Source organism: Algibacter amylolyticus (genome assembly GCF_014202225.1).
Taxonomy (GTDB): domain Bacteria; phylum Bacteroidota; class Bacteroidia; order Flavobacteriales; family Flavobacteriaceae; genus Algibacter_B; species Algibacter_B amylolyticus.
The window spans coordinates 57,672-115,342 of sequence record NZ_JACHGE010000009.1 but is presented as its reverse complement, the minus strand read 5'-3'; the positions used below and the strand labels follow the sequence as shown (position 1 = coordinate 115,342).

The following is a 57,671-nucleotide window of genomic DNA, read 5'->3' as shown; positions in this document are numbered from 1 at the left end:
CCATTTTACCTTTTTAAAATTTGAATTAAAATAGCTAAATTAAAAAACGTTCATGCTTAGTAATTGGTCTTGGTAGCTAAGGTTTTCTAGAAACCATTGATGATGAGAAAGCGCTTAGCAGATTATAAATCATATAGTAACAGCTAGCTAATACAAATTAAATTTTACAATTTTTACCTGCAAATCATATCTTATTAATTTAGATTCTATAATTATCCTAGTGATAATATTAATCAGAAATAAAAAACCTTTGTTTATCTGCATCACTTAACGGTGCTACTAGACCCATAACTTTATCATTAAATCTATTAATAATAAAATCAGGATCTAAAGAAAATATACGCTGTACTCCATCCATGTAGCTAACTTTCACAAATTTACTATCCAAAGAGAAACATAAAGTAATTGCAGGATTATCGATAGTATCTATAGAAAATGCAATAAGTAAATCGTTATGGGCATTAAAAACCCCTTGGTAACTAGCAAAGAACGCCTTATCTGGACTAGAAATGTTTGTAAGTCGCATACCTTTACCTTCTGGGAATTCTGCGATTATATCATGCTCTGTAGTTTTTAACGCCTGTGCTTTATAAAATGAATATTCAGCTTCGCTATCAGCAGGTTCCATGAAAAAATTCCCATCTAAGGATAAATTATCATAGTCGTTTTCTGAATTTACTATTTCAATATAAGGGAACGGTAGTTTTTTGTAATAATACATGGTTTTTTCTTTGTCTTTACGAATACCATTTTCATATTTACTGTCAAAACTAGCAACCGCAATAAATTCATCATTCATTATAAAGGACACATATCGAACAGGAAAATCATCGGTGGACTTATACAGCGCTCTATCTTTAAATTTATTTCGATTGGACATGTATTTATACCCATTATTTTCTATTAAAGCCGTTTTTCCGTTGGCTGCTCCAAGCAAAGTATTCGTACCATCTTTTGATATATCAACATCTTGAACATAGCCTGTATAAAGATTAAAACCTGGCAATATGATATTTGATTCGGTGATAGTGTAACCATAAACACCTAAATTGATAAAGTAAATTTTAGAATGCTCGATGGTAAGGCTAGATAAAACATAAATAGCACTTCGTGTTCGTTCATTAATATATAAATCAGATTGATTAGAAACGTAAACATCGTTTTTAATTGTTGTTCCAATGGAATCAGTAATTCTTAACACGTCATTATATAAAGGATTGTTTGTGTTTTCATATTTGTTGCTTTCTTGTTTGTCAACATCCGGCATGTCTACAGATAGATCTTGGTAAAAACCATAGCCGCTGTAAAATACTTTTATCAGTTGTTCTTTGGCGCCTATGGTGGAAAAGTTTTTCTTTTTAGCAAAATGAAAGGCTTCTTCTGCAAGGCGTAAAGATATGGTAGGATCTTCATTTAGTTGGGCTTGAGAGTTTGCAATATAAGTTGAAAGTAAAGCTTCATTCTTTTTATGTACTGCAAAAAAGGAGGTTCCAATAGCAATAATTAAAAGCATACTTAAAATACCTATCGCAGCATTTCTTATTCGCATGGTGCGCTTATGCTGTATTGCGGCTTCACTTTCCATAGCGCCTACAGATTTACCATGAAGTGTAGCCGCTAACAACACCAATCTTGATCTAAATTTTGGATTGTCGAGATGTAATTCTTCCTCCGGATCTAAATCTCTAAAATCTACATAAAAAGGTTCTCCTTTAAATGCTCCCGACAAACTTTTTGGAAGTGCCGTTGTAACATCCCAATCGAAATCGTTGGTATCTTCATTATATAAAATATCACCCTCTGTAAGTACGATTATAAACTTTTCAATAGTTTTATGCTCTAGCCAATATTCCACTTCGCGCTGGCACCACTTGGATTGGGCATAGCGCTTATTTGCCATACAAATAAAGTAATCCGAACCTTCAAGACCAACTCTAATCTTGTCGCCTAAATCTGAAGCTAACGGAAGATCGTTAGCGTCTCTAAATATCTCTAATGCACGACGTTTAAATGTGGGTTTAGCAAATTTCTCAAGGGCTTTTTCAAGGCTTGTGCCTAAGTCTGTATCTTGCGTATGGTTGTAGGAAAGAAAAGCATTGTATTTCATATAACGAAAGATTATGTAGTTTCCTAATTTGCGCAAGTTTTCGTTATTTAGGCAATAATAATGGCCACCGTATTTGCCCGCAATAATTTTCCGAAGGAAATAAAACGTAGCAAACACGCAATATTCTTTGCATAATTGGCTTTATTTATTTGCAGCCAACGGCATAGTATAAAATTAGTTGCGTTTTTGTTTACGAGGATTACCTGAAGGAAAATAAGACCTAACAAAAATGAACGTAATTTTGATTAAGTACTAATTTACGCATTATATTTATACTGTGAACTAACCCAATTTATTATTAAAGCTTCTAAGCTTTATAGCTGTTAGCACCTTTTTAGTATACAACGGAAAATCGGCATTTAGCAACCAACCAAAATATCCTGGTTCTTTCTCTAAAACTTCGGTAACCAATTTACCTTTATGTTTTCCGAAAGAAAAACACTCTACACCCTCCTTATTATAGGCAATAAAACCTGCAAAATCGGCAAACTTTTTTCGAGAACTAAACTCTGCTAAAAACTTGGTGTCGTTTTCTAGGTCATCGTATCTATCTAATTGTGCTTTTAAAACCTCGTAAGTCGCTTTGGTATCTGCTTCTGCACTATGGGCATTTTCTAAACTTTCATCGCAATAAAACTTATAAGCAGCACTTAGCGTGCGTTGTTCCATTTTATGAAAAATAGTTTGAACATCGACTGCCAAAGTACTTTTCATATCGAAATCTATTCCGGCACGTAACATTTCCTCTGCCAATAACGGAATATCAAAACGATTAGAATTAAAGCCTCCTAAATCGGAATCTTTAATCATATTATAAATATCCTTAGCTAGAACCTTAAAAGTAGGCTCGTTTGCCACTCTTTCATTGGAAACACCATGAATAGCCACAACCTCATCGGGTATAACCATTTCTGGGTTTACCAACCATGTTTTACTTTCTTCGGTGCCATTAGGAAATACTTTTAATATAGAAATTTCTACTATACGGTCTTTGGTTATGTTGATTCCTGTGGTTTCTAAGTCGAAAAAACAGATGGGTCTTTTTAGGTTTAATTGCATTACTTTTATGGTATGTTTATTGCAAATATAATTTTTTAAAATTTGTTTAATTTTGCATTACCTATGAAATTGAAATTTAATCGCTTCTTTTTAGTTATACTCATTTTTTTAACATCTTTTTTAGGCTTTGCTCAAGGTGCAAATCCTGAGAATGTTACGCTTGTGGAAAAGCAAAACGGAAAACGCTTAGAGCTTTACGCCAAAAACACAGATACTATTCCATATGTAGTATTCTTGCGTGTTACTACTAATGATTATAGACGTAGCAGTAACCGACCTGTATTAAAGCCTGTAGGCGCTAATAGCGAAGTACATTTGTTAACCCTTATTAAATTGGCTAGTTCTGAGGGGAATTACGAACATCAATTTATTGTAAATGAGGTAAGCACAAATTTAAAGTTTAGAAAGGACAACGACGATATGCAAATAAATTTTGATGCGGCTTTAAAAACAGCAAACATTACTTTATTTGAATCTGACGCGTGCGAAATTTGCGAGGACACTAAATTATTATTTAACAATAACAAAGTAGCCTATAATGTCAAGGATATTAATAACGACCAAGATTTACTTTTAAAAGCACTTAAAAACAATGGACAATCAGCAGAAAACATACAGCAAGATGTATTTGTTTTAAAAATTGAAGATGCCATTTATAGAGGAATAAGAACTAAAAAAGAACTTTTAGAGGCTTTAAAAAACCACATAGAATAAATTATTAAACTTCAACAAGGCTATTAACGCCATACTTATCGCGTTGTATATTTTTTACTAGAAAAAGAGATTACATTTACAACGTTAATTACTTTCAATCTTCATTTAAAAGTTCGATTTCACGTAGAAACTCTGTTTTATGAACGCCCCATTTATAAGGCGTAATTACAGTATCGTAGTCATATTTAGAGCCCGAATATTGAGCATAGAACTCCCCGTTTGGCTGTATAATTACAATGTTAAACACCATGTTAAATTTCTTAAAAAAGCCTCTAATAAATTGATTTTTATCCAAGTACCATTCTAAACCCTTTTCTTCCAAAGGAAAACCTTCGTTTTTAGCATAAAGATGCAGTACACTTAGTTCTTCTTTCTTTTTTCTATGATACTTAATACATTGCTTATAACCATACATAATAGCGCTGTAATTTTGTGCGTGCATATGCCTAGATATCCCTAGATTAAGATCTAGATTTCCTGCATTATGGTGTTTAAGCAATTTATAAGTATTATTTAAGCTATCAAATTTATATACGGGTGTTCTATTTGGGTAATCTTTGGGATTCTTTAAAGTATTTGTGTAATGAATGACTATAGTTTTTGTGGTATCTAATTTATAATTAGATGACAAAAAATTAAAAAGACGCTCTTTAGAGTAAAGAGGCATTTTATCATACACATAATTTAACCTAAGTGTTTGCAAAACCAAAGTATCTGTAGAATACCTTGTTCCACTATAAATTGAGGATTGCTCTTTGGTGTAGAATTTTGTTTTTGAAACAGTATTGTCAAGTTCGTCTAAGTAAATGGTATCAGATTGAGAAAATGCCTTTACGTAGCAAAACATGGTTGCTAGCAAAAAAAACAAAAATCTAAAATTAATTTTAGTTAGCATTAAATCAAATCTCTCTATTCACATCCCAAGCTTCAAGGTAATCCGTTACAGCTTTAACAAACATGCCACCTAATGCGCCATTTACGACACGATGATCGTAAGAATGTGACAAGTACATTTTGTAACGAATACCAATAAAATCGCCTTCTGGGGTTTCAATAACTGCAGGGACTTTTCTAATAGCTCCTAATGCTAAAATACCTACTTGAGGTTGGTTAATTATTGGAGTCCCCATAATACTACCAAAAGTACCCACATTTGTAACAGTGTATGTACCGCCTTGAGTATCGTCTGGTTTTAACTTACCTATTCTAGCTCTATTTGCTAAATCGTTAACTTGCTTTGTCATACCAACCAAATTAAGCTGATCGGCATTTTTAATAACAGGGACTATTAAATTTCCATCTGGTAAAGCCGCGGCCATACCTAAATTAATATTCTTCTTTTTAATGATTTTATCGTCTTGATAAGAAATATTCATCATTGGAAAATCTCGCAAAGCCTTCGCGATAGCTTCCATAAAAATAGGTGTAAAGGTTAAATTTTCCCCTTCACGCTTCATAAAACCATCTTTAACTTTCTTTCTCCAATTCCAAACATTAGTAACATCGGCTTCAATAAAACTCTGTACATGTGCCGAGGTCTTTATAGACTCAACCATATGATGCGCAATAAGCTTGCCCATTCTAGACATGTGTATAATTTCGTCCTCGCCACTAGAAATCGCTACTTGTTGTTTTGCTTTAGGCTCTTCTGCTTTAGGTTGTTCTACCTGTTTAGTAGTAGCTGCCGATGGCTCTGATTTTATAGTACTGGTTTGTTGACCTGCTCCTTTATTTTTTATGTAATCTAAAATATCATTTTTAGTAACTCGAGCATCTTTTCCTGTTCCAGTAATACCATCTAATTCCGCTTGCGAAATACCTTCGGCCTTAGCTATATTTTTAACCAACGGCGAATAAAAACGGTCGCTACTTGATACTACAGCAGGAGTTACAGTTTCTTTAGCTAGAGTTACAGCTTCTTCTAATTCTGCTACAGCTGCTTTTTCATTATCATCTAACACCTCAACGCTTTCTTCTCCATTAAGATTTTCGTTAGCATTAATATCTTCACCTTCAGTTTCTATTATAGCTAACACTTGTCCAACTTGAACAATATCATCAACATTGAAAAAACGTTCCACTAAAACACCATCAACCTCACTAGGCACTTCACTATCTACTTTATCGGTTGCTATTTCCAATACAGGATCGTCCATTTCGATAGTATCACCAACCTCTTTTAACCAAGATGTTATGGTTGCTTCTGCAACACTCTCTCCCATTTTTGGTAACTTAAGCTCAAACTTTGCCATATCAATAACGTAATGCTTGTTTTTAATTTTTATTTTACAAAATTATCAAAAAAAATAACAATTTGCCTTATAATATACAATAAAACTAGTTAAAACTAATAACTTCACCTCTACTCATTCCGTCATCGCTACCTATTATAAAATTAGAATTTTTAGGTAATATTTTAAACGTAACCGATTTATCTAGTTTATTGGTCTCGATAAAACTAATAATTGCTTTAAAGCTTAAAACATTAGCGTCGAAAATAACTTCAGATTCTTTAATAATATTTTTAAGGTCGGATCTTAAAAGTACATCTTTTGTTAAAACCTGCTCAAGCCCTTCATTAATCTTATCTGAGATAAACACATATTTATAAACCCTTTTAATTTTCTTTATATGTTGCTTTCTAAACAAATAAACAATATAAATACCACCCCAAACAAATAAGTCGAATAACATATTTTTCTTAAAGTGCTTTTTGTAAAAAATTTGCATTGCTCCATAAAACCTTCGAGCGTAGTTTTTATCTCTTAATGTACTTTCTCCCTTAAAATGAAGAATGGTTGTATTGCCATAATAATAATTTACATAGCCTTTTTTTAAGGCTTTATAAGAGATATCTATATCTTCGCCATACATAAAATAGTCTTCATCGAAGCCATTAATATCCATATATACAGCGCGCTTTAAAAACATAAATGCACCTACTAATATTTCAACTTCGCTAATATCATTTTGGCCTAAATTACTAGCATAATAATCCTCTGAATTACCTAGCATTTTTTTAAAGGATGCCATAACGTAAGGTATTTTACGCTTACTTTCTGGCAAAAACAGGCCTCTTCCATTAATTAACTTACAACCTACAATACCCAGATTTTTTTTAGTTTCAGAAAAGGCTAATAACTTTATAAAAGTATCTTCGGCTACAACAGTATCGGGATTTAGGATACATAAATACTCTCCTTTTGCAACAGTAACACCAATATTATTGCCCTTTGAAAAACCGGTGTTTTCATTATTTTCTATAAGAGTAACATTGGGAAATTTAGATTTAACCATTTCACAACTAGTGTCTGTAGAATTATTATCTACCACAATAATTTCGGCATCTATATTTGAAATTGCGGCCTCAACACTTTTAAGACATAATTCCAAAAAGCATTTTACATTATAATTTAATATAACTATTGAGAGTTTCAAATTTAGTTTAGTTTATAGTTTAATTGAAGATTCAAACGGAATGCGATTTACAATACTCCGTCCTAAGGTAACTTCATCGGCATATTCCAACTCATCTCCCACCGAAATCCCTCTGGCTATTGTAGATGTTGTTATACCGAAATCCTTAATTTGTTTAAATATATAAAAATTAGTGGTATCGCCTTCCATTGTGGAACTTAATGCAAAAATAAGTTCGTTAATCTTTTCTTCTTTTACTTTATTTACTAATGATTCTATATTTAATTGGTGTGGACCAATACCATCCATTGGAGATATTTTACCTCCTAAAACATGATACACACCTCTAAAGGAACTCGTGTTTTCAATGGCCATAACATCTCTTATATCTTCAACAACACAGATAATATCTTTATTACGTTTTGGGTTGGCACATATTTCACAAAGTTCAACATCACTAATATTATGGCAAGATTTACAGAATTTAACTTCACTCCTCATAGTTTGTAGTGCTTCAGACAGGGCTAAAGTTTGATCTTTAGGTTGCCTTAGCATGTGCAAAACCAAACGCAATGCCGTACGCTTACCAATACCTGGTAACTGTGACATTTCGTTAACTGCACGTTCTAAAAGTTTAGAAGAAAATTCCATAGCGGCGAAATTACTATTTAGCCATCAAAATCGCTAATTTTAAACCTCACTTTTAATATATTATTTGTTATTTACACATTTAAATTACACTTACTAACAGCAATATAACCGTCATAAAAAACTAAAACCCTTTTTTCGATTTATATTTGTACATTCAAAACTAAAAAATCATTTATTATTATGACGGCTACTCAAATCATGCTACTTATTGCAGCTTATTTTGTTGTTTTAATCTTAATCTCCTATTTTACTGGTAAAGAGGACAGTAACGAGGCTTTTTTTAAAGCTAACAAATCGGCTCCATGGTATTTAGTTGCTTTTGGTATGATTGGTGCCTCACTTTCTGGGGTTACTTTTATTTCGGTGCCCGGTATGATAGAAGGTCAACAATTTGCTTATATGCAAGGGGTTCTTGGTTTTTTTGTAGGATATCTATTTATATTATTTGTTCTGCTTCCTATTTATTACAAACTTAATGTTACGTCTATTTATCAATATTTAGAACAACGCTTTGGTGTAATCAGTTATAAAACTGGTGCTTTTTTCTTTTTACTATCGCGTGTTACGGGAGCTTCGTTTAGGCTCTTTTTAGTGGCTTTAGCTATGCAGTATATCGTTTTTGAAGATATTGGCGTTCCGTTTTGGGCTACGGTAGTTATATCCATTCTTTTAATATGGATTTATACAAATAGAGGCGGTATAAAAACGATTGTTTGGACAGACACATTACAAACTCTAGCGATGTTAACTTCTGTAAGTGTTGCTATTTTTTTAATTACCGATAAATTAGATTGGACCTATGTTGAATTTTTAAATTCCCCGGAGTTTTCTGCTAAAGGAAAAATTTTCTTTTTTGACGATCCTAATGCGACAACGTATTTCTGGAAATATTTTATTGGTGGTATTTTTATAGCTATTGCTATGACTGGTTTAGACCAAGATATGATGCAAAAAAATCTAACTTGTAAAACTCCTACCGAAGCCAAGAAAAACATGTTTACAATGGCTACGCTACTTATATTTGTAAACTTTTTCTTTTTATCTCTAGGCGCATTATTATTTATTTATGCTGATAAATTTGGATTGCAAGTACCAGTTGTTGATGGCAGAGTAAGAACCGATTTATTATTTCCTGAAATAGCCATGAATCAAAATTTAGGTACAGCTTTAAGCGTTACTTTTATTATTGGGTTAATAGCTGCAGCATACTCTAGTGCTGATAGCGCATTAACATCTTTAACCACATCGTTTTCTGTTGATTTTTTAAACATTGAAAAACTACCTAAAGAAGCCCAAAAGCCACTCCGTAAAAAAGTGCATATTGGTGTTTCTATTTTGCTAATAATTGTAGTTATTATTTTTAATAGTTTGGAGGGAAATGTAGTAAGCAACCTCTTTAAATTTGCCACATTTACTTATGGGCCGTTACTTGGTTTGTTTGCATTTGGTATTATTACTAATTACCAAATTAAAGACAAATATGTATGGCTAGTTGGGTTAGCTTCTATACTAATAACATTTACAATTACCTCTTTACCAGAAAGCGTTATAGGAAGTTATAAATTTCATTGGGAAATTTTACCTATAAATGGTTTAATAACTTTTTTAGGTTTAATATTGATTCGTAGAAAGTAACACTAAGGTACAAGCTACTTCAAAAGCTATATTATTTGCTTTTAAAATGCTATATAATTCTGGGTTTTCTGTACCAGGATTAAATATAACACGACTGGGTTTTAAAGACACGATATAATCATAATATTCTTGTTGTCGGGTTGGATTTAAATACAAGGTAACAGAATGCACATCCTTGTATGGCAATAACTCAGTATCTATTTCTACGCCAGCCACTTCTCCTTTACGTAAACCAAAAGCAACCACTTCTATTTTATTTGAAACCAATCGCTTAATAGCCATATTGGAATACCTTTGTGGTTTTAATGATGCCCCAAGCACCAGTGTTTTTCTATTCATATATCTATAAACTGTTAAAAGACTGTTAATTTTACTTAATTACGGTAACAGAACTTAATTTTTGACGTCTTCTAAGAAACATCAATCAAAAATCAAACCACCATTATGAGACCACTAATTTATTTGTGTGCTTTTTTATTTTCCATTTCCATAGCACAAGCCAAAACAACAGATCCCAAAATTGATAAAACAGGAACCGTATTTGGTACTGTATTAGACGCTACTTTAAACCAACCCTTACCGTATGTAAATATTATAATTAAAGATGCAAAAAACGCCAACATTACAGGAGGTATAAGTTTAGACGATGGCACCTTTACTATTAACCAAGTACCCGAAGGCGACATTATTGTAAGCATACAGTACATTGGCTATAAAACAGTAAATAAAACTATTACCATTGGCAAAAACAATTACAATGTTAACTTAGGTACTATTCTACTTGAAGAAGCTGCCGAAGGTTTAGACGCTGTTACCGTAGTAGCCGAAGTATCGACCATACAACAAAAGGTAGACCGAAAAGTAATTACCGTTGGAAAAGATTTAACTACCGCCGGAACTAGCGCTAGCGATATTATGAATAATATTCCTTCGGTTAGTATCGATCAACAATCGGGAAACATTAGCTTACGCGGCAACGAAAATGTGCGTGTTATGGTTGATGGCAAATTAAGTAACGTACCTATTGCACAGCTTTTAAAACAAATTCCATCTACATCTATTAAAGAAATTGAATTAATTACAAATCCTTCGGCTAAATATAATCCTGAAGGCATGAGTGGTATAATTAATATTAAATTACATAAAAACACAAAAATTGGTTTTAATGGTAACCTTAATGTAGGATTAACACATGAGGTTTTTGCAAAATTTAATAGCTCTGTAGATATGAATTACAGAAATGGTAAATTCAATTTTTATGGAAACTACGGAAATAACGTAGGTAAATACGATAATTTTGGATCGATATTGCGTTTGGATGATAATTCGTTACAAAACTTTAAATTTTTAAACAGTGGAACATCGCATTTATATAAAGTTGGCGTCGATTTTTATGTGAATGATAAAAACACGCTTTCATTTTTTACCAACCAAAATATTTATAACGGTAATAATTCTGGAAGTGCCATAATAAGCTACGAATCGCTTAAACAAAGCCAATTATTTAATAATATTTCTGGTAACAATTCTGGACAATATAACTTAGCGTACAAGCATGAATTTACAGATGAAAACGAAACCTTAGATATTGAAATTGATTACAACGATTTTGAAAATGACGAACTTGCCAATTTCAATTTCTTTAATTTTGATTTCCCTACTAACTATGTTGATAATGTTGACACACAACGCCAACAAACCACAGTAAATATTGATTATGTAAAACCTGTAAACGACAAAACCAAAATTGAAGCAGGACTTGAAGCCCGTTTATTTAACACCAATATCGACTACATGTCTACAGGGCAAACGTTTTCTAGCGAAGGCGATATTATACCCACACCAAGTACCGGTTTTGATTACAATAGAGACATATACTCGGCGTACTTTACCTACGGAAAAACATTAGAAAAATGGAACTATCAAGTTGGCATTAGAGCAGAACAGGTTAACGTAAACGCCGATGCTTTAAAAACATTTAGCGATGCTAGCACAGAATTTATTCCTTTTGAAAATGATTATTTTCAAATATACCCATCGGCATTTTTAACTTACAACCCCTCCGAAAAAAACTCCTATCAATTAAGTTTTAGTCGTCGTGTAGACCGCCCAGGCTTACAGCAAGTAAACCCAATTAGAGAATGGAGCACACCGCGTTTATCGTCTTTTGGAAATACCGAATTACAACCTCAATTCACAAACTCTCTTGAAACAAATTATACAAGACAATTAGAAAAAGGGAGTATTACTGCAGGGATTTTTTACAGAATTATTGAGGACAACATTAATAGATATGTATTTATAGATAGAACCAATATAACCTCTGGTAATTCGAATTTATCTTATGACAATTTTGATAACACCACGGCATATGGTTTCGAGTTATCTACAAATTACCGACCAACTAAATGGTGGAGTTTAAATGGTAGTTTTGATTTATACTCGCAAAGGCAACAAGGCATTATAGAGATTTTAAATACCGATGACATACAAAATGCAACCGTAAATGATATTTTGAAGCAAAACAACGAGGTTGAAACTATTATTTGGAATGTAAGAGCATTTAACAATTTTAAAGTATCTAAAAAATTAAGTTTTTCTTTATTTGCAATGTATAGAGGCGAAGAAGAAAGTCTTCAATTCACCAGAGAACCTATGTATATGGTTAATACAGGTATGCGCTATAACTTTTTAGAGGATAACAGAGCTACACTTAGTTTTAATTATAACGATATTTTTAACACTATGAAATTCGAATTTGAAGGCAGCACACCGTTTCCTAATATTGGCGGATTTAACTGGGAAAGCAATACTTGGAATATAGCGCTTTCTTATAGGTTTGGAGGTAACAACTACAGCGCGTTAAAAAGAAAGCAAAGAGAAAACGACACCAAATCTGGTGGTGGCGGCTTTATGTAATATTTACATTTAATAATCTGCATAATAGTTGATGGTTAGTATTTTTTGTACGATTATTAAATAAAAATCCCTAAACATCTAGTTTAGGGATTTTGTTTTTAGGATGGTGTATTTTCAAAATGTTAAAAAATTTGTTAAAATTTGAAAATCAGCACAATAACATACAATATTTTTACGTTAAACGTATAATATGTAATCTAACCAATTAGCGAAAACGTAATTATTTTAGAGTTAGTCGTCTACAAAAACAAATTCGTAGTTTAAGATTCATATAATTAAAGCTCGAAACTTGTTTCGAGTTTTTTTTATCTCATGACATTAAAATCAAATAAGAAATACGCTTTGTAATGTATTTATAAATGCAACGTCTAACCACCATATAATTCTTCATTTAAGTGTTAATTGGAGTTGATTAATAGCTAGAAAAACCCGAAACTATATGTTTCGGGTTTTTTGATTTTATATTTATAGATAAGTTTTACCTTGGTATAGCTGCTTGTTTTTGGCGGATAATGCGTTAGGGATTGAGCATTTGTTGGAGCTCCTCGCAGAGAGCGACTTGCGAAAGCCCGACCCTTGTGGTAACGCCCAAATATTTATTTTAAGCCCATTTTATAATGGCACTTCCCCATGTAAAGCCACTACCAAAGGCGGCTAAAACAACGTTATCGCCTTCTTTTATTTTTCCTTCTTCCCAAGCTTCGGTTAGTGCAATAATAATGGAAGCGGCCGTTGTATTACCGTATTTCATAATGTTATTAAACACTTGGTCGTCGCGCAAACCAAATTTCTTTTGTATAAATTGAGCAATACGCAGGTTGGCTTGATGCGGAATTAACATATCGATGTCTTCCTTTTGTAAGTTGTTTTTTGTTAAACCTTCTACAATAACCTCGCTAAAACGCACTACGGCATTTTTAAATACAAACTGGCCATTCATGTGAGGAAAATAACTTTCATCGTTAGGATCGTTATCTGCGATAATATCGTTTACCCATCGTTTTCCCATTCCTGGAGCTACTAACACCAATTCTTCGGCATGTTCGCCTTGAGAGTGTAAATGCGTAGATAAAATACCTTTTGTATTATCTTCTTCTCTACTTAAAATGGCAGCTCCTGCCCCATCGCCAAAAATTACGGTAACCCCTCGACCTCTTGTGGTTTTATCCAATCCGTGAGAGTGCAATTCGCTACCAATAACTAATATGTTTTTATACATACCGGTTTTTATAAAATTATCTGCCACCGAAATAGCATATACAAAGCCAGAACACTGGTTTCTAACATCTAAGGCGCCAATGGTTTTAATATCTAAAGCATGTTGTACTTGCACTCCTGGTCCAGGGAAATACATATCTGGACTTAAGGTTGCAAAGATTATAAAATCGATATCGTCTTTATCTATTCCTGCGCGCTCTATGGCTTGTTTTGCGGCCTTAACACCCATTGTTGCTGTTGTATCTCCAGAGCCTTCTTTTACCCAACGACGTTCTTTTATACCAGTGCGCTCGGTAATCCACTCATCGTTAGTATCCATCATTTTAGATAAATCATGGTTTGTTACTACATTATCTGGCACGTATTTACCTAGTCCTATTATTTTTGAATTGTACATATGTTTTAGTCTTATTTCTATTTCCGCGAAGACGGAAACCTTCTAAATGAATTAACAAAGTACAAAATTAAACGGTAAAATTCCAAATGAAATAAAATTCCCAAAACCGCATAGATTAAGATTTGGCATTTAGGCTTTCTTTATAATTTACTTTTACCAAAGAAAAAAGGTGTGTCAGTTTGTCATATTTAGTCAATTGGCATTTTTGTTGACTATTACATTTACAGTAAATAAAAAATTAAGTTAAACAGATTTCCTCCTTCGAGGGAATGACAAATAAATTATATTATGACAAAAGGAAACATTAATGTATCGGTAGAAAATATCTTCCCACTCATTAAAAAATTCTTGTATAGCGACCACGAAATATTTTTACGCGAGCTAGTTAGTAACGCAACAGATGCTACTTTAAAACTTAAACATTTAACCAATATTGGCGATGCTAAAGTGGAGTATGGTAATCCTGTAATTGAAGTTAAGATTGATAAGGAAGGTAAAAAACTTCATATTATCGATCAAGGTTTAGGTATGACGGCCGATGAAGTTGAAAAATACATTAACCAAGTGGCTTTTTCTGGAGCTGAAGAGTTTTTAGATAAGTACAAAGATTCGGCTAAAGATTCTGGAATTATTGGACATTTTGGTCTTGGTTTCTACTCTGCATTTATGGTTGCAGAAAAGGTTGAAATTATTACTAAATCGTTTAAAGATGAGCCTGCTGCACATTGGACTTGCGACGGATCGCCAGAATTTACATTAGAAGCTTCTGATAAAACTGATAGAGGATCAGAAATTATACTTCATATTGCCGAAGATTCTACTGAGTTTTTAGAAGAGTCTCGCATCTCTGAGTTGTTGTACAAGTACAACAAGTTTATGCCAGTTTCAATTAAATTTGGAACTAAGGAAATTAACGATCCTGAGCATACACCAGAAACGACTACAGATAAAGATGGTAAAGAAACGACTGAGCCACACAGAAAAATAACGGTTGATAATATTATAAACAACCCAAATCCTGCTTGGACAAAACAACCAGCAGATTTAAAGGATGAAGATTATAGCGCATTCTATAGAGAATTGTATCCAATGCAAATGGAAGAGCCGTTATTCAACATTCATTTAAATGTTGATTATCCGTTTAACTTAACTGGTATTTTATACTTCCCAAAAATGTCTAACGACATGCAAATCCAGAAGGATAAAATTCAACTGTATCAAAACCAAGTATATGTTACCGATAATGTTGAAGGCATTGTACCCGAGTTTTTAACCATGCTTCGTGGTGTTATTGACTCGCCAGATATTCCATTAAACGTATCGCGTTCTTATTTACAAGCCGATGGTGCTGTAAAAAAGATTTCGTCTTACATTACTAGAAAAGTTGCCGATAAATTAAAATCGTTATTTAACAGTAACCGTGAGGATTTTGAAGCTAAATGGAACGATATTAAAATTGTAATTGAATACGGAATGCTTTCTGAAGATAAATTCTTCGAAAAATCTGAAGCGTTCACCTTATACCCAACGGTAGATGGCAAGTATTACACTTACGATGAGTTATTCAATAAAATTAAAGCAAACCAAACCGATAAGGATGGTAAGTTAGTTATCCTTTATGCATCAAATGCAGATGCGCAACACAGTTACATTGAGTCTGCAAAAGCTAAAGATTACGAAGTGTTATTATTGGATTCTCCAATTGTATCGCATTTAATCCAGAAATTAGAAAGCACTAAAGAAAACATTACGTTTGCACGTGTAGATGGCGATCATGTAAATAATTTAATTAAGAAAGATGAAACAACAATTTCTAAATTAGATGAAGAGCAAACTAAAACCTTAGATGAGTTATTAAAATCTGTAATTCCTTCTGATAAATTCCAAGTGCAATTAGAAGCTATGGATAGCACAGAAACACCTTTTACTATTACGCAACCAGAATTTATGCGTAGAATGAAAGAAATGCAAGCTTCAGGAGGCGGAGGTATGCAAATGTTTGGTAACATGCCAGAAATGTACAATGTTATTGTAAATACAAACTCTAAGTTAGTGAGTGATATTTTGGCTACCGAAGCTAAAGAAGATAAAGATCGTTTAATTACACAAAGTTTAGATTTAGCACGTTTATCTCAAGGCCTATTAAAAGGCGAAGAGTTAACAAACTTTATTAAACGTAGTTACGAAATGATTAAATAGGTTATTTGCAGCAAACCCTAAAAAACAGGGCGCTTAATAAACAAAAACCATATATCTTTTCGCTTTCTCGGAAATAATAAAAACCACTTTGTGAAAACAAGGTGGTTTTTTTATGCCATAGTTTATAAAACCTTTAACATTCAATTTTTATAAAAGTTAAGACCTTTGCCGCTTTAAAAAATTAAAAAACCGTATGAAACTATTAAAATCACTTACTGTTATTCTATTCTTAACTATTTTAAGCACATCTTGTAGCACTAAAGAAACAGCAACCGTAACCTATTGGGTAAATAGTGTAAAAGCAGATTGCGATGCTGGGGCAGGTAAAACAAAATGCTTACAAGTTTATAAGGGCACTAATTTAGAAGATGCCAAATGGAGCTACTTCTACGCTCCTATTGAAAATTTTGAATTTGAATTTGGTTATCTTCAAAAAATTGAAGTTACCGAAACGCCTAAAGATAAAACTAATACACCTGCAGATGCATCTTCAATAGCCTACAAACTAGTTAAAGTTTTAGAAAAAAAGAAAGACCCAAAAATGGCTTTACATGATATTTGGGCCGCTACGCACATTAACAGCACCACCATTTCAAACACTAATAACAGACCAAATTTAGAGATTAACGTTGCTAAAATACAAGCTTTAGGTACAGATGGTTGTAACAATTACTCAGGCCAAATTAAAAACATAACAGATAAAACAATAAAATTTGGTGTAATGGCGTCCACAAAAAAAATGTGCGCAAATAGCACTGAAGCCGAAAGTTACAACAAAGCCTTAGCCAATACAACAGCTTATAAAAGAGAAAACTTAATATTAACTTTTTTCGATGTAAATGGCAATGAAACGCTTCGGTTTAAAAAAGTAGATTAATTATAAGGTTACGTTTTCGCTTTCGCGGAAATAATAAAAGCCACTTTGTGAAAACAAGGTGGTTTTTTTATAACCTAAAACTAAGACTCATTTTCTTTTGTTAACTTAGCTCTAAGAGTAATATTATGAACCACAAAATATTTGAACCACAAGAAAATTTGGCAGAATGGGTAAAGTGTTATTGGACTTTAGAGAGTGCACCAGAAAACACACCTACAAAAAATACCATTATTCCAGATGGTACCATGAAACTCATTTTTCATTATGCCGATACTTACCGCCACCACCCAAACAACCAAGAAAGTATTATTTTACCACATTGTTTTTTAATAGGGCAACTTACACGACCTTATGTTGTAGAACCGCTAGGTGTTACGGGCTCATTTGTAGTTCGGTTTCAACCTAACGGCTTTTTTCCATTTGCTAACATTGCTATTAAAGATATTCAAAACACAGCGGTACCCTTAACAGAACTTTTTGGAAAATAAGGCCAAGAGTTAGGAGACAACATTTTAAACGCCAACAATACCAACGAAAGAATTGAGTTAGCAGAAGCATTCCTCCTAAAGCGGTTAACAGATAAAAATACTATAGACAGTATTGTAAAATCGACCGTTGAAACCATTTTTGAGACCAATGGACAATTCTCGGTAACAGAACTCTCCAAACAAAATAACATTAATAGAAGGCAGTTAACCCGTAAATTTTCATCTACCATAGGGTTAAGTCCTAAACAACTCTCTAAAACCATCCGCATTCAAAACACATTAAAAACACTATTAAATAAAGATGTGCCAAGTCTTACCGATTTAGCCTACGAAAATGAGTATTTCGACCAAGCTCATTTTATAAAAGATTTTAAAGAATTTACAGGTTTAACACCTAAGGAGTTTTACGGCGATCATTTAAAAATGTCTTTAATTTTTGACGGCAAAAAATAAGCGTGTCCCATTTTTACAATTTTATATTTTAAAGTCGTAGCATCTTTGTAATGCAATAACGCAACAAAATATAAAAGCAAATAATATGAAAAATGTAAATCCTGTAAATTGGTTCGACATCCATGTATCTAACTTAAACCAAGCTAAAACATTCTACGAAACTGTTTTTAATATAAAACTTGTTGATTTTCCTGCAGAATTTGGAAAACAATCTGGTTTCCCATTCGATCCAAAAGGGTTAAACATTACTGGTGCCTTAGTAGAAAAAAAAGATTTTGTACCTAGTAGTAACAACACGGTTATTTATTTTGAATCGCAAGACTGTACAACCGAAGAAAACCTGGTTGAACAAGCAGGTGGAAAAATTATAAGACCTAAAATGTCCATTGGAGAATTTGGTTTTGTTTCTATATTACAAGATATAGATGGTAATGCTATTGGTTTACATTCAAGAACATAAATACTAGTACTCTATTAAATAATATGTTTTAAAACACAAATGGTTTTATCTGTTTGTGTTTTAAACTTTATACATGTATTTTACTTGACTGGTAGTTGAAACTAAAATGTACACTAAAAACTCGAGTTACTCCAACCAATTTTTAAAATCCTTAACCCGCTCTCGTGCCACAATAACATCTTGCTCGTTATACGAGTTTAATTTTATTTGCAAACGCGAATTGGTATAACTCACCATATCTTTTATGGCATTAATGTTTACAAAAAACTTACGGTTAATACGGAAAAAGGTATTGGGTTCTAACTCGTTTTCTAGATTATCTAAGGTGGTATCTAAAAGATAGTTTCTTCCCTCGGCGGTGTGTACATAGGTGCCTTTGTTTTCGCTATAAAAGCATTCTATTTCGTCTATATTTATAAGTTTTAGGTGCTGCCCTACTTTAACCGAAAATCGTTTTTTGTACTCGCGATCTAAAGGGTTTATTAATAATTTTTTAATATCGTTAAAATCGAGGGTTACGGCTTGCTTTTGCGGTGCTCGTTCCTGGTATTTTTTTACTGCGGTAGCTAAATCGTCGTCATCAATAGGTTTTAGCAAATAGTCGATACTGTTTAGTTTGAAGGCTTGCAGTGCGTACTCATCGTAAGCGGTGGTAAAAATGATGGCCGATTTTATTTCGATAGCTTCGAAAATCTCGAAAGATAAGCCATCGCTTAATTGAATGTCTAGAAAAATTAAATCGGGATGCGGGTTATTTTGAAACCAATTTATGGACTCTTCGACGGAGTGCAACATGACTTGAGCTTCTAAATCTAGACTTTGAAGCATACGTTGTAAGCGTCTTGCTGATGGTTTTTCGTCTTCTATTATTATTACGTTCATTGGTTTTTGTTTTATTTTTTTATCATGTTCCTGTTGCAAATCTCTTTTTTTAAACACCAACAAGGATTTAAGCCCTGTATGGAAAGGCTAACTGAATGTTAACTCTGCCTTTTGCAGACTTACCCGCGCTAGGGATTGCAGCGAAAAGCCCACAGCGGAGGTACGGAGCGAGGACTTGCAGCGTAAAGCCCGACCCTTGTGGTAGCGCCCAACTTCTAAAGTCTTTTTAAATACTTGAAGCCACATTTTATTTCCACTGTTTTTTATCCTTTTCCATATATTGTTTTATCTTTTTTTCTTCCCAGGCTTTACTAAATATTGGGTTTTTACCAAATACGCCTATGGCATGAAAAACGATACCAATACCCCAGAAAAAAGCGGTTGAAAAGGTACCAAATTGCCAGAATTGGGCACTGCTTGAGTTTATGGCTATCATGGCTATTAAAAAAATATTTACTAGGATGTACCAGAACGCGTGCCAATAGAAACCTTTTAGCGCTTTTACGCGTTTTTTGGCTCGTATATAGGCTTGCTCTTTATCGTGATTGTTTTTAGTGAATGGTTCTATATTAGCGTTTTGCATAGCGTTGTGTATTATTGGAGTTGTTATTCCCATTTGTTTTCTTCTTTTCGCATAATCTCTTCTATTTTGCGTGCTTCCCATTTTGAGCCTAAAGTATCTTTAAACACAAAAACTCGAAGTGCATGAATGGCTACCGCTATACCCCAAATAATTATGGAATACCAAAACCATTTATAATCCCAATAGGTTTTGTAATTTATAAAAATGGTAAACGGTGTAAATAAAATATAGGCAACAAGATGCTGGTAAAAACCTTTTATGTTTTGGATGTGTTGGCGCGCCTGCTCTTGCTTTTTATTAATTTCGTTTTCTAAATTATTTTGCATGACTACAGTATTTTAATCCCAATCGTTTTTATCTTTTTGCATATACTCTTCCATTTTACGCTTTTCCCAGTTTCGGCCAAATGCACCGTCGTTTATAAATACTCTAAAGGCTTGTATGGCTAAGCCTATGCCCCAACCAAACATTGGGAACCAAAACCATTGGAAACCCCAATAAGTTCGGTAATTTATAAAGATTAAAAAGGGAATAACTAAGCAGTAAGATATTAGGCTGTAATAGAAGCCTTTTAGCTCGTCGACGTGATTTAATGCACGCATGTAACTGTCGTCTAATTTTGATGTGGATGGTTCGTTTCTCATAACTGATATTTGTTTAGTAAGCATAGGTATTGACACTGCAAAACGGTTTGCTTCTTTATATATATTTACTTGTTTGTTGGTTAATAAACCATAGCGTTGCATGATATTGCTTAAGCCAACACCACTACTCTTTTTCACTATTTGCTTGGGTTGTAAGTTGTTTTCGACTATTAAATTACCCGCGTCCTCGTAAATTCTAATTTGCAATGGTTTACTAGAGGTAACTGTATTGTGTTTTACTGCATTTTCTAGTAGTAATTGTAACGATAATGGCACGACTTTGCTTTCTGGGTTTGATGCGTTTTCGGGCATGTTGAAAATAATACTGTCTTCGAAACGCATTTTAAGCAGCGACATGTAGGTTTTGGCGAATTTTAACTCCTCGTCTACCGTTACCAGTTCTTTGTTTTTTTGCTCTAAAACATAGCGATACACTTTGGATAGGGATGTTGTAAACTTTTGAGCATTTACGGGGTTCTCTTCAATTAAACTGGTTAAAACATTTAAACTATTGAATAGAAAATGTGGATCTAATTGGTTTTTTAAAGCATCGAACTTAGCGCTTGCCGTTCCTGCAATTACTTTTTGCTCTTTTATTTTGTTTTGCTGATACTTATTATAAAAATAAACAACATGAAAAATAATAACAATGGTTAGGGTGATCCATAACCCAAATTGATAAAACCTAAAGTGCTCGTTGGCTAGAAACTCTGAAAACGAAATACCATCGTAAATTACAGCGGTTGATGCTCTTAAAGCAAACAGGCCAATTAATGTTATAACAGTAGACCCAATAATGCCAATAACAACCCGCTTTATGGTATCGCTTTTTTTCCAGTTGCGACGTTCCATATAATCGAAAAAAAACATATTAGAATAGCCTAATACAAAGGAATACAATTGATAAAAGCTAAAGTTGACTAAAAATTCTGTTACCGTTTTAAAATTAAAACCACCCGATATTAGATTGCCAATAGCAAAAATGATACAGCCAATTACTACAGTGATAATGATATTTTTATTTGATTTTATCATGATGGTTTTTATCTAATCGGTTTTATTTCTCGCAAGCGTCTAACAACATTTTTGCTCTATCTGCTCCCCAATTTGGGTGAAATGCTGTTTCTGGTTTAAAGTTAGCAAAAAGTTCTGTGGCATGCTCTAAATCTTTACAAAATGGCGTTGTATCTTGACCAAAATATTTTGCTCCGCCCATATCCCACTCTGCTTTACAATATACAGCACGAGGGTTTGTAGGATCTATTAGTTTTGCTTTGGTATACAACTCTATAACTTTTCCTGATAGGGTCATACCATAGGTTGCACCATCAAAAGTAACCCAAACCGTGTGTAATAAGGCTTGAAGCACCAAAATCTCTGGATTATCCTTTGAAATTGCGGTAGCATCATTAATTAAATTTTGAGCTTTTTTAAGTTTCGCAGAAAGGACATCTTCATTTTTTTCGCCAAAACTATACAGGATATTAATTTGAGCCGCATAGTATGGCGGTAACCAATTATCTGGTTCTGCGTGTGCAATACGCTCAAACAAATTAGAAGCTTCAATTGGTTGGTTTTGCGCCCATAAATCAAAGGCTTTTTGCATACCTTTTTCATAGTTTGTTTGTGCAGTACCTAATCCAGAAATTAGTAGTGTTGCGATAATAAATAATTGTTTCATGATTGATTATTTTAAATTGATGAAACAAATATCCAACAGAACTAAAGGTTTTAAAAAACCAACTTACCGAATTGTAATTTTTTAATACTGAATTGTAAAATACAACTAACAAACAACCAAAAGAGGCTGCTTGATATGTTATCAAACAACCTCTTTTATATTGAAATAGTCACAAATTTAAAAACTACTAACCACCATCATACTTAAAGAAGATAGGTACAGCGTATGCAACTTTTACAGGTTTACCACGTTGTTTACCAGGTTGCATTTTTGGTAATTTACCTATAATACGTTCTGCTTCTTTTTGTAATATTTGATCTGGACCTCTAGAGCGAATTCCGGTTATGTATCCCGTTTTATCTATTACAAATATTACAGAAACTCGACCTTGAATACCTAAATCTAAAGCAGCTTGTGGGTAATTAAAATTACTAGTTACATGCGCTAACATCTTTTTTTGAAAACAGTCTTTAGTTGCTTGTTTAGATAAGCCCTCGCAACCAGGAAATACTGGTACATCTTCTATAACAGCGAAAGCTACTTGAACGTCCTCTTCTATTTCATCGACAACCACATCTCCAACAGATACAATACGCTCTTCAATAGCATCAGATTGATCAATTTCTGAACTTTCAATTATAGTTTCTTCAATTTCAACAGTATCATCTACAATTTCAACCGATTCGCTAATAGCCGCAGGTGGCGGCGGTGGCGGTGGCGGAGGCGTACTCATGGCAATAATAGGAATTTCTTCTTCTACTACATCTTCCATTTCTACAACATCGATATTAGACTCTACTTTATCATAAGTTCTATATTCTATAGCCTGCCAAGATAAAAACAACATTAAATTTAGTCCGATAGCAAAATAAATACTACTATTTCGTCCTATGTCTAGGTTTGGATTTTTTTTAACTTCCATAACATTTAGTTTTAATAGATGGCTAATACTTTATTAAGTCATCTCAATTTCAATACCCTAAAATTATTGTATCTTCAATTAATCAACTATGATATTTGTCATATCTTAAAATTGACCCCCTTTTAATTTAATATGACAAACATTATTGATTTTAAAGTTTAACGCCCTTTAAAATATGAGTTAAAAAAGTAATTTCATGCCGCATGCATAAACGTTTCTAGGTAGGGTGTGTTATATTTGTAATACAGCATTTGAATAAAATCGCATTAAAATGAAACTAAAATATTTTTCGCTCGCTCTATTCTTTATTATTTTAAGTTGTAATGAAACGAAAGAAGTTAGTTCGCTTCATCATGAAAATTGGTCGAAACGTAAGGCAAATATAAAGACTACAGATTCTCTAGAATTTGGTAAATCGTACCTATCTATATATTCTCAAATTTATAGTGTGTCTGAGCATACTACGCATAATTTAACTGTTATGGTGAGCTTAAGAAACACCAGCGATTTAGACACCATATACCTTTTAAAGGCTAACTACTACGATTCTCATGGAGCACCTGTAAAAACCTATTTTAAAGATCCAATTTATTTAGGACCTATGGAAACCACCGAAATTATAATTGGTGAAACCGATGTTGCTGGTGGCACAGGCTCTAATTTTATTTTTGAATGGAAAGTCCCGAAAGGCTGTCCAGAACCTTTATTTGAAGGTGTTATGAATTCTACTAAAGGACAACAAGGTTTATCCTTTACCACACAGGCAAAGCGCATTCAATGATTATAGATCAAATTCTGAACAACATATATCCTTTACCTGAAACTTCAAAATCGATAATTAAAGCATGTATTTCAGAAATTAATTTTCCTAAAAAACATGTTCTATTAAGAGCCGACAAAATTGAAAGTAGTATTTATTTTATTAAAAAAGGAATTGTGCGCGCCTATACCAATTCCACCGATAATGAAATTACATTTTGGTTCGGGAAAGAAGGAGACCCCGTTATTTCAATGAAAAGCTATGTTACCAATCAAAAAGGTTACGAAGACATAGAGCTACTAGAAGAGTGTGAATTATACGAGCTAAAAACTGAAAAATTACAGAAGCTTTTTGAAAAAGACATACATATAGCAAACTGGGGACGTAGGTTTGCCGAACAGGAACTTATTAAAACTGAAGAACGACTTATTTCTCGTCAATTAGGAACAGCTAGAGAACGCTATATAGAACTTCTAGAAAACAATCCAGACTTAATTAAACGTGTACAATTAGGCCATATCGCTTCTTATTTAGGCATTACACAAGTTAGTTTAAGTAGAATTCGCGCAGAGATATAATAAGCTTTCTTTTTTTATCATTTGTTAAATAGTTTCTGCAAAATGTTTAAGAGTTTTGTGCTCTATTATTCTTTGCTATACGGGGTAATTTTATTTTACTATTTATTAAGCAAGAATGATTTTAAAATTAACTTTAAAACATTTTAAATATGCACATTATCAAAAAACTTAAAACGCCTCTTTATCTATTCATGTTTATAGCATTACTTATAAGCTGTAACACTAAAAACAAATCGGACAATTCTACTGTAAAAGAAGAAACTAAAGTCGCAAAAAAGATATTATTTGTAGTTACAAGCCATAGTAAAAAAGGAGATACTGGAGAAAAAACAGGTTATTATCTTGGTGAAGTTTCTCATCCTTGGGATGTTTTACACAGCGCTGGTTACGATATAGATTTTGTGAGTCCACAAGGTGGAAAAGCTCCTGTAGATGCCTTCGATATGACTGATGCTATCAATAAGAAATTTTGGGATAACAACACGTATCGCAATAAAATTGAAAACACTAAAAAGCCAAGTGAAGTAAATCCGGAAGACTATGTAGCCATACATTATGCAGGTGGTCATGGTGCGATGTGGGATTTTGCAAATAACACGGAAATTGCAGAAATTGCACAACAAATTTACGAAAACAACGGCGTAATAAGCGCGGTATGTCACGGACCTGCTGGCCTTGTAAACATTAAATTAAGTAACGGAAAATATCTTGTAGATGGTAAAAAAGTAAATGCATTTACCAATGAAGAAGAAGTAAAAGTAAAACTAGAGGATGTCGTTCCTTTTTTATTAGAAGATCAATTAAGAGCGCGTGGTGCTATTTTCGAGAAATCTGCTCCCTTTAATAAACACGTAGTTACCGACCAACGATTAGTAACAGGTCAGAATCCACAATCTGCTCATAGCGTTGGTAAAGCCACCTTAAATGAATTGCAAAAACTAGCAAAAAACACAAAGTAAAAATGAGCGGAGAAAAACAACTAGACATTCTTTTAAAGTCAATGAAACCAAAACACAACGTGGGTGAATTTGTGTTTTGCAAAACGAAAAATCTAAATAGTATAAATATCAGTCAAGTGATTATGACTTTTAAAGAAGACGAAAGCATAACTATAGTTGCTAAAAGAGAAATCGCGGACCAACTAAATTTAGACTACTCTTTTGTTGCCTCTTGGATTACACTTACCGTACACTCCTCATTAGAAGCCGTAGGTTTAACATCTGCATTTTCCAATGCACTATCTAAAAACGGAATTAGCTGCAATGTTGTTGCTGCCTATTATCACGATCATATTTTTGTTGATAAAAAGGACACGGATAAAGCTATGGAAATATTGAATTCATTTTCCAAATAAATAAACTAAAAACGAATGAATTGGATTCTATTAATAATCGCTGGACTTTTTGAAGTCTCCTTCGCTTTTTGCTTAGGAAAAGCAAAAGAAACTACCGGAATCGACATGTGTTTTTGGTATTTAGGTTTTATTATTACGTGCGGTATAAGTATGGGCCTATTAATTAAAGCCTCACAAACATTACCCATTGGAACCGCTTATGCCGTTTGGACAGGCATTGGAGCAGTTGGAACGGTCTTGATAGGTATACTTGTGTTTAAAGAACCTGCTACGTTTTTAAGGTTATTTTTTATCATCACTTTAATAGGATCTATTGTTGGCTTAAAGGCAGTTTCGCAATAGAATAAAGAAAAGAATAAACATACAGAAGGTACATGAGAACTAGAGGATTTAGCATTCAAGATATTGAAGATTAAAAGCTTCGCGAAAAAGCAATTAGAATGGAGAAAGAACAAAATGTAGAATATGATGAAGTTTATATCCTTATAAAACCTCTCCCGTCTCCAATACTAAATGCTATAAATTATCTAACTGATTGCTCTTTTTATCCTCACTAATAGTCCAAAAGAACCCTACAAAAAAGAACTGATCGGTTGCTGGTTGTAAAGCACGTCTATTAAAAGTCCCATTTAAATCTGGCGCATTGGCATATTGGTAACCGTTAATATTTTTAAATCCTAACACATTATTTACAGAGGCATAGAGTATTTTTTGAGGACTAATTAAATAGGCCCAATTTAAACTTAAGCTGTTAAATGATTTTGTTTTATGGTTTAAAAAACCTGTATTATTAGGATTAGTATACGTCCTGCCCGAAGCAAAACTATAACTCATACCAACTTGACTGCGCAATGAATCTATCCAATATTTCCCCACAACCGATGCATTATGCGTATTTGCAAAATTAGGTTGTGCTTTTGTTGGAAAATTATTGTAATCGCGTTGGGTATCTAAAAGCGAATAACTTAACCAATAATCGAAATTTTTAATGCTTTTACTATCTCGCCAAAACAAATCTAACCCTGTGGCATAACCACTACCATTGCTAGTATAATTGCTGTTAAAATTGGTGAACTCGGTATCATACTTAACTAAATTACTATAGTTTTTATAATAGCCTTCGACTCTAAAAATTTTTCTATCGCCATTGTATTGATAATTAAAAATATAATGCGACGCATTTTCTGCTTTTAAGTCTGTATTAAACTTTAAAATATTACTTGAAGGGTTTTGATAAAAATTACCATAAGCGAGAGATACTTGACTTTTGCTACTTGTTTTATAAGCAACCGAAACTCGTGGTGCCATAGAAAAATCTTTAAAAATTGCACTATACTCGCCACGTAGCCCAGTTTTAAGCGCTAAATTTTTAGATATAAATATATCGGCTTCGGCAAAAACGGCTGCAATGTTATTATTATATCCATAATCTTCATGGACAACAGAAGCATCTTTATACGATTCGGTAAATTGAGTTCCAAAATATTCTGTTCCAAAATAAAGTTTCAAACGGTTACTAATTCTGTTTTTAAATTTCATTTTAGCGTGCAATGACTTTTCATGATTATTTATCTTGCTTTCAATTATATTTAAGTCGTTTTTAGCCTGCGTTAAACTAACACCACTAAAAAAAGACCAAGTATCATTTAATACACCTTGATACGATCCGTTTAGGTAAAAATTATTATTTTTAAGTTTAAAATATGCCCCTTCTGGCTCATTAATATCATCTTGAGTAAGTTCGAAATTAGTAGCATCAAAAGCTCCGTAAAGCTTAAACAAGCCAGAGTTTGTTTTCTTTCTAAAAACAGCTTCACCCGATGCGGTTTCAAAAGGCTTTATCCAATCATTTCTACTTTTAAAAATAGTATTATAAGGTGTTAAATTTATGTATGATGCATTAACGCTTAAAGCGCTCTTTTTCCATTTTTGCGTATTACCAAGCGTAGCACCAAGACTCATTATACCTATATCTGTTTTTTCTTGATCGGGCTCATCTGTTGTATTTAAAAGTAAAACACTCGACAAGGCTTGCCCATATTCGGCGGAATATCCTCCAGTTGAAAACGTAATGCCATCAAACAAAAAAGGCGAATATCTACCACGTGTTGGTGCATTATTAGTAGTTGGAGAATAGGGCGTAAATACACGAATACCATCAATAAAAATTTGAGTTTCGTTAGCATCGCCACCTCTTACAAATAACCTGCCATCTTCGGCCACCGTTGTAGTTCCTGGTAAGGTTTGTAAAGCACCTACAAAATCGCCTAATGCACTGGCAGTAGTTACTACATCTAGAGGTTTTAAAGCATTTACTTTACTGTTATCGCCTGCCGAAAATGTTCCTGCCGATAATACCACGGCATCTAAAGCGCTTACATCTTCTCGTAATTTTACTTCTATAGCTTTCATAAAAGTGACATCGCCAACAATTGTAAATGGCTCGTAAGCCAAAAATGAAACCACTAAAGTTTGGGTTCCTTTTGCTGGGGTATCAAAATAAAAGGCCCCTTTTTCGTTAGAAGTAGCGCCATCGTACGTACCTTCTAAATAAACGTTAGCACCTTCTACAGGTTCGTTCTTTGCATTAAGAATGGTTCCGCTTATAATGGTTTGAGCCGATACTTGTAGGCTGATTATCGCCACTAGGATCATGGTAATTTTTTTCATGATGAATGTAATTTTACTGTTCGATTTTTTTAATGAGTTACTGAAAAACAAGTAACATAACGCAAAGGTGCACTACAAGGGCAACTTCAAAAACTCTTAATTACCGAACTGTAAAATTTGTATGATGAATTGAAATCCTATTCTAAATAAATAAGAAAATAAGACATGAGATGAATAGAACTCTATGTGTTAACTACTAAGCACTCACTTTAATTATGTAAATAAGGCAACTATCAGCTGCAATTAAAACTAGAATACAAATAAGCAATAATAACTATTAAAATCTAGATTTTAGAATAGCAATAGTATGATGTTATAACTAATTTAAACCTGATTATTAGATTGGCTTAATTAACTAGTATTTCATCCACAAACAACCAAGCGCCTCCTCCATGTGTAGGCGACTTTTTTAAATTAGTTGCAATTACTTTTATATAACGAGTATTTACTTCATTGAAATTAATTTTAAAAGTAATTAAATCTTTCCCTGAACTTCTGTTATAACTACGTTCTATTTTTCCAACTTCATTAAAAACAGCTCCATCATTTGAAACAAATACGGCAACAGCAATAGGGAAATAAATACCTGATTCAAAATTTTCTATGGCACCTAAAAACACTTCTTTTATAGGTTGTTGCTCTTCTAAATCGATAACAACTTCCATATCTTCTTCTAACCAACCTTGCCACTGGCCATCACGAAAATTTTTTGAACCTCTAATGCCGTTAACTAAACTTAATGGTCCGTCTGCCGGATAACTTTCACTAAAAGAGGACTTGAATTTTAAGGCTTTACCAAAAGCTTTATGAATTTTAATAGTATCGATAAAAGTTTTACCAATTGGTTTCTCGTCTTTAAACAAAGATGCTTTTATGGTTGTTGTCTCTTCAATCTTAAGAGTATCTGTATATTTTATAGCGTTATTTTGAATATTTTTATCTCCTAAAACATAACGAATATCAGGGTTAGGAAATTCATTACTTAAAGATAGACTTAATGAGTTTTCTTCAAGATTAGCTATTGACCTAGAGGTAACTAAATAAATACTTTTAGCATAATTAATTCCTAAATAATCATAGCGTTCAAATTGTGAATGTAGTCGTTTTGTAAAGTCCTCCCAACTTCTAGATTCTTTTGTACTCCAAAGTACTTCAGATAGCGCCGCTAGTCTTGGAAATGTCATATAGTCTGCTTCCTTGTTGGTAGATATATATTCGGACCATAAATTACCTTGAGCTCCTAAAACATGGTTTGCCTGAGCTTCTGTCATGCCTTCAACTACCGGATCAAATTCATAAACCGTACTTAGTGGTGTATAAGCATTAAAGGCTAAGGGCTCTTCACTTCTAGGGCCTTGGTATTGATTAAAGTAGCAATGCGACGCCGGCGTCATAATTACATCATGTCCTTGAGCCGTTGCTTCTAATCCGCCTTCTGTACCTCTCCAACTCATAACAGTAGCTTCTGGCGCTAAGCCTCCTTCTAAAATTTCATCCCAACCTATTATTTTTCTTCCTTTAGAATTAATATACTTTTCTATACGTTTTACAAAATAGCTTTGTAATCCGTGTACATCTTTAAGCCCTTCATCTTTCATTCTTTTTTTACAATTTGGGCATACCTCCCAATGAGGTTTTATGGCTTCGTCTCCACCTATATGAACATATTTGGAAGGAAATAGCGGCATAACCTCATCCAACACATCTTCCAAAAAAGAAAAGACATCATCTTTACCAGCACAATAAATATCCTTATAAATCCCCCAAGATTCCTGAACAATTTTTATTTGTCCATTTTCCTGTAGCTTTTTGGATGTTTCAGACATCATGTTTTGATGCACATGTGTTGGCTCATCTGGAAAACAACTTAAATAAGGGTAAGCAGCAATAGCTGCACTACTATGACCAGGCAATTCTATTTCTGGAATAACAGTTATATTTCTCTCAGTTGCATATGTAACAATTTCTTTTATATCTTCTTGTGTAAAAAACCCACCATAAACTTTATTATCATTTTCACTTCCGGGGTAATGCCCAATTATGGTTCCATTTCTGGATGCACCTACCTCGGTTAATTTAGGATATTTTTTTATTTCTATACGCCAACCTTGATCGTCTACTAAATGCAAATGCAGAACATTCATTTTATACATAACCAACCTATCGATAGTCTGTTTTACAAAATCGATGTCGTAGAAATGGCGAGACACATCTAACATAAATCCCCTATGCTTAAATCGAGGTTTATCTTTAATAATTACGGCAGGTATAATCCAATTAGTAACTTTAGCCAACTGCGAACTTTCAATTGTTGTGGGTAATAATTGACGTAAAGTTTCTAAACCATATAAGAAGCCAGCATTGTCTTTTGCAGTAATAGTTATATTATTAGTAGTAACAACTAATTTATAAGCTTCTTCTTCTAAATTAACATCGGTTATAAATTGGATGAAATTTCTATTTGGAGCCGTTTTAACCACCTCAACTTTAAATCCAGCAGCATTTTCTAATTGGCTAATTAAATACCTAGAAGCAGCTATTAACGCACTATTTGCAGTGACAAACTTTGTATCATTTGAAAATTGAAACACCCCTTGATTAAGGGTTAATTCCAATGGCTTAGGTATAATATTGATATCAGCTTCAGTAAAAACTTTTGGAGTGCTTTTAGTACAAGAACTTACAATAATTAATAAAACAATTGAAATTAACGTATATGCTTTTTTCATATCTATATTATTACGAATGCTTTGGCTATAGCCTACAATATATAACTTTATTTTAATTAAGTGTTTTAAAAACACTTAAAACATTCTACTGTATGTATATCTAACAGAAACCCATACGCCCGTTAATTAATTATATGTCCTTAAGTTGTGGCTGCTACTCAATGTAATCACTTTTTTTTTACTATCTAATACGGATTAGAGATCGCATTTAAAAATTAGAATTAGCTAAGTAAATAACGATAGTTTGCGTTACTTTAAGTAACAGATAATAATTTAAGATTTCGGGTAAAGTGTCTTTTGGATAAGATTAATACTGAAAATCAATAAGATCAAAAGGCTTTAAAAAACAAAAGCAAGCTATATTTTATAGCTTGCTTTATTTTCAACTGGTGTTGAATTTTTCGTGACCTCGACTGGATTCAAACCAGTAACCTCTTGAGCCGTAATCAAGTGCGCTATTCAGTTGCGCCACGAGGCCTTTTTTGTGGGTGCAAATATACATTTTTTTATAAAAAACAACCAAATTTTTTCTTTCTATTTAAATAAATTTTAAAAATTGCTTTTATAAGTCTTAAAAACAATTAAGTAACTAATGTTACAATCAGGTAATTATGCAATACTTAACTTTAAACAAAAAAGTAAAATGCGCAATATATTCCTCCTTACACTACTCCTATTCACTTGTTTTTTTAATTGTAATAACTCAAAAAACAAGGCATATAACGCAATCGATAAATATGAAGATGCTTCGCAAAATCCCGGTAAACAATTAATGGAAACCAATTGTTATGTCTGCCATAGCCCTACAGCTCCACAAAACAATAGAATTGGACCTCCAATGATTGCCATTAAAAAGCACTACATAGGTGATAATACCACTAAAGAAGAGTTTATAACAGCTATAAAAGAATGGATTAAAAACCCGAATGCGGAAGACGCTAAAATGTATGGCGCAGTAAAGCGTTTTGGAGTTATGCCAAAACAAGCATATCCCGAAGAAACCATTGCTAAAATAGCAGAATACATGTACGATTATAAAATTGAAGAGCCAGAATGGTTTGAAGATCATTATAATAATGAAAGAGGCAACCGCAACGGTAAAGGAAATGGGAAAGGCATGCAAAATCAAAAAGCCAAAACTAATTTTGAAGATTTACCATATGCAGAACGTGGGTTAAGGTATGCATTAACAACTAAAGCGGTTTTAGGCAAAAACCTTATGGGAACCATTCAAAACAAAGGCACTTTGGTCGCCTTAACGTTTTGTAACGAACGTGCTTATCCGCTTACCGACAGTATGGCTATTGTACACAATGCTAGCATTAAACGCCTATCAGACAAACCACGAAACCCCAATAACAAGGCTAACCAAGAAGAATTAGAATATATTAATGAATTTAAACAAGTTATTGCTAACAATAAAGAAGCAACTCCTATTGTAAAGGAACTAGATGATAATGTTACGGTGTATTATCCAATTACAACAAACACAATGTGCCTTCAATGTCACGGAAAACCAAACGAAACTTTAAACAGAACAACATTTTCAAAAATTAAAACCTTATATCCTTTGGATAAAGCAATTGGTTATGATGTAAATGAAGTAAGAGGTATTTGGAGCATTACCTTTAACAAAGATTAAGTTTAACCTTTATTAAATTCATGCTAAAAAGTTAAGATGATTATACTGATAAAAATCATATTTAATAAAAACTAGGGTTAATACATTTACACTTTATAGTAACGACTAAATACTTTAAACATGATAACTCAAAACATAGCATTATATAACTGGAGTAATGGCGTAATAATGATTGCTATTTTCGCTCTGGTTTGCCTAACCTTAGTAGGTATTTTGATTAACTTTATGATGGGAGGCAAAAAAAACAACAAGGATACCACTGAAGAGAGGTAATTCAATATGGTGACTAATTTTTAGCTTTAAAGCGCATTTTTTGCGCTTTTTTTTTGTGCTTAATTAGTACATAAATCTTACTAATGAGAGCGCTTAGAAAAGCCTAGGCAAAAGGTATCACTTAAGTGACTATTGTTACAATAAATTAAGCTGTTATACCCTAATTTTACAATATAACATAATAAATATATACAGCTATGAATACTTTAGAAACAGCACAACAAGAAACTTTTGCAATGCCAAGAATTGGAGACAAGGCACCAGAATTTAAAGCCGTAACTACACAAGGAGAAATTAATTATCCTTCTGACTATAAAGGCAAATGGTCTATCTTATTTAGTCATCCAGCAGATTTCACACCAGTATGTACATCTGAGTTTATGACGTTTGCGCATTTAGAGGAAAAATTTGAAAAGGCAAACTGTAGTCTTATTGGTTTATCTATCGATGGTTTATATGGCCATATCGCATGGTTAAGAACCATTAAAGATAAAATTGAGTTTAACGGCATGAAGAACATAGAAGTTAAATTTCCTTTAATTGAAGACATCTCGATGGAGGTTGCAAAAAAATACGGTATGATTCAACCAGGTGAAAGCAAAACACAAGCAGTAAGAGCAGTCTTCTTTGTTGATCCAAATGAAACCGTTAGAGCTATTATGTATTATCCTTTAAGCTTAGGTCGTAATTTTGATGAACTTTACAGAGCATTAATAGCTATGCAAACCTCAGATAAATTTAATGTAGCTACTCCCGCTGATTGGAATCCTGGAGATGATGTAATTGTATCTCCTGCAGGATCTTGTGGCGTTGCCGAAGAACGCATGACGTCTACCGAGGATTTAGACTGTAAAGATTGGTTTTTCTGTACTAAAAAATTGGATAAAAATTTAGTTTTAGATACTATATTAAAAAAATAATTAACCCTTTTTCAAGTTTTCATAAAAAGCCTCTAATTAGAGGCTTTTTTGTAATTAAAGTTACATAGTTTTAAAGCTCTATGTCGTATTTTTATGGTCTAAATATCAATATATGGAAGACATGCTCTTTTACGATAGATTGCAATTTGCATTTACTATCACATTTCATTATATATTTCCGCAATTAACCATGGGATTATCTTTATTGATAGTCTTTCTTAAAGGTAAATATTTACTCTCTAAAATTGAAAAATATAATAATGCTGCAAAATTTTTAATGAAAATTTTTGCTGTTAATTTCACCATGGGTGTTGTAACAGGTATTCCAATGGAATTTCAATTTGGCACCAATTGGGCAAAGTTTTCAGAATTAACAGGTAGTATTATAGGTCAGACTTTAGCCATGGAAGGGATGTTCTCTTTCTTTTTAGAATCTTCTTTTTTAGCCTTATTCATTTTTGGAGAAAAGTTAATGGGACAAAAACTTCATTTCTTAACTGGCTTTTTAGTCTTTTTAGGCTCTTGGGCAAGTGGTTGGTTTATTTTAGCAACAAACGCTTGGATGCAACATCCTGTAGGCTATGAAATATTAGAAAACGGAAAATTTGTACTTAATAATTTTGGAGATCTTTTTACAAACCCTTGGCTTTTACCTGCATTTTTACATAATCAAATAGCATCAGTAGTAACGTCTTCATTTGTTGTAGCTAGTATAGGCGCTTTTTACGTGCTAAGAAATAAGCAAGTAGAATACGGCAAACTCTTCTTAAAAACAGGCGTAATTTTCGGTTTAGTTTCAAGTATATTAGTTGCTTTCCCAACAGGAGATTGGAATGCTAAAAACGTCGCAGAACATCAGCCCGCAGCTTTTGCAGCTATGGAAGGTATTTTTGAAACAGAAGAAGCTGGGTCTGAAATTGTTCTTATTGGGCAACCCAATATGGTCGATAAAAAATTAGACAACAAAATTGCTGTACCCAATATACTTAGCTTTTTAACGCATCAAGACTGGAATAAACAAATTCCAGGAATGGATCAATTTAAAGAAGAAGAGTTGCCAAGTAATATTCCTGCACTTTACTATTCATACCATATAATGGTTGGTTTGGGTACTATTTTTATTGGTGTTATGGCACTAGCTTTATTCTTTTTATGGCGAAAAAAACTATATACTATAAAACCATTACTTTGGACAATTATGTTTTTAGTGCCTTTCCCTTATATAGCTAACCTAACAGGTTGGTATACTGCAGAATTAGGCAGACAACCTTACCTAGTTTACGGTTTATTAAAAACTAGCGATGGTATTTCGCCAACAGTATCTTCAGGGAATACATTATTTACTTTACTTGGTTTTGTTGCTTTGTACATGCTATTAGGCCTATTATTTTTAGTATTAGTCGGTAAAACTATTAATCAAGGTCCAACACCTCAAACACATTAATTATGGAAGTATTTTGGTATATAGCAATAGCTATTGTTTTAGCAATATTTTTTATTTTAGACGGCTACGATTTTGGAACCGGAATCATTCATTTATTCTTCGCTAAAAAAGAAAAAGACAAAGAAGTCATTGCAAAATCAGCAGGTCTATTTTGGGACTCTAACGAGGTTTGGCTAGTGGCCGCAGGCGGTATGCTTTTCATGGCCTTCCCTACCTTTTATGCGTCTGTTTTTAGTGGGTTTTATTTACCACTAATTATCGTCCTTTGGTTAATAATTTTCAGAGCTATTGGTTTAGAATTTAGAGGGCTATTTAAATATCAAATGTGGAAAGACATTTGGGATACCTCATTTGGAGTTTCTAGCTTATTACTAGCCCTGTTTTTTGGTATTGCTTTGGGAAACATTGTTAGAGGTGTAAATTTAGGAGATGTTCAAAATGGAATTTCTGCTCACGAAGGCCATTACTTTTTTCTACCATTATGGAATAGCAGTTTTAGTCCATTAACAGAACATCCTGGGGTTATTGATTGGTTTACCCTTGTTATTGGCTTAATTGCCGTAGTTACCTTGGCCATTCATGGTGCCAATTGGATTATTTTAAAAACTAATTCATCTATAAACAGCAAACTTAAGGGTGTTATTTTTAAGCTGAATATTGTATTAATTGCACTTACCTTATTCTCTTTATACTTATGGCAGATAGTAAATCCGAATTCCTTAAATAATTTTGTTGAAAAACCATTATTAATGGTATTTCCTATTATTTATTTTACAGGTTTAATTGGTTTGTTTTTTATAAAAAGAATTAAAAAAGATGGCCACGCATTTTTATTATCAACCTTATTGATTTTAGGCGGAATCACATCGTCCTTAGCATCTTTATTTCCGGTAATATTACCGTCGGTTAATACGGTTAATGAACCTTTAACAATATACAACACTGCAGCTCCAGAGTATGGATTATCTGTAGCGTTAACTTGGGGTATTATTGGCTTTATTCTTCTACTTGTTTACTTTATAGTTCAAAAAAGACTAATGGGAGGAAAAGTTGACAATATGGATTACGGACACTAGTCTAAACTAACTATTATGACAGGGACTTTAATTTCATTAATAAGTATTCTTATTGGCATTATTGCGGCTAATACCTTTGGATATTTCAATAAAAAATACTCTTTCGGATTAACGGGAAATTCTTTAATTGGTGTTTTTGGAAGCGTTTTACTAATCAAATCTTTTGGAAGATTAGGCTTCGATCCTTGGTCGATAATGCAAAATGGAACTTTTCATATTGGATTATTTTTAATTAATTGTATAGTTTCTATTCTAGGTGGCATTTTAGGACTCTTTATCACAAAACACATAGAAAATAAAATAAACAAAAAAGCAGCTAATTAGCTGCTTTTTTTGTGTAACAAAAGTTACTATTTAACTCGTAAAAAAACACAACCTTTACAACACGACTAAAGCCATCTATTTACCACATAATCAAAATAGTATATTTATTTTTTCATGCTTTAATCGCATATCATTTTAAAATAATCAAATTGTAAAACATGTCTAAAATAGTCATTTTAGGAGCGGGAATTGCTGGCCATGTAGCAGCAACTCATTTACGCAGAAAATTATCAAAAAAGCACGAGGTTGTTGTAGTGTCTCCTAATAGTAATTACCAATGGGTTCCTTCTAATATTTGGGTTGGCATTGGACAAATGAAGTCTGATAAAATTTACTTCCCATTAGCACCATTATATAAAAAGAAAGGCATTGATTATAAACAAGCCAAAGCGATTTCGTTTTTTCCTGAAGGCGATAAAACCGAAGAGAAACCTTATGTATTATCGGAATATGTAGTAGGAGAAAATAAAGGCCAACAAGAAAAAATAACTTACGATTATTTAATTAATGCTACAGGTCCAAAACTAAACTTTGAAGCCACTCCAGGTTTAATTCCGGGTAAAAATAAAGCCTATTCTGTTTGCACATATTCTCACGCAGACCATGCTTGGGAAGGTTTAAAGGAAGTCATTGAGCAAATGAAATCGGGTAAAAAAGTTAAAATACTAATTGGTACAGGACACGCAAAATCGACTTGCCAAGGTGCTGCTTTTGAATATATATTAAATGTAGAGCAAGAGTTATGTAAACACAATGTGCGAGATATGGCAGAAGTCACTTGGATTTCTAACGAATATCAATTAGGCGATTTTGGTATGGATGGTATGTTATTAAGCTACGGAAGCATGACCATGAAATCTCATGAAATGGTTGAAATGATTTTTGAAGACAGAGACATTAAATGGATTCTTGGAGCTGGCGTTAATAAAATAGAAGATGGTTTAGCGCATTACGAAACGCTTGACGGTGAATATAAAACTGAAACTTACGATTTTGCCATGTTAATCCCATCGTTTTCTGGTCATGGTTTTAAAGCTTATGATAAAAATGAAAACGACATTACAGAAAAACTCTTTAAAGGGTTTATGATTGTTGATGCAGATTACACACCAAAACCATACGAAGAATGGTCTGTAAAAGATTGGCCAGAAACCTATCAAAACCCGAGTTACAAAAACATTTTTGCACCCGGAATTGCATTTGCACCTCCACACGCCATTTCTAAACCAAGAACAAGTAAAAACGGGACGCCTATTTCACCAGCACCACCACGAACAGGAATGCCTTCTGGTATTACCGCAAAATTAGTTGCAGATAACATTATAGATTCTATAAAAACAGGAAAAGAATCTTTACATCACAAAGGGTCTATGGGAAATATGGGCGCAGCGTGTATTGCTTCTGCTGGTTATGGAATAACAAAAGGAAGTGGTGTTAGTATTACAACCTATCCAATTGTTCCAGATTATGAGAAATACCCAAAAACACAAGGCAGACAATTAGGCAAAACCTTTGGAGAAATAGGTTTAGCAGGTCATTGGCTAAAATTGGCTTTACATTACGCTTTTATTTATAAAGCTAAAATGAAACCATTTTGGTGGCTGATTCCTGAGTAATAAATAGTAAACTGTCACAACAACTGGTTGCAAAAAACTAGAAAACTAAACACAAATAAAATGACTCAAAGAATATCAAAATATCAAAGATTTAAAATGATGAATCCCATCATTCAGTTTTTCAAGTTCATTTATTTAAGTCTAAAAATAATGATTATTGTAGCTGGAGGTCATGGTGGCGCGAGAAGCTAATGCTATTCTAATATTGTTTTAGTAATACAAAGACTCTGAAGTAATAATCCTAACACCCATTGCAAGCATCTTAGACTTTATAGCTTCAAACGCTTCTACATCTAGAGGTTTAGAGGCATCTTCAATAAAATAGCAGTCAAATCCTTCTTTAACAGCATCACATATAGAAAAGTAAACACAAATATCTGAAGCCAAACCACAAAAATACAGTTGGGTCGCTCCTTTTTCCTTTAAATAGCCAGTTAAACCAGTTGCTTTTAAATGGTTGTTATCATAAAAGGCACTATAACTATCAATAGCTTTATCGGTTCCTTTTCTAAAAATAGCCTCGTACTTTGTGGTGTCCAATTCTGGATGTAACTCTGCTCCCACGCTACCTTGCACACAATGTTCTGGCCATAAAGTCTGCATATTACCGCGCCACTCAATACGATCAAAATCCGATTTACCGTCATGATTTACAGCAAAGCTAGAATGCTCTTTAGGGTGCCAATCTTGTGTGGCTACTATCAAATCAAATGTATCTTTTATGCTATTTATTACCGGTACAATTTTATCGCCGTTAGGCACGGAAAGTGATCCTCCAGGAATAAAATCATTTTGTACATCAATGACTAAAAGTGTTTTCATATTTAACTTTTATGCTGGTTAATGAGATTATTTCGTTCGTTTTTAAGCTTACTACTAAGTCCTATTTTATAAATATGCGGGTTATGAAAACGCTTATATTCAACAGGTAGTTTATCTAAACGCGATTGCGAATATTTTGAAATCTCGGTAACCGTTCTAGCCGGTGCCACACGTTTACCATGTTCCATAACCAATTCTAATAAAGGCTCTTTTTTAAGCTCACTAATATCTATTTGCTTAGTTATATCAAAAGGATGTTCCATTTGGCTTACTTCGCCTTCCGAGTAAATAGCAACCGCATCTGCGCCATAAAACATGCCATCGGCATCCAGCATTCTATACACTTGCTTTTTAAAAGGAAGCGATACTTTTATAATATTTTCAGAGAGTTTAATTCTAGGCGCATCATTAAATTCCGATAATTTATAAACACCATCCAAAGCAGCATCTGGTCTTCCTGTAACGAGATTGGTTCCTACACCAAAAACATCAATAGGCGCATGTTGTTCATTTAAACTTTTAATTACAATTTCGTCTAATTGATTCGACACAACAATCTTTACATAATGTAAACCAGCAACATCTAAAACGGCTCTTGCTTTTTTAGATAAATAGGCTAAATCGCCACTATCTAAACGGATTCCGAATAATTTATCGCCGCGTTCTTCCATTTCTTTAGCCACTGTAATGGCATTTGGTAGCCCTATTTTTAAGGTGTTATATGTATCAATTAAAAGCACACAATTTTTAGGGCGTATTCGAGCAAAATCACGAAAGGCCTCTAACTCGTTATCATAACTCTGTATAAAAGCGTGCGCCATGGTTCCTGTAGATGGGATATTGTAATCCTCTGCTGCTTTTACATTACTAGTACTATCAAATCCACCAATGGCTGCAGCTCTAGAGGCATAATATCCACCTGTAGCATGTGCACGACGCAAGCCCATATCTAATAATATAGCATCTTTGGCACTATAGCGAATTCTACTCGCTTTGGTAGCAATTAAGGTTTGAAAATTAAGAATATTAAGTAACAGTGTTTCTATTATTTGTGCTTCTATAATATTGGCTTCTACTTGTAAAATAGGACGGTTAGGAAAAACAACATCCCCTTCCTTACTAGATCGAATATTGCCTTTAAAACTGAAATTTTTCAAGTACTCCAAAAACTCATTTTCAAATCCTTTTTCTTTTAAATAAGAGATATCGGAATCTGAAAATTTAAGCGAATCCAAAATATCTAATACATCTTCTAACCCAGCAAATATGGAATAGCCACTACCAAAAGGATTATGACGAAAATAATAATCAAATACCGCCCTACCATTTGGTTTGGTAACAAAATAGACCTGCGCCATTGTTATTTGATATAGGTCTGTATATGCAGCTGTAATATCCATAAATTTTTAAGTTTTGTTTGTAAAATATTTAAAATTTGAAAAACCTTAGGTAAGCCTCCTATAAAAGTATTCCATTTTAAATTAGTTTCCTTTTAAGCGTTGCCATAATTCGGTTAGCAGTTTTTTAGCATCCCCATTATCTTTAGGTTCTTCTGTAAAAATGACGTTGCCAAAAGCATCCACATCTAACCTGAATTTAAAAACAAAGTTTTCAGCGTTAGGCTCTAAACTCATCAAACCAAATCGTAAATCGTTAAAATAAGGGGTATCATCTTTTTTATTGATGGTGTACCAACCTTCGGTAATAGCAATCATACGTTTTACGCTTTCATCTTCAATCAAATCCCCTAATAACTCATGGTTTTTAGGGTAGCTATCAAAAGTAATGGGTTGCGAATCAAAAAACGAATAATTACCAAGTAAATAGGCGTTTTCGGTTTGCACATTAGCACTCCAAAGTATGGTGTTTAAAGGCGAAGGCCTAGTATCAATATCTAAATACGCTATATTTTGTGTATCTAAAGCAGCTTCAAATTTAGTGTATGCAACCCACTTTAACAGTAAGGTTATTGCCAAATAAGTGGTACTAATTATTAACCCCATGCTATTGTAAATCCGACGCTTTGCTGTAGTGCGTTTTTGGCGCATAGCTAAAATTAAAAACACTAAAAAAGGAACGGTGTACAAAGGATCGATTACAAATATATTTTTAAAAGCTAATCGTAAATCGAAAGGCCAAAACAATTGCGTTCCCCAAGTGGTATGGGCATCTAAAATAGGATGTGTTACAAACGACCAAAAGAATAACCACGACCAGTCCTTAAAACTTTTATAAGTTTCATAACGCGATACCAGCCATCCAAAAAGAGGCGCGAAAAGCACAGAAAACACAATAGAGTGTGTAAAACCACGATGTATGGCCAGTGCAGAAACGGTATCTGTAAAATGCGAAGCAAATACATCGAAATCTGGAATAGTTCCTGCAATGGCGCCATAAAGCATCGCTTTGTTTCCAACTTTTTTACCTAAAACAGCTTCGCCTACTGCAGCTCCTAATACTATTTGTGTTAATGAATCCATACCGTTTGTAAAAATAAGTTAAGCAAAGTTAAACACACAACAATCTTTTAAGATAATCAACTTTTCCATGGGTAACTTATGTTACGTACACTAGTGGTCTTCCCTTGTACATTTGTGTTAAATTAAATAATTGATGAAAAAACATATTTATATAACTCTATTCCTTTTTGCTTTTAGTTTTAGCATAAAAGCACAAGACATCATACCAATAACGAAATTGGATGTACTTTCTAGAGTTTCAGAAAACAATACAAGCATTAAAATTTCTGAGGAAGTATTTAAGCAAGCCAGAGCGGACTACCGTCAAACTAATGCAGTGTTTTTACCCAATATTACAGCTAGCCATTCTGCTATTGCAACTACAAATCCTTTAATGGCTTTTGGCTCTAAGTTAAACCAAGAAATTTTAACGCAGAATGATTTTAATCCTGCACTATTAAACGATCCTTCACAAATCGAAAATTTTGCAACTAAGCTAGAAATTCAGCAACCATTACTAAATTTAGATGGCGTATTTCAGCGTAAAGCTGCTAAGTCGAAAATGCAAGCCATGGCGTTAAAAACAGAACGTACACAAGATTATTTAGCTTTTGAAGTTGATAAAGCCTATATGCAATTACAATTAGCTTATAAAGCTGTTGATGTGTTAGAGAAAGCCCTAGAAGCTGCAAACGCTAATAAAAAATTAGCAGACGATAGCTTTAAACAAGGCTACTTACAACGTGCAGATGTACTAAATGTTGAGGTACGTGTTACCGAAGTTAAAAACCAGTTACAAACCGCTAAGAGTCATGTGCAAAATGCTTCAAATTATTTATCTTTTTTAATGAATGATGAAAGCTACGTGGTTTACACACCAACAGACGATTTAACCCTTACAACCTTTACTTTTGAAGATAAAATGGTTTCTGAAAATCGGTCGGATATTAAAGCGATGCAATTAGCAACTAATGCTTTTGAAGCTATGAATAAAGCCGATAAAATGGCCTTTTTACCGCGTTTAAATGCCTTTGGTAGTTATGAGTTATATGACGATGAAATTTTCCAGGGTGATGCTAACGGATACTTATTTGGAGCACAACTAAGTTGGGATATTTTTCAAGGCTCGAAACGTTTTGGAAAAGCCCAAAAAAGTAAGGCTGAATTTGAAAAATCGAAGCTGGAATACAAACAATACGTATCGCAAAGTAATTTAGAATTAAATAAAGCAAAACGTGCATTTTTAGATGCTGAAAACAAATTAAAACTAACGGCATTGGCCTTGGAACAATCGGAAGAATCTTTAAGAATAAGAACCAATAGGTTTAAGGAAGGTTTAGAAAAAACATCCGATTTATTAATGTCCGAAACCCAATATTCTCAAAAACAACTTGAATATTACCAAACCATTTTTGAATACAATTACACACAAGCATACCTACAATTTTTAACTACAGAATAAGTAGAAAGTAGTATTAAGAGCAAAGTATTAAGACGATAGAATTAAGAATATAGATTAAAAAATTTCGGTATTCTTCAATAAAACACAAAAACAAATCCAATGAAAAAAACATATACCATCCTAACACTTTCCATAGCGCTTTTATTAGCCAGTTGTGGTAGCGACAAGAAAAAAACAGTTGCAGATAATACGGCAGAAATACGTGTAAAAACAAGCAAAGTGGCAGCAAACGGCAATAACCCTTTTTTATCTGTAAGTGGAAAAACTCAAGCGGTTAATAGTGCCGACTTAAGTACTAGAATGATGGGTTACGTTAATAAAGTACATGTAAATGTTGGCGATAAAGTTCGCAAAGGTCAGTTATTGGTTTCCATTAACAATACAGATTTACAAGCTAAACGTGCGCAGGTAAATGCTGGTATTACCGAAGCAACTGCAGCCTTTGAGAATGCACAAAAAAACTACAATAGGTTTAAAAGTTTGTTTAGCAACAACAGTGCTTCTCAAAAAGAAATGGATGATATGACTGCCAATTTTAATATGGCAAAAGCACGGTTAGAGTCGGCTAAACAAATGAAAAACGAAATTAACGCGCAATTTACGTATAGCAATATTACGGCGCCTTTTAATGGCACAATAACTAGTAAAAATGTAGAAGCAGGTAATATGGCAAATCCTGGTGTTCCATTAATAAGTATTGAAACACCTGGAAATTTTGAAGTGATGGCCATGGTGCCCGAAACGGAAATTTCGTCGATTAAAAAAGGATCAGTAGTAGATGTGTTAGTTAAATCGATTAATAAAACCTTAAAAGGAACGGTAAAAGAAGTGAGTACTTCTGCCAAAAACACAGGTGGACAATACTTGGTAAAAATTGATTTAGATAAAACCGACGCCAATATTTTATCTGGCATGTTTACAACCGTACAGTTTCCGGTGGAAAGTAAGGCTATAGCATCGATGGTTTTAATACCCACCAATGCTATTGTAACCAAAGGACAACTATCTGGCGTATATACGGTAAGCCAAAGTAATACAGCGTTTTTACGTTGGTTGCGCCTAGGCAGAACTTTTGGAGATCAAGTGGAAGTATTATCGGGTTTAAACGCCGACGAAGCTTACATTGTTTCGGCTGAAGGAAAACTTTACAATGGGGCTAAAATCAGTTTTTAGTAGGCAGTATTAAGTTACTGTTTTCAGTATCCTACAAGGTTTAAAAAACCTTGTAGGTATTTATAAAGAAGATTAAATAACACAAGTTTAAGCGCGTTAAGGATAGCAGTGGAAATCCTTTTTTCGCTGCCATATATGGCAAAAAAAGATTGCAACGGATAGCCTGTTAAAACGCCCAAAAAATAAAGATTACCTCCTTCGAGGTAATGAAAAATAGTAATAATTATGAAAGAAGGAATCGCAGGTAAAATTGCCAAAATCTTTATGCAATCGAAGTTAACAGTGCTGTTAATGATTGTTTTTATGGTGGTTGGTGTGTACAGTTCGTTTTTAATTCCGCGCGAAGAAGAACCGCAAATTGATGTGCCCATGGCAGACATTTTTGTAGGCTATCCTGGAGCAAGTCCTACCGAAGTAGAATCGCGTGTTATTAAGCCCTTAGAGCAATTAATATCGAATATTAAAGGTGTGGAATATGTGTACTCTACGTCCATGAAAGAGCAAGGCATGGTTATCGTGCAGTTTTATGTGGGCGAAGATATTGAACGCTCGTTTGTAAAAATGTACAACGAGATTAACAAACACATGGACCAAATGCCTGTTGGTGTTACATTTCCGTTGGTAAAAACTCGTGCTATTGACGATGTGCCTATGTTAGGTTTAACCTTGTGGAGCGAGAATTATGACGATTTCCAATTAAACCAAATGGCTCAAGAACTGGAAGCCGAAATTAAAAAGGTAAATGATGTAGCTATTACGCATAAAATTGGTGGTAGAGACCGCCAGTTACGTGTGGTTTTAGATAAAGATAAATTAGCGGCAAGTGGTTTGGATTTTTTATCAGTTTCTGAAATGATAAAAGCTAACAACAGCGAACTAAGTTCTGGGAGTTTTAATAAAAACGACGCCGAATTTTTGGTGAATACAGGCAAATTTTTAGCCTCTGTAACCGATGTTGAAAACTTAGTGGTTGGCGTGCAACAAAATCAACCTATTTATTTAAAGCAAGTTGCTAGCATTATAGATGGACCAGAAGTACCACAAAATTATGTGAGTTTAGGGTTTGGAAAAGGCGCTGAAAAATCGGCAAAATACAAATCGGAATATCCTGCAGTAACTATTTCGGTTGCTAAGCGAAAAGGTGCCGATGCCATGAAAATTGCAGAGGTAATTATAGATAAGGTAGCGCATTTACGCAGTACATTAATTCCTGATGATGTGCATGTAGAAATTACACGAAACTACGGCGAAACGGCGTCTCATAAAGTATCAGAATTATTACTACACCTTATTGGCTCTATCTTTGCGGTAACCATTGTGGTCATGTTGGCTATGGGTTGGCGAGGTGGATTGGTTGTGTTTTTATCGGTGCCAATTACGTTTGCTTTAACCTTATTGAGTTACTATATGATGGATTACACGCTAAACCGAATTACCTTATTTGCTTTGGTATTTGTAACAGGAATTGTGGTAGATGACTCTATTATTATTGCCGAAAACATGCATAGGCATTTTAAAATGAAACGCTTACCTTTTAAACAAGCTGCATTATATGCAATAAATGAGGTTGGAAACCCTACCATTTTAGCAACATTTACAGTTATAGCCTCTGTGTTACCTATGGCTTTCGTATCTGGTTTAATGGGCCCATATATGGCACCAATGCCCATTGGAGCTTCTATTGCTATGATTTTATCATTATTTGTAGCCTTAACCATTACACCTTATTTGGGGTATATTTTCTTAAGAGAGAAAGATAAAAAGGGTGTAGAAGAAAAACCTGAAAAAGCTGTTGAAGACACGCTTATTTATAGAATTTATAACAGGTTTGAAAGACCTCTTCTAGAGAGCAAAAGCAAACGATGGTTATTTTTATTAGGAACCTTTGCCGTTTTATTGGGTACAATGGCCTTATTTTTTACCAACTCGGTTGCTGTAAAAATGTTACCTTTTGATAACAAGAATGAATTTCAGGTGGTTATAGATATGCCAGAAGGCACAACTTTGGAGCGCACCGGTGTTGTAGCCCAAGAAATCGCTCAATACTTAGCTAACAGACCAGAGGTTGTTAATTACCAAAACTATGTTGGCACCTCTGCGCCTATAACGTTTAATGGTTTAGTGCGTCATTACGATTTACGTGGCGGATCTAATATGGCCGATATTCAAGTTAATTTATTGGCCAAAGAAGACCGCTCTGCGCAAAGTCATGATATCGCCAAATTAATGCGTCCAGATATACAAAAAATTGCAGCAAAGTATCATGCCAATGTAAAGTTGGTTGAGGTGCCACCAGGACCACCAGTACTATCTACCATTGTTGCAGAAATTTACGGACCAGATTATAAAGAGCAAATAAAAGTAGCAAACAGCGTTCAAGATATATTAAAAAACACAGCCGATGTGGTTGATATTGATTGGATGGTTGAAGACGACCAAATCGAGTATCAATTTGATATAAATAAAGAGAAAGCCATGTTATACGGTGTTGCACCTCAGCAAATTGCTTACACCATGAATATGGCCTTATCTAACCGAGCCATTACAACGCTTTACGACGAGGATGCTGTTAACCAAATTGGTTTAGTTTTGGCTCTAGATGAAAAAGAGAAATCTACAATTAACGATATTTCACAATTAAAAGTAAAATCGAAACAGGGTAATATGGTACCCATTTCAGACTTGGTAAATATCTCTCAAACTATTGCTGCAAAAAGTATTTACCATAAAAACCAAAAACGTGTGGTTTATGTTATGGCAGATATGGCTGGCGATTTAGAAAGTCCTGCCTATGCTATTCTTGGCATGGAAAAAAAGTTAAAAGAAATTCCATTACCAAAAGGTTACCAATTAAACGAAATGTATTTAGGGCAGCCCGAATTCGAGGATAATTACACCGTTAAATGGGATGGCGAATGGCAAATAACTTTAGAGGTTTTTAGAGACTTAGGCATTGCCTTTTTAGGCGCTATAATTTTAATTTATATTTTAATTGTAGGATGGTTCCAAAACTTTAAAGCACCTATTGTCATGATGGTTGCTATTCCTTTATCGCTTATAGGAATCATTCTAGGGCACTGGCTTATGGGCGCATTTTTTACTGCAACTTCTTTTATTGGTATGATTGCTTTAGCAGGAATTATGGTTAGAAATTCGGTATTACTTATCGATTTTATAAACCTTAGAACAGCCGAAGGTGTGCCGCTAAAACAAGCAGCTATCGAAGCTGGAGCAGTACGAACAACCCCTATTTTATTAACAGCAGGAACCGTTGTTATTGGAGCCTTTGTTATTCTGTTCGACCCTATTTTTCAAGGTTTAGCCATATCGTTAATGGGCGGCACTATTGTATCAACCGTATTAACATTGCTAGTTGTTCCACTAGTTTATTATATGATAGAGAAGAAGAATTATAAATAAATTTTTGTCACTTAAAGTGATTTTCGCTAGAAAATCGTACCGAGAAGTCTTTTAAAACCTTCTCGATACAATTCCGAAAGTATTCGGAATCACTCGAACTAACAACTAAATAATATAAAAATGAAATTAGTAATAGTTACAGCCGTAGAGCAATTTCAGAAAGAAGTTTCTAAGCTCTTTAAAAAAGCAAATATTGAAAACTATAGCAGTTCTGATATCGATGGTCATAAAAACGGATCATCATTACTAATGACCACCAATTGGTTTCCTACCGAAAAAGGCGGAAATGAATCTAGCATGTTTTTTTCATTTACAGATAATCAACATATAGATTTACTGTTTCAAGCCATTACAGAATTTAATACAAATTTAGAAACCAACAATCCTATAAAAGCGGTTGTTGTTCCTATCGAAAAATTTATATAAACTTAAAAATTAATTAAAATGTTAAATACATATTTTAGAGTTATTGTGGGCACCATGGTATTATTAAGCGTTGTGCTATCCGTTTACGTAAGTCCAAACTTTATGTGGTTTACGGTATTTATAGGGGTTAACTTAATTCAGTCTGCCTTTACAAAATGGTGTTTACTGGAAACCATTTTAGTAAAACTAGGTGTAAAAAAAGGAGACAACAATTGTTCTTCATGTTAAACCATACCCACATTTTTAATTTAAAAAAAGTAAGCATCATTAAAATCCTAATTATCCAAGTTAAAATTATTATTTTTGGGTATGGCTAACAATTTACTTGAGCAAAAATTTGCTCATACCCTAGATAACGACTTAATTAAAGAGATTTCCGAAAAAGGAATATTAAAAAACTTCAAAAAAGATGATATCATAATTGATATTAATCAAACCTTGAATTACATTCCTTTACTATTAACCGGCGATATTAAAATTATTAGAGAAGATAACGAGGGCAACGAACTACTCATTTATTTTCTGGAGGCTGGAGATACCTGCACCATGTCCTTAACCTGTTGTTTAGGCACCACAAAAAGTAAAATTAGAGCCGTAGCCGAAAAAGATTCCACACTTATTCTCATTCCGGTACAAAACATGCAAAAGTGGTTTCATAACAACGAAAGCTGGCGAAATTTCATTCTACAAAGCTACCAAATCCGTTTCGACGAAATGCTAGAAGCCATAGACAGTCTTGCCTTCTTAAAAATGGACGAGCGTTTGTATAAGTACCTAAAAAACCTAGCCATGGTAGATGAGACTAAAACCATCTCCATAAAACACCAAGAAATTGCCGAAGATTTAAACACCTCGCGCGTTGTAATTTCAAGGCTACTAAAAAAACTAGAAAACGAAAACAAAATAAGATTAGGCCGAAATAAAATAGTCGTTATTTAAACTATTTGGGCGCTACCCAAGGGTCGGGCTTTCCACTACAAGTCCTCGCACCTCCTACGTCGGGCTGTGGGCTTTCCATTGCAATCCCTAGCGCAACCATATGCTATTTGCAGTGCAAGCCCCAATAAACCAGTACTCTTTAAAAAACATCTCCTTAAAAATCAACAAGTTAACCATCGTTAAGTAACCTTTATTACATAAAAAGGTAAACTTCAATGTAAATTCGCATTAAATAATCAGGTATGCAATTTATATTAAACCCTTGGCCGTGGTATGTTTCAGGCCCACTAATAGCCCTAGTTATGGCATTTCTGCTCTACTTTGGCAAAACATTTGGTATGTCGTCCAACTTACGCACAATGTGCTCAATAGCAGGAGCAGATAAGTTTTCAGACTATTTTAAATTCAATTGGAAAGACCAATTATGGAATTTAACCGTAGTACTCGGTGCCATTATTGGAGGTTTTATAGCAGTAAAATTTCTATCCAATACAAGCGGTACAAATTTAAACCCTAACACCGTAGCAGAGCTTAAAAACATGGGCTTCCAAAATCCAGGAGCCACATTATTGCCTAACGAAATGTTTAGCTTAGAGGCCTTATCATCGCCTAAAACCTTAATACTTTTAATAGTTGGAGGCATTTTAGTTGGTTTTGGTACACGATACGCTGGCGGATGCACTTCCGGTCATGCCATTACAGGTTTAAGTAGTTTACAAAAACCATCTCTAATTGCCGTAATAGGCTTTTTTATTGGCGGTTTAATTATGACTAATTTTATTTTACCCTTAATCTTTTAAAACTATGAAAGCAGTAAAATTTCTATTAGTCGGCATATTTTTTGGTATTGTATTAGTAAAATCAGAAGCCGTTTCATGGTACCGCATTTACGAGATGTTCAGGTTTCAATCCTTTCATATGTATGGCATTATAGGTACAGCCATAGCATCGGGTATTTTATTTTTACAAATAGCTAAAAAAGGCCATATAAAAAGTATAAAAGGCGCAGATATTTATGTCCCTAAAAAAGACAACGGATTAGCACGATATATTATAGGCGGTACTATTTTTGGCTTCGGTTGGGCTTTAATAGGCGCTTGCCCTGGCCCTATGTATATTCTTTTGGGCACTGGTGTTTGGAGCATGATTATTGTAATTGCATCGGCGGTGTTAGGCACATTTATTTACGGACTGTTACAAAAAAAACTACCACACTAAACAATGGGAACAACCGAAATATTAGGCTATATAGGCGCACTAATTGTTGGTTTAGTTTTAGGACTAATTGGCGGTGGTGGTTCTATACTTACCGTACCGCTTTTGGTTTACCTTTTAGGGTACAATCCTGTAATTGCAACAGCCTATTCCCTGTTTGTTGTAGGAACATCATCTATGGTTGGTACTTTCCAAAAACATAAAAAAGGCTTAGTAGATTTTAAAACAGGATTAGCCTTTTCATTCCCATCATTTTTAGCCGTGTATTTAACACGTCGTTATTTAGTTCCTAATATACCAGAAACTCTTTTTACTGTTGGAGACTTCAGTTTAACTAAAGGTATGGGCCTCATGATATTTTTTGCAATTATTATGATTATTGCATCCTATTCCATGATTAAAAAAGATAAAACACAGGAGGTGCTTTCTGTAAAACAACCTTATTACAAAACCTTTATCCAAGGTTTAACTATTGGTGTTGTTACAGGTGTAATTGGTGCTGGTGGTGGCTTTTTATATGTCCCTGCATTGGTGCTTTGGGCTAAAATACCAATGAAAAAAGCAGTTGGTACATCTTTAATTATAGTAACTATTAATTCCCTAATAGGTTTTATTGGCGATGTGCAAACTATAGATATAGAATGGACCTTCTTACTGGTGTTTACACTAATTTCAATAGTAGGAATTATTATTGGCGTATTTCTCTCTAAATTTATAAGTGGAAAAAAGCTTAAAACGAGTTTTGGGTATTTTGTTTTAATAATGGCTGTTTACATAATTTATAAAGAGTTAAAATAGGATGATCCGTAATAAATGTTACAAACCAAAATGCTAAGGTTTTGTACTTTAGTAAAGTAGAATAAGTAATTAAATAGATTCCTTCCTTACAGGGAATGATAAAAAAATATAAGAATGCAAATAGAACAAATATATACAGGATGTTTAGCTCAAGGGGCTTATTACATAGAATCTAATGGTGAAGTAGCTATTATCGACCCTTTACGCGAAACCCAACAATATGTTGATAAAGCAAATAAAGAAAATGCTAAAATCAAGTATATTTTCGAAACGCATTTTCATGCCGATTTTGTTTCCGGGCACGTTGATTTATCTAAAAAAACAGGAGCTAAAATTATTTATGGTCCAGGAGCAGAAACTAGCTACGATATTCATTCGGCAAAAGATAACGAAGAGTTTAAATTGGGCGATGTTGTTATTAAAGTGCTACACACACCAGGCCACACCTTAGAGTCTTCTACATTTTTACTGTTTGATGAAAACGGAAAAGAACATGCTATTTTTTCGGGAGACACCTTGTTTTTAGGTGATGTAGGCAGACCAGATTTAGCGATTAAGTCCGATTTAACAAAAGAAGACTTAGCAGCTATGTTATATGATTCGCTAAGAGAAAAAATAATGACACTTCCAGACGATGTTATTGTTTACCCTGCACATGGAGCGGGTTCTGCTTGTGGCAAAAATTTAAGCAAAGAAACCGTAGGTGTTTTAGGCGAGCAAAAGAAAACTAATTATGCCTTGAGAGCAAACATGACCAAAGCCGAATTTGTAAAAGAAGTACTAGACGGTATTGCACCGCCACCACAGTATTTTGCAAAAAATGCCTTGATGAACAAATCTGGTTATGATTCTTTTGAAAATGTATTAAAAAAAGGAGATACGCCATTAGATCCACAACAGTTTGAAAACATAGCAAACCATGAAAGTGCCTTAGTTTTAGATGTTAGAACAGAAAAAGAATTTATTGAAGCCCATATACCAAATTCCATTTTTATTGGTATTAATGGTGGGTTTGCACCATGGGTTGGCGCCTTAATTACCGATTTAAAACAACCAATACTACTTGTAACGCCTAAAGGGCGGGAAGAAGAAACCGTAACACGATTATCGCGTGTTGGTTACGATAATACTTTAGGCTATTTAGAAGGCGGCATTGAAGCTTGGAAAAAAGCAGGAAAAGATGTTGAATCTATAAAATCTATTTCTGTAGATGAATTTTCTAAGGACTACGACAGCAAATCTAGTAATGTATTAGATGTTAGAAAAGATGGCGAATATAAATCTGAACACCTAAAAGGCGATCACGTGCAGCATTTTGCTTTAGATTATATAAACGATAACATGAAAGCTATAGATAAAGATAAAACGTATTACGTACATTGTGCTGGCGGTTATCGTTCTATTATAGCAGCTTCCATTCTTAAAGCTCGTGGATTTGATAATTTAATTGATATTGCTGGTGGTTTTGGCGCTATAAAAAATAGCGATTTACCTGTAACAAATTATGTTTGCCCTAGCACATTATAAACCATAAAAGCGATAACACTATGAATACAAGCTTAGAAATACAAAATTTAAAATGTGGCGGTTGTGCCAACACCATTATAAAAAAAATATCTAGCATAGAAGATGTTAGTGATGTACAAGTAAATATTGATAGTAATACGGTATCATTTAACTACAACGAGGAAAGTACTATTGAGAAAGTGCAAAACACTTTAAATGAAATAGGATATCCTGTGGTTGGCAATAAAAATAATTTTACTACAAAAGCGAAGTCTTTAGTGAGTTGTGCTATTGGAAGAATACAATAATATTAAAGGTTGCTAACTAATTTTGTACTGACTAACTCTCAATAACCAATTAAATTTGAGGCAGCCTTTTTATACGATTTCTGCACTTAAACCTGCTTCTAGAAGCATAGAACAGCGCGGTTTTAAATCTTTTAAAGCTCCCGTTTTTACTGTGCACTTTCCTTTGTAATGCACAAGTATTGCGCATTGCTCTGCTTGTTCTGCAGTATGCTCGCAGGCGTAAATAAGGGTTTCAATTACATGATCGAAAGTGTTTACATCATCATTAAACAGTACAATCTCATTTTGAGTTAATACGGCTTCTTCTAGTAATAATTCTTCTGATGCTTTTTCTTTAGTACTCATAATTTAATAATCTTTGGGGATTAATAATCCTACTAATTTATAAATTTTAACGATACCCAATTGTTTCTTTCCAGTTTTTCTTCAAATTTTAACAGATGTTTTTCACATTCGTTTTGAATCATTGGGATATCATCTGCGTAAAATCCGCTTAGAAACAGCAAACCATTTTTATTTAAACAAGACACATAAGTCTCCATATCTTGCATTAAAATATTACGATTTATATTGGCTATTATTATGTCGTATTTATTTTTTAAAACTGACGCGTCGCCTTCAATTACTGTAATATTTTCACAATTATTTCGCTCAACATTTTCCAAACTGTTTAGGTAACACCAATTATCGTAGTCGATAGCATCAATAGGTTTGGCACCTTTCATTTCTGCTAAAATTGCTAAAACACCGGTTCCACATCCCATATCTAAAACCGATTTATCTTTAAAATCATTCTTCAAGATATGCTGAATCATCATGTGCGTAGTTTCGTGATGCCCTGTGCCAAAACTCATTTTGGGTTCGATAATAATATCGTATTGGGTATCGAACTTGTCATGAAAAGGCGCACGAACTGCACAAACGTTGTCTACTACAATAGGGTTAAAGTTCTTCTCCCACTCTTCATTCCAGTTGGTTTGTTCTATTTCTTCAAAAGTGAACGTAATTTCAAACTCATCAGAATTTAAAATTTGAATATCATCAAGAATATTTTCATTCCATTCTTCCTTTTGAATGTAAGCTGTAGCACCTTCCTCGGTTTCTACAAAACTTTCAAAACCTGCATAACCAAGTTCTGCAATTAGTATTTCGACTGCTGGTTGTATGGGTTTTACTTTAAAATAGTAACCTATGTAGATTGTATTGGACATTTGCAAATTAAATTAAGTTGCAAATTTAAGGTTTATTACTTTATAAATTGCACTAGTCATCTCTATGCACCACCAAATATCTTTTTCCATTTAAAAGAGTGTGTTTTTTATCATTAATAGATAAGTAAAATGTATTTACAATAACTGCTTCTGGATAGCTATTTTAATAATACCAACGCTATTTTTTGCTCCTAGCTTGCTCATAATATTCATGCGGTGGGCTTCTACAGTTTTTGGGCTTATAAATAGTTTTTCTGATATTTCTTGCGTGGTTAATTCTTCAAAAATAGCCTTTAAAACTTCGGTTTCTCTTCTTGTAAGTTTAGGCTGAAACGCAGTATTTTCTGTTCTTCCTAAAGACTGATTTAAAATTTTTTTCTTTATGGATTCCTGAAGAAATTTTTCGCCTTTAGTAACGGTAGAAATGGCTTCTAACAATTCGGCTTTGTGTGCATTTTTAAGAAGATACCCAAATGCTCCATTATCTAAAATACGTTTTACAAACGATACGTCTTCATGATTGGTTAAGGCAATAATTCGAACCTTTGGAAATGTTTTTGTTATGGTTTTTGTGAGTTCTATACCATTAATATCTGGTAGATTAATATCTAAAAACAAAATATCTGGTTCATTAACCTTAAAGGCATTTAAGGTGTCTTTTGCATTTTCATGAATGGAGATAACATTAATATGCTTTTCATCCTTTAAAAGGGATTCAATGCCTTTAAGCACTACATAATGATCGTCTGTTATTGAAACCTTAATCATGATTGAATTTTGTGATATCTATTAGAATATTTACGGATGTTCCGCTTTCCGAAGATACAAAATCAATTTCTCCATTTAAAAATGCCACCCTACTTTTTATATTGGAAATACCAAGACCATTAGATGTTAGATTTAACGTATTAAACCCCACACCATCATCGTCTACAGCTAGTTGAATAATATTATTTCTAAAACTTAACTGGACATTAATCTCTTTTGCTTTAGCGTGTTTTATACTATTGGTAAGCAATTCTTGTGTAATTCTAAAAATATTGACTTCTGTTAATTTAGATAAACTCAAGGTATCCCCTAAAAAATCAAATGTTATTTTTGGCTCGTGGATATTATTCATATTGGAACAATAATCTGCAATGGCCGTTTTTAAATTAAAATTTTCGAGTACTGGTGGTACTAGATTATGTGAAATAGCTCGCACCTGCTCACAGGATTTATCAATCATTATAACAGCCTCCTCAATGGTTTTATTATTAAGTTCTAACAAGGTATTTAACTTGTGCTTAATAGCCGAAAGTTCACCGTTTACGCCATCATGCAACTCCTTAGCAATCCTTAGGCGCTCTTTTTCTTCGCCTTCTATTAAAGACTCTAATGAATTTATTTGTGCTTCGTTTTTAATGACTAATAACTCTTGATCTTTTCGTTTTTGCCGTTGTTTGTAAATAAGCCAACTTGCCAAAGAGAGAATTAAAAACAAGAGTGCTAAACCTATTGCTATATTGTTTTGCATTTGTTTTTTATTTATAATACTTTCCTGTTGGGCTAATAATAATCGTTGTTCATAAATTTCGTTGTCTTTCTTTTTGGATTTAAATTGCGCTTCCAACACATTTATTTGTTTTATGAAGCGTTCATTTTTTAACGAATCTGAAAACTTAGAACTTAATTCTTTATAAGTGTAAGCATCTTTGTAATCACCTTGACTTTTACTTATATATGCCAACTCTAAATAAACACGTTCTTGAATTTCTCTAATATTATTTTTCTTGGCAAACTCTAAGGCTTTTTTCAAATAACTTTTAGAGGCTTGATAGCGTTTTAAGTTAGAATAGGCTTCTCCTAATTTGAAGAGCACTTCTGCACGATAATACTCGTCGTTTATACCGTTATTAATTTGAAGTGCTTGTTCAAAAAACGGAATGGCTTTTTTATAATCTTGAGTTAATAGATGATATTCTCCGTAATTTCTTGACACAAAAAAACTTAAACGGTTATTAGATACAATTCTAGAAATACTATCGGCCTTATTAAAAAACGCTAAAGCATTGGGCAACATTTGTAATTTAGTTTGCGCTAAACCCAAATCGCCATAAATCATTCCTTTTTGAACCTTATTATCTTTAGGGTTATTTTTTAACGCTAATTCCAAATACTCAATTTCTTTATCATGCCGATTAATGGCACTAAAAAGAGCAGCTAAGTTTTGATATGATTGCGAAACACTTGAACTATCTGCTATGGTTTTAAATATTTGAATGCCCTTAATATAATTATCTACCACGTTATCATATCTACCAAAAAATTGATAGGTATTCCCTAAATTTATATAGGTTGCTGCAATACCTTTTTCATAGTTTATTTTTTTAGCAAAAGGCAATGCTATTTTATTATAATATATGGCAGAGTCATACAATGCCAAATCACTAAGCACAATGGCAGTATAACTATAGGCCCTAAAACTCCCTAAATTAAAATGTATAGATTCACTAATTTTAGCCGCTTTTTTATACGTTGAAATAGCTTTATGCGGGGTTTTAGCCTCTAGCTTATACCCTAAATTTAGTAATGAAACCACTTTTAAACTATCTTTAGAATAAGCGTTCTCTTTATCTTGAGCATTTAAAACGCTGGATAAAAGACATGCTAGCATTAAAAGAAATAATTGGAAGTTCATTTCAATTTTGTTAATTATCTAAAGATACAAAAACACATTACTGTTTTATAATACGCTTAATTAAACGTGCGTTAGCTGCTTCAATAACCACTATATATACAGAAGGTTGCAAACTTGAAATATCGATAGTTTTCATATTATCATGCAACTTAACCGATTTAATTACCCTGCCGTTCAAATCTAAAACAGAAAGGTTTTGTAAATTCATTTGCCCTGAATGCTCTATATGAAACACATTGGTTGTAGGGTTTGGATATAGCTTTAAATTTTTAATACTTACTGAATTTACATCCAACGCTACTTGTTGCGCAGACATATTAAAACTTAAAATACCAGACTGAGAAGATAGATTACCAACCTTTAATAAATACTCATTTCCTTGAGTTAAATTAGGAAAAAACCCACTATTAGTAAAGCATTGTAACTCTGTGGTTCCACAAGCATCGAATAAAGCATAATACCCTAACACATTTTCAGATAAGTGACTAATCTCAATATCATTAGTACTTGGCATGGTAAAACTATACCAAACATCTTGTACAGTAAGCGATTCGCTTGGA

General features: G+C 33.5%; 54 protein-coding genes and 1 tRNA gene (1 of these 55 only partly in view). 30 read left to right on the top strand and 25 right to left on the bottom strand.

Features of this window, described 5'->3' with window-relative positions:
• Nucleotides 1–229: 229 nt before the first annotated feature.
• Entirely contained in the window at nucleotides 230–2,107 is a 1,878-nt protein-coding gene (locus tag HNQ90_RS15095) for a toll/interleukin-1 receptor domain-containing protein (protein ID WP_144116502.1), read from the bottom strand.
• Between the two features lie 282 nt (nucleotides 2,108–2,389).
• Entirely contained in the window at nucleotides 2,390–3,166 is a 777-nt protein-coding gene (locus tag HNQ90_RS15090; protein WP_144116503.1) for a 3'-5' exonuclease, read from the bottom strand.
• Between the two features lie 63 nt (nucleotides 3,167–3,229).
• On the opposite strand from HNQ90_RS15090, the gene HNQ90_RS15085 reads away from it, so the two are divergent.
• Nucleotides 3,230–3,880, top strand: coding sequence for a thioredoxin domain-containing protein (locus HNQ90_RS15085; RefSeq protein WP_144116504.1), 651 nt, complete (start codon nucleotides 3,230–3,232; stop codon nucleotides 3,878–3,880).
• 94 nt (nucleotides 3,881–3,974) lie between these two features.
• Here the strand turns inward: HNQ90_RS15085 and HNQ90_RS15080 are convergent, their stop codons facing one another.
• From HNQ90_RS15080 to recR, 4 genes are all read right to left on the bottom strand, one after another.
• Entirely contained in the window at nucleotides 3,975–4,727 is a 753-nt protein-coding gene (locus HNQ90_RS15080; protein WP_144116505.1) for a hypothetical protein, read from the bottom strand.
• A gap of 52 nt (nucleotides 4,728–4,779) precedes the next feature.
• The gene (locus HNQ90_RS15075; RefSeq protein WP_144116506.1) at nucleotides 4,780–6,132 is read right to left on the bottom strand and encodes a dihydrolipoamide acetyltransferase family protein; all 1,353 of its coding nucleotides are present in this window, start codon (nucleotides 6,130–6,132) and stop codon (nucleotides 4,780–4,782) included.
• Nucleotides 6,133–6,217: 85 nt separating this feature from the next.
• Nucleotides 6,218–7,318 carry a glycosyltransferase family 2 protein gene (locus tag HNQ90_RS15070; protein WP_144116507.1) on the bottom strand — a complete coding sequence of 367 codons (1,101 nt, stop codon included), beginning with the start codon at nucleotides 7,316–7,318 and terminating at the stop codon, nucleotides 6,218–6,220.
• A gap of 12 nt (nucleotides 7,319–7,330) precedes the next feature.
• Nucleotides 7,331–7,948, bottom strand: a complete 618-nt coding sequence (recR, locus tag HNQ90_RS15065) for a recombination mediator RecR (RefSeq protein ID WP_144116508.1) — start codon at nucleotides 7,946–7,948, stop codon at nucleotides 7,331–7,333.
• A gap of 180 nt (nucleotides 7,949–8,128) precedes the next feature.
• On the opposite strand from recR, the gene HNQ90_RS15060 reads away from it, so the two are divergent.
• Complete coding sequence (locus HNQ90_RS15060; RefSeq protein ID WP_144116509.1) at nucleotides 8,129–9,583, top strand: sodium:solute symporter; 1,455 nt, start codon at nucleotides 8,129–8,131, stop codon at nucleotides 9,581–9,583.
• On the opposite strand, the gene HNQ90_RS15055 is transcribed toward HNQ90_RS15060, so the two are convergent.
• On the bottom strand, nucleotides 9,560–9,922 hold the full coding sequence (locus tag HNQ90_RS15055; RefSeq protein WP_144116510.1) for a CoA-binding protein: 363 nt from the start codon (nucleotides 9,920–9,922) through the stop codon (nucleotides 9,560–9,562). The two genes, HNQ90_RS15060 and HNQ90_RS15055, sit on opposite strands and share 24 nt — an antisense overlap.
• A gap of 105 nt (nucleotides 9,923–10,027) precedes the next feature.
• Between HNQ90_RS15055 and HNQ90_RS15050 the strand changes: the two genes are divergently transcribed.
• Nucleotides 10,028–12,502 (top strand): TonB-dependent receptor domain-containing protein, encoded by a 2,475-nt coding sequence (locus tag HNQ90_RS15050; protein ID WP_144116511.1) that lies wholly within the window; start codon nucleotides 10,028–10,030, stop codon nucleotides 12,500–12,502.
• Nucleotides 12,503–13,103: 601 nt separating this feature from the next.
• Here HNQ90_RS15050 and HNQ90_RS15045 read toward each other — a convergent pair.
• Complete coding sequence (locus tag HNQ90_RS15045; protein WP_092852912.1) at nucleotides 13,104–14,117, bottom strand: 3-oxoacyl-ACP synthase III family protein; 1,014 nt, start codon at nucleotides 14,115–14,117, stop codon at nucleotides 13,104–13,106.
• Nucleotides 14,118–14,405: 288 nt separating this feature from the next.
• Here HNQ90_RS15045 and htpG point away from each other — a divergent pair, with 288 nt between their 5' ends.
• The 5 genes from htpG to HNQ90_RS15025 all read left to right on the top strand — a co-directional run bounded on the left by htpG (nucleotide 14,406) and on the right by HNQ90_RS15025 (nucleotide 18,594).
• On the top strand, nucleotides 14,406–16,316 hold the full coding sequence (gene htpG / locus HNQ90_RS15040; RefSeq protein WP_144116512.1) for a molecular chaperone HtpG: 1,911 nt from the start codon (nucleotides 14,406–14,408) through the stop codon (nucleotides 16,314–16,316).
• Nucleotides 16,317–16,509: 193 nt separating this feature from the next.
• Nucleotides 16,510–17,193, top strand: a complete 684-nt coding sequence (locus HNQ90_RS15035) for a DUF4377 domain-containing protein (protein ID WP_144116513.1) — start codon at nucleotides 16,510–16,512, stop codon at nucleotides 17,191–17,193.
• A gap of 125 nt (nucleotides 17,194–17,318) precedes the next feature.
• Entirely contained in the window at nucleotides 17,319–17,681 is a 363-nt protein-coding gene (locus HNQ90_RS17910) for a DUF6597 domain-containing transcriptional factor (protein WP_206669649.1), read from the top strand.
• Between the two features lie 21 nt (nucleotides 17,682–17,702).
• Nucleotides 17,703–18,134 (top strand): helix-turn-helix domain-containing protein, encoded by a 432-nt coding sequence (locus tag HNQ90_RS18105; RefSeq protein ID WP_206669650.1) that lies wholly within the window; start codon nucleotides 17,703–17,705, stop codon nucleotides 18,132–18,134.
• A gap of 85 nt (nucleotides 18,135–18,219) precedes the next feature.
• Nucleotides 18,220–18,594 carry a VOC family protein gene (locus tag HNQ90_RS15025; protein WP_144116514.1) on the top strand — a complete coding sequence of 125 codons (375 nt, stop codon included), beginning with the start codon at nucleotides 18,220–18,222 and terminating at the stop codon, nucleotides 18,592–18,594.
• 126 nt (nucleotides 18,595–18,720) lie between these two features.
• Here the strand turns inward: HNQ90_RS15025 and HNQ90_RS15020 are convergent, their stop codons facing one another.
• The 6 genes from HNQ90_RS15020 to HNQ90_RS14995 all read right to left on the bottom strand — a co-directional run bounded on the left by HNQ90_RS15020 (nucleotide 18,721) and on the right by HNQ90_RS14995 (nucleotide 23,306).
• Nucleotides 18,721–19,476, bottom strand: coding sequence for a LytR/AlgR family response regulator transcription factor (locus HNQ90_RS15020; RefSeq protein WP_144116515.1), 756 nt, complete (start codon nucleotides 19,474–19,476; stop codon nucleotides 18,721–18,723).
• Between the two features lie 247 nt (nucleotides 19,477–19,723).
• Complete coding sequence (locus HNQ90_RS15015; RefSeq protein WP_241678363.1) at nucleotides 19,724–20,092, bottom strand: 2TM domain-containing protein; 369 nt, start codon at nucleotides 20,090–20,092, stop codon at nucleotides 19,724–19,726.
• Nucleotides 20,083–20,385: a 2TM domain-containing protein gene (locus HNQ90_RS15010; RefSeq protein WP_144116516.1), complete on the bottom strand. Its 303-nt coding sequence runs from the start codon at nucleotides 20,383–20,385 to the stop codon at nucleotides 20,083–20,085. The genes HNQ90_RS15015 and HNQ90_RS15010 overlap by 10 nt, the downstream gene beginning before the upstream one ends.
• A gap of 12 nt (nucleotides 20,386–20,397) precedes the next feature.
• Nucleotides 20,398–21,738 carry a 2TM domain-containing protein gene (locus HNQ90_RS15005; RefSeq protein ID WP_144116517.1) on the bottom strand — a complete coding sequence of 447 codons (1,341 nt, stop codon included), beginning with the start codon at nucleotides 21,736–21,738 and terminating at the stop codon, nucleotides 20,398–20,400.
• Nucleotides 21,739–21,760: 22 nt separating this feature from the next.
• A complete protein-coding gene (locus HNQ90_RS15000) occupies nucleotides 21,761–22,384 on the bottom strand; it encodes a hypothetical protein (protein ID WP_144116518.1) in 624 nt (207 codons plus the stop codon).
• Nucleotides 22,385–22,571: 187 nt separating this feature from the next.
• On the bottom strand, nucleotides 22,572–23,306 hold the full coding sequence (locus HNQ90_RS14995) for an energy transducer TonB (RefSeq protein WP_144116519.1): 735 nt from the start codon (nucleotides 23,304–23,306) through the stop codon (nucleotides 22,572–22,574).
• 271 nt (nucleotides 23,307–23,577) lie between these two features.
• On the opposite strand from HNQ90_RS14995, the gene HNQ90_RS14990 reads away from it, so the two are divergent.
• From HNQ90_RS14990 to HNQ90_RS14970, 5 genes are all read left to right on the top strand, one after another.
• Nucleotides 23,578–24,087: a DUF3124 domain-containing protein gene (locus HNQ90_RS14990; protein ID WP_144116520.1), complete on the top strand. Its 510-nt coding sequence runs from the start codon at nucleotides 23,578–23,580 to the stop codon at nucleotides 24,085–24,087.
• Nucleotides 24,084–24,644 carry a Crp/Fnr family transcriptional regulator gene (locus HNQ90_RS14985; protein WP_144116521.1) on the top strand — a complete coding sequence of 187 codons (561 nt, stop codon included), beginning with the start codon at nucleotides 24,084–24,086 and terminating at the stop codon, nucleotides 24,642–24,644. The genes HNQ90_RS14990 and HNQ90_RS14985 overlap by 4 nt, the downstream gene beginning before the upstream one ends.
• 149 nt (nucleotides 24,645–24,793) lie before the next feature.
• On the top strand, nucleotides 24,794–25,603 hold the full coding sequence (locus tag HNQ90_RS14980) for a type 1 glutamine amidotransferase domain-containing protein (RefSeq protein ID WP_241678364.1): 810 nt from the start codon (nucleotides 24,794–24,796) through the stop codon (nucleotides 25,601–25,603).
• A 2-nt stretch (nucleotides 25,604–25,605) separates the two neighbouring features.
• Nucleotides 25,606–25,998, top strand: a complete 393-nt coding sequence (locus HNQ90_RS14975) for an ACT domain-containing protein (protein ID WP_144116522.1) — start codon at nucleotides 25,606–25,608, stop codon at nucleotides 25,996–25,998.
• A 15-nt stretch (nucleotides 25,999–26,013) separates the two neighbouring features.
• Nucleotides 26,014–26,340 carry a DMT family transporter gene (locus HNQ90_RS14970; RefSeq protein ID WP_144116523.1) on the top strand — a complete coding sequence of 109 codons (327 nt, stop codon included), beginning with the start codon at nucleotides 26,014–26,016 and terminating at the stop codon, nucleotides 26,338–26,340.
• 174 nt (nucleotides 26,341–26,514) lie between these two features.
• On the opposite strand, the gene HNQ90_RS14965 is transcribed toward HNQ90_RS14970, so the two are convergent.
• The 3 genes from HNQ90_RS14965 to HNQ90_RS14955 all read right to left on the bottom strand — a co-directional run bounded on the left by HNQ90_RS14965 (nucleotide 26,515) and on the right by HNQ90_RS14955 (nucleotide 31,875).
• On the bottom strand, nucleotides 26,515–28,668 hold the full coding sequence (locus tag HNQ90_RS14965; protein WP_144116524.1) for a TonB-dependent receptor: 2,154 nt from the start codon (nucleotides 28,666–28,668) through the stop codon (nucleotides 26,515–26,517).
• Nucleotides 28,669–29,015: 347 nt separating this feature from the next.
• Nucleotides 29,016–31,397, bottom strand: a complete 2,382-nt coding sequence (locus tag HNQ90_RS14960; protein WP_144116525.1) for a glycoside hydrolase family 20 protein — start codon at nucleotides 31,395–31,397, stop codon at nucleotides 29,016–29,018.
• Between the two features lie 404 nt (nucleotides 31,398–31,801).
• Nucleotides 31,802–31,875 (bottom strand) — tRNA-Arg (locus HNQ90_RS14955).
• A gap of 165 nt (nucleotides 31,876–32,040) precedes the next feature.
• Here HNQ90_RS14955 and HNQ90_RS14950 point away from each other — a divergent pair.
• The 6 genes from HNQ90_RS14950 (at nucleotide 32,041) to HNQ90_RS14925 (ending at nucleotide 38,692) form a co-directional block, all read left to right on the top strand.
• Nucleotides 32,041–33,039 carry a c-type heme family protein gene (locus tag HNQ90_RS14950; RefSeq protein ID WP_144116526.1) on the top strand — a complete coding sequence of 333 codons (999 nt, stop codon included), beginning with the start codon at nucleotides 32,041–32,043 and terminating at the stop codon, nucleotides 33,037–33,039.
• Between the two features lie 470 nt (nucleotides 33,040–33,509).
• Nucleotides 33,510–34,232, top strand: a complete 723-nt coding sequence (locus HNQ90_RS14945) for a peroxiredoxin (protein ID WP_144116527.1) — start codon at nucleotides 33,510–33,512, stop codon at nucleotides 34,230–34,232.
• A gap of 112 nt (nucleotides 34,233–34,344) precedes the next feature.
• On the top strand, nucleotides 34,345–35,676 hold the full coding sequence (locus HNQ90_RS14940; protein ID WP_144116528.1) for a cytochrome ubiquinol oxidase subunit I: 1,332 nt from the start codon (nucleotides 34,345–34,347) through the stop codon (nucleotides 35,674–35,676).
• A 2-nt stretch (nucleotides 35,677–35,678) separates the two neighbouring features.
• On the top strand, nucleotides 35,679–36,752 hold the full coding sequence (gene cydB, locus HNQ90_RS14935; RefSeq protein ID WP_144116529.1) for a cytochrome d ubiquinol oxidase subunit II: 1,074 nt from the start codon (nucleotides 35,679–35,681) through the stop codon (nucleotides 36,750–36,752).
• Nucleotides 36,753–36,767: 15 nt separating this feature from the next.
• Nucleotides 36,768–37,076: a hypothetical protein gene (locus HNQ90_RS14930; RefSeq protein WP_144116530.1), complete on the top strand. Its 309-nt coding sequence runs from the start codon at nucleotides 36,768–36,770 to the stop codon at nucleotides 37,074–37,076.
• Nucleotides 37,077–37,234: 158 nt separating this feature from the next.
• Nucleotides 37,235–38,692 carry an NAD(P)/FAD-dependent oxidoreductase gene (locus HNQ90_RS14925; RefSeq protein ID WP_144116531.1) on the top strand — a complete coding sequence of 486 codons (1,458 nt, stop codon included), beginning with the start codon at nucleotides 37,235–37,237 and terminating at the stop codon, nucleotides 38,690–38,692.
• 210 nt (nucleotides 38,693–38,902) lie between these two features.
• Here HNQ90_RS14925 and pncA read toward each other — a convergent pair whose 3' ends face one another.
• The 3 genes from pncA to HNQ90_RS14910 all read right to left on the bottom strand — a co-directional run bounded on the left by pncA (nucleotide 38,903) and on the right by HNQ90_RS14910 (nucleotide 41,994).
• On the bottom strand, nucleotides 38,903–39,514 hold the full coding sequence (pncA, locus tag HNQ90_RS14920; protein WP_144116532.1) for a bifunctional nicotinamidase/pyrazinamidase: 612 nt from the start codon (nucleotides 39,512–39,514) through the stop codon (nucleotides 38,903–38,905).
• Nucleotides 39,515–39,516: 2 nt separating this feature from the next.
• Nucleotides 39,517–40,914 carry a nicotinate phosphoribosyltransferase gene (locus HNQ90_RS14915; RefSeq protein ID WP_144116533.1) on the bottom strand — a complete coding sequence of 466 codons (1,398 nt, stop codon included), beginning with the start codon at nucleotides 40,912–40,914 and terminating at the stop codon, nucleotides 39,517–39,519.
• Between the two features lie 81 nt (nucleotides 40,915–40,995).
• On the bottom strand, nucleotides 40,996–41,994 hold the full coding sequence (locus tag HNQ90_RS14910) for a metal-dependent hydrolase (RefSeq protein WP_144116534.1): 999 nt from the start codon (nucleotides 41,992–41,994) through the stop codon (nucleotides 40,996–40,998).
• Between the two features lie 133 nt (nucleotides 41,995–42,127).
• On the opposite strand from HNQ90_RS14910, the gene HNQ90_RS14905 reads away from it, so the two are divergent.
• The 11 genes from HNQ90_RS14905 (at nucleotide 42,128) to HNQ90_RS14855 (ending at nucleotide 53,220) form a co-directional block, all read left to right on the top strand.
• On the top strand, nucleotides 42,128–43,435 hold the full coding sequence (locus HNQ90_RS14905; RefSeq protein ID WP_144116535.1) for a TolC family protein: 1,308 nt from the start codon (nucleotides 42,128–42,130) through the stop codon (nucleotides 43,433–43,435).
• 99 nt (nucleotides 43,436–43,534) lie between these two features.
• Nucleotides 43,535–44,608 carry an efflux RND transporter periplasmic adaptor subunit gene (locus HNQ90_RS14900; protein WP_144116536.1) on the top strand — a complete coding sequence of 358 codons (1,074 nt, stop codon included), beginning with the start codon at nucleotides 43,535–43,537 and terminating at the stop codon, nucleotides 44,606–44,608.
• Nucleotides 44,609–44,833: 225 nt separating this feature from the next.
• Nucleotides 44,834–48,028, top strand: coding sequence for an efflux RND transporter permease subunit (locus HNQ90_RS14895; protein WP_144116537.1), 3,195 nt, complete (start codon nucleotides 44,834–44,836; stop codon nucleotides 48,026–48,028).
• A gap of 120 nt (nucleotides 48,029–48,148) precedes the next feature.
• Nucleotides 48,149–48,454, top strand: a complete 306-nt coding sequence (locus tag HNQ90_RS14890) for a hypothetical protein (protein WP_144116538.1) — start codon at nucleotides 48,149–48,151, stop codon at nucleotides 48,452–48,454.
• 18 nt (nucleotides 48,455–48,472) lie between these two features.
• Complete coding sequence (locus HNQ90_RS14885) at nucleotides 48,473–48,682, top strand: YgaP family membrane protein (RefSeq protein ID WP_144116539.1); 210 nt, start codon at nucleotides 48,473–48,475, stop codon at nucleotides 48,680–48,682.
• Between the two features lie 81 nt (nucleotides 48,683–48,763).
• Entirely contained in the window at nucleotides 48,764–49,393 is a 630-nt protein-coding gene (locus tag HNQ90_RS14880; protein ID WP_144116540.1) for a Crp/Fnr family transcriptional regulator, read from the top strand.
• Nucleotides 49,394–49,635: 242 nt separating this feature from the next.
• On the top strand, nucleotides 49,636–50,193 hold the full coding sequence (locus HNQ90_RS14875; RefSeq protein WP_144116541.1) for a YeeE/YedE family protein: 558 nt from the start codon (nucleotides 49,636–49,638) through the stop codon (nucleotides 50,191–50,193).
• A gap of 4 nt (nucleotides 50,194–50,197) precedes the next feature.
• Nucleotides 50,198–50,611, top strand: coding sequence for a DUF6691 family protein (locus HNQ90_RS14870; RefSeq protein ID WP_144116542.1), 414 nt, complete (start codon nucleotides 50,198–50,200; stop codon nucleotides 50,609–50,611).
• Between the two features lie 3 nt (nucleotides 50,612–50,614).
• Nucleotides 50,615–51,406: a sulfite exporter TauE/SafE family protein gene (locus HNQ90_RS14865; protein WP_144116543.1), complete on the top strand. Its 792-nt coding sequence runs from the start codon at nucleotides 50,615–50,617 to the stop codon at nucleotides 51,404–51,406.
• A gap of 114 nt (nucleotides 51,407–51,520) precedes the next feature.
• The gene (locus HNQ90_RS14860; RefSeq protein ID WP_144116544.1) at nucleotides 51,521–52,933 is read left to right on the top strand and encodes an MBL fold metallo-hydrolase; all 1,413 of its coding nucleotides are present in this window, start codon (nucleotides 51,521–51,523) and stop codon (nucleotides 52,931–52,933) included.
• Between the two features lie 20 nt (nucleotides 52,934–52,953).
• Nucleotides 52,954–53,220, top strand: coding sequence for a heavy-metal-associated domain-containing protein (locus HNQ90_RS14855; RefSeq protein WP_144116545.1), 267 nt, complete (start codon nucleotides 52,954–52,956; stop codon nucleotides 53,218–53,220).
• 69 nt (nucleotides 53,221–53,289) lie between these two features.
• Here HNQ90_RS14855 and HNQ90_RS14850 read toward each other — a convergent pair whose 3' ends face one another.
• The 5 genes from HNQ90_RS14850 to HNQ90_RS14830 all read right to left on the bottom strand — a co-directional run.
• Nucleotides 53,290–53,565, bottom strand: a complete 276-nt coding sequence (locus HNQ90_RS14850) for an ATP-dependent Clp protease adaptor ClpS (RefSeq protein ID WP_144116546.1) — start codon at nucleotides 53,563–53,565, stop codon at nucleotides 53,290–53,292.
• Between the two features lie 32 nt (nucleotides 53,566–53,597).
• Nucleotides 53,598–54,431: a 50S ribosomal protein L11 methyltransferase gene (gene prmA / locus HNQ90_RS14845; protein WP_144116547.1), complete on the bottom strand. Its 834-nt coding sequence runs from the start codon at nucleotides 54,429–54,431 to the stop codon at nucleotides 53,598–53,600.
• A 135-nt stretch (nucleotides 54,432–54,566) separates the two neighbouring features.
• Nucleotides 54,567–55,199, bottom strand: coding sequence for a response regulator (locus tag HNQ90_RS14840; RefSeq protein ID WP_144116548.1), 633 nt, complete (start codon nucleotides 55,197–55,199; stop codon nucleotides 54,567–54,569).
• On the bottom strand, nucleotides 55,192–57,111 hold the full coding sequence (locus HNQ90_RS14835) for a tetratricopeptide repeat-containing sensor histidine kinase (RefSeq protein WP_144116549.1): 1,920 nt from the start codon (nucleotides 57,109–57,111) through the stop codon (nucleotides 55,192–55,194). Before HNQ90_RS14835 ends, HNQ90_RS14840 begins: the two co-directional genes overlap by 8 nt.
• 37 nt (nucleotides 57,112–57,148) lie before the next feature.
• A protein-coding gene (locus HNQ90_RS14830) for a T9SS type A sorting domain-containing protein (RefSeq protein ID WP_144116550.1) crosses the window boundary here: on the bottom strand, nucleotides 57,149–57,671 show its end. Its footprint extends 1,625 nt past the window's final position; the window shows 523 of its 2,148 coding nt (coding positions 1,626–2,148); its start codon lies beyond the right edge, outside the window; the stop codon is at nucleotides 57,149–57,151.

What these genes read in the sequence shown, in the direction of transcription:
- HNQ90_RS15095 (WP_144116502.1), bottom strand. Translation starts at nt 2,107, where the DNA reads ATGAAATACAATGCTTTTCTTTCCTACAACCATACGCAAGATACAGAC.
- HNQ90_RS15090 (WP_144116503.1), bottom strand. Translation starts at nt 3,166, where the DNA reads ATGCAATTAAACCTAAAAAGACCCATCTGTTTTTTCGACTTAGAAACC.
- HNQ90_RS15085 (WP_144116504.1), top strand. Translation starts at nt 3,230, where the DNA reads ATGAAATTGAAATTTAATCGCTTCTTTTTAGTTATACTCATTTTTTTA.
- HNQ90_RS15080 (WP_144116505.1), bottom strand. Translation starts at nt 4,727, where the DNA reads ATGTTTTGCTACGTAAAGGCATTTTCTCAATCTGATACCATTTACTTA.
- HNQ90_RS15075 (WP_144116506.1), bottom strand. Translation starts at nt 6,132, where the DNA reads ATGGCAAAGTTTGAGCTTAAGTTACCAAAAATGGGAGAGAGTGTTGCA.
- recR (WP_144116508.1), bottom strand. Translation starts at nt 7,948, where the DNA reads ATGGAATTTTCTTCTAAACTTTTAGAACGTGCAGTTAACGAAATGTCA.
- HNQ90_RS15060 (WP_144116509.1), top strand. Translation starts at nt 8,129, where the DNA reads ATGACGGCTACTCAAATCATGCTACTTATTGCAGCTTATTTTGTTGTT.
- HNQ90_RS15055 (WP_144116510.1), bottom strand. Translation starts at nt 9,922, where the DNA reads ATGAATAGAAAAACACTGGTGCTTGGGGCATCATTAAAACCACAAAGG.
- HNQ90_RS15050 (WP_144116511.1), top strand. Translation starts at nt 10,028, where the DNA reads ATGAGACCACTAATTTATTTGTGTGCTTTTTTATTTTCCATTTCCATA.
- HNQ90_RS15045 (WP_092852912.1), bottom strand. Translation starts at nt 14,117, where the DNA reads ATGTACAATTCAAAAATAATAGGACTAGGTAAATACGTGCCAGATAAT.
- htpG (WP_144116512.1), top strand. Translation starts at nt 14,406, where the DNA reads ATGACAAAAGGAAACATTAATGTATCGGTAGAAAATATCTTCCCACTC.
- HNQ90_RS15035 (WP_144116513.1), top strand. Translation starts at nt 16,510, where the DNA reads ATGAAACTATTAAAATCACTTACTGTTATTCTATTCTTAACTATTTTA.
- HNQ90_RS17910 (WP_206669649.1), top strand. Translation starts at nt 17,319, where the DNA reads ATGAACCACAAAATATTTGAACCACAAGAAAATTTGGCAGAATGGGTA.
- HNQ90_RS15025 (WP_144116514.1), top strand. Translation starts at nt 18,220, where the DNA reads ATGAAAAATGTAAATCCTGTAAATTGGTTCGACATCCATGTATCTAAC.
- HNQ90_RS15020 (WP_144116515.1), bottom strand. Translation starts at nt 19,476, where the DNA reads ATGAACGTAATAATAATAGAAGACGAAAAACCATCAGCAAGACGCTTA.
- HNQ90_RS15015 (WP_241678363.1), bottom strand. Translation starts at nt 20,092, where the DNA reads ATGGGAATAACAACTCCAATAATACACAACGCTATGCAAAACGCTAAT.
- HNQ90_RS15010 (WP_144116516.1), bottom strand. Translation starts at nt 20,385, where the DNA reads ATGCAAAATAATTTAGAAAACGAAATTAATAAAAAGCAAGAGCAGGCG.
- HNQ90_RS15005 (WP_144116517.1), bottom strand. Translation starts at nt 21,738, where the DNA reads ATGATAAAATCAAATAAAAATATCATTATCACTGTAGTAATTGGCTGT.
- HNQ90_RS15000 (WP_144116518.1), bottom strand. Translation starts at nt 22,384, where the DNA reads ATGAAACAATTATTTATTATCGCAACACTACTAATTTCTGGATTAGGT.
- HNQ90_RS14995 (WP_144116519.1), bottom strand. Translation starts at nt 23,306, where the DNA reads ATGGAAGTTAAAAAAAATCCAAACCTAGACATAGGACGAAATAGTAGT.
- HNQ90_RS14990 (WP_144116520.1), top strand. Translation starts at nt 23,578, where the DNA reads ATGAAACTAAAATATTTTTCGCTCGCTCTATTCTTTATTATTTTAAGT.
- HNQ90_RS14985 (WP_144116521.1), top strand. Translation starts at nt 24,084, where the DNA reads ATGATTATAGATCAAATTCTGAACAACATATATCCTTTACCTGAAACT.
- HNQ90_RS14980 (WP_241678364.1), top strand. Translation starts at nt 24,794, where the DNA reads ATGCACATTATCAAAAAACTTAAAACGCCTCTTTATCTATTCATGTTT.
- HNQ90_RS14975 (WP_144116522.1), top strand. Translation starts at nt 25,606, where the DNA reads ATGAGCGGAGAAAAACAACTAGACATTCTTTTAAAGTCAATGAAACCA.
- HNQ90_RS14970 (WP_144116523.1), top strand. Translation starts at nt 26,014, where the DNA reads ATGAATTGGATTCTATTAATAATCGCTGGACTTTTTGAAGTCTCCTTC.
- HNQ90_RS14965 (WP_144116524.1), bottom strand. Translation starts at nt 28,668, where the DNA reads ATGAAAAAAATTACCATGATCCTAGTGGCGATAATCAGCCTACAAGTA.
- HNQ90_RS14960 (WP_144116525.1), bottom strand. Translation starts at nt 31,397, where the DNA reads ATGAAAAAAGCATATACGTTAATTTCAATTGTTTTATTAATTATTGTA.
- HNQ90_RS14950 (WP_144116526.1), top strand. Translation starts at nt 32,041, where the DNA reads ATGCGCAATATATTCCTCCTTACACTACTCCTATTCACTTGTTTTTTT.
- HNQ90_RS14945 (WP_144116527.1), top strand. Translation starts at nt 33,510, where the DNA reads ATGAATACTTTAGAAACAGCACAACAAGAAACTTTTGCAATGCCAAGA.
- HNQ90_RS14940 (WP_144116528.1), top strand. Translation starts at nt 34,345, where the DNA reads ATGGAAGACATGCTCTTTTACGATAGATTGCAATTTGCATTTACTATC.
- cydB (WP_144116529.1), top strand. Translation starts at nt 35,679, where the DNA reads ATGGAAGTATTTTGGTATATAGCAATAGCTATTGTTTTAGCAATATTT.
- HNQ90_RS14930 (WP_144116530.1), top strand. Translation starts at nt 36,768, where the DNA reads ATGACAGGGACTTTAATTTCATTAATAAGTATTCTTATTGGCATTATT.
- HNQ90_RS14925 (WP_144116531.1), top strand. Translation starts at nt 37,235, where the DNA reads ATGTCTAAAATAGTCATTTTAGGAGCGGGAATTGCTGGCCATGTAGCA.
- pncA (WP_144116532.1), bottom strand. Translation starts at nt 39,514, where the DNA reads ATGAAAACACTTTTAGTCATTGATGTACAAAATGATTTTATTCCTGGA.
- HNQ90_RS14915 (WP_144116533.1), bottom strand. Translation starts at nt 40,914, where the DNA reads ATGGATATTACAGCTGCATATACAGACCTATATCAAATAACAATGGCG.
- HNQ90_RS14910 (WP_144116534.1), bottom strand. Translation starts at nt 41,994, where the DNA reads ATGGATTCATTAACACAAATAGTATTAGGAGCTGCAGTAGGCGAAGCT.
- HNQ90_RS14905 (WP_144116535.1), top strand. Translation starts at nt 42,128, where the DNA reads ATGAAAAAACATATTTATATAACTCTATTCCTTTTTGCTTTTAGTTTT.
- HNQ90_RS14900 (WP_144116536.1), top strand. Translation starts at nt 43,535, where the DNA reads ATGAAAAAAACATATACCATCCTAACACTTTCCATAGCGCTTTTATTA.
- HNQ90_RS14895 (WP_144116537.1), top strand. Translation starts at nt 44,834, where the DNA reads ATGAAAGAAGGAATCGCAGGTAAAATTGCCAAAATCTTTATGCAATCG.
- HNQ90_RS14890 (WP_144116538.1), top strand. Translation starts at nt 48,149, where the DNA reads ATGAAATTAGTAATAGTTACAGCCGTAGAGCAATTTCAGAAAGAAGTT.
- HNQ90_RS14885 (WP_144116539.1), top strand. Translation starts at nt 48,473, where the DNA reads ATGTTAAATACATATTTTAGAGTTATTGTGGGCACCATGGTATTATTA.
- HNQ90_RS14880 (WP_144116540.1), top strand. Translation starts at nt 48,764, where the DNA reads ATGGCTAACAATTTACTTGAGCAAAAATTTGCTCATACCCTAGATAAC.
- HNQ90_RS14875 (WP_144116541.1), top strand. Translation starts at nt 49,636, where the DNA reads ATGCAATTTATATTAAACCCTTGGCCGTGGTATGTTTCAGGCCCACTA.
- HNQ90_RS14870 (WP_144116542.1), top strand. Translation starts at nt 50,198, where the DNA reads ATGAAAGCAGTAAAATTTCTATTAGTCGGCATATTTTTTGGTATTGTA.
- HNQ90_RS14865 (WP_144116543.1), top strand. Translation starts at nt 50,615, where the DNA reads ATGGGAACAACCGAAATATTAGGCTATATAGGCGCACTAATTGTTGGT.
- HNQ90_RS14860 (WP_144116544.1), top strand. Translation starts at nt 51,521, where the DNA reads ATGCAAATAGAACAAATATATACAGGATGTTTAGCTCAAGGGGCTTAT.
- HNQ90_RS14855 (WP_144116545.1), top strand. Translation starts at nt 52,954, where the DNA reads ATGAATACAAGCTTAGAAATACAAAATTTAAAATGTGGCGGTTGTGCC.
- HNQ90_RS14850 (WP_144116546.1), bottom strand. Translation starts at nt 53,565, where the DNA reads ATGAGTACTAAAGAAAAAGCATCAGAAGAATTATTACTAGAAGAAGCC.
- prmA (WP_144116547.1), bottom strand. Translation starts at nt 54,431, where the DNA reads ATGTCCAATACAATCTACATAGGTTACTATTTTAAAGTAAAACCCATA.
- HNQ90_RS14840 (WP_144116548.1), bottom strand. Translation starts at nt 55,199, where the DNA reads ATGATTAAGGTTTCAATAACAGACGATCATTATGTAGTGCTTAAAGGC.
- HNQ90_RS14835 (WP_144116549.1), bottom strand. Translation starts at nt 57,111, where the DNA reads ATGAACTTCCAATTATTTCTTTTAATGCTAGCATGTCTTTTATCCAGC.